Origin of the sequence: Paenibacillus sp. 2TAF8 (genome assembly GCF_052114825.1) — a bacterium.
Taxonomy (GTDB): domain Bacteria; phylum Bacillota; class Bacilli; order Paenibacillales; family Paenibacillaceae; genus Paenibacillus.
In genome coordinates this window covers 115,344-156,960 of sequence record NZ_JBFRFN010000014.1, presented here as the reverse complement: position 1 = coordinate 156,960, position 41,617 = coordinate 115,344, and the positions used below count along the sequence as shown (strand labels likewise).

At 46.1% G+C, this 41,617-nt stretch carries 38 protein-coding genes (1 of these 38 running past the window's edge); 1 reads left to right on the top strand and 37 read right to left on the bottom strand.

Translation table 11 applies throughout. The annotated features are described in order from the left end of the window. Positions 1-361 precede the first annotated feature (361 nt). Positions 362-1,918: a tRNA (N6-isopentenyl adenosine(37)-C2)-methylthiotransferase MiaB gene (gene miaB, locus AB4Z30_RS20510; RefSeq protein WP_441929322.1), complete on the bottom strand. Its 1,557-nt coding sequence runs from the start codon at positions 1,916-1,918 to the stop codon at positions 362-364. 110 nt (positions 1,919-2,028) lie between these two features. Here miaB and AB4Z30_RS20505 point away from each other — a divergent pair, with 110 nt between their 5' ends. Beyond that, positions 2,029-2,226 carry a hypothetical protein gene (locus AB4Z30_RS20505; protein WP_441929321.1) on the top strand — a complete coding sequence of 66 codons (198 nt, stop codon included), beginning with the start codon at positions 2,029-2,031 and terminating at the stop codon, positions 2,224-2,226. A 5-nt stretch (positions 2,227-2,231) separates the two neighbouring features. On the opposite strand, the gene pduL is transcribed toward AB4Z30_RS20505, so the two are convergent. The 36 genes from pduL to infB form a co-directional block, all read right to left on the bottom strand. Beyond that, positions 2,232-2,804 carry a phosphate propanoyltransferase gene (gene pduL / locus AB4Z30_RS20500; protein WP_441929320.1) on the bottom strand — a complete coding sequence of 191 codons (573 nt, stop codon included), beginning with the start codon at positions 2,802-2,804 and terminating at the stop codon, positions 2,232-2,234. A gap of 196 nt (positions 2,805-3,000) precedes the next feature. Beyond that, a complete protein-coding gene (locus AB4Z30_RS20495; protein WP_441929319.1) occupies positions 3,001-4,002 on the bottom strand; it encodes a dipeptidase in 1,002 nt (333 codons plus the stop codon). A gap of 119 nt (positions 4,003-4,121) precedes the next feature. Continuing rightward, complete coding sequence (locus AB4Z30_RS20490) at positions 4,122-4,382, bottom strand: stage V sporulation protein S (protein ID WP_007430104.1); 261 nt, start codon at positions 4,380-4,382, stop codon at positions 4,122-4,124. 116 nt (positions 4,383-4,498) lie between these two features. After that, positions 4,499-5,293 (bottom strand): TIGR00282 family metallophosphoesterase, encoded by a 795-nt coding sequence (locus tag AB4Z30_RS20485; RefSeq protein WP_441929318.1) that lies wholly within the window; start codon positions 5,291-5,293, stop codon positions 4,499-4,501. Between the two features lie 80 nt (positions 5,294-5,373). Further along, positions 5,374-6,915, bottom strand: coding sequence for a ribonuclease Y (gene rny, locus AB4Z30_RS20480; protein ID WP_184180346.1), 1,542 nt, complete (start codon positions 6,913-6,915; stop codon positions 5,374-5,376). A 312-nt stretch (positions 6,916-7,227) separates the two neighbouring features. Beyond that, positions 7,228-7,992, bottom strand: a complete 765-nt coding sequence (locus AB4Z30_RS20475) for a regulatory protein RecX (RefSeq protein WP_441929317.1) — start codon at positions 7,990-7,992, stop codon at positions 7,228-7,230. A 250-nt stretch (positions 7,993-8,242) separates the two neighbouring features. Then, positions 8,243-9,307: a recombinase RecA gene (gene recA / locus AB4Z30_RS20470; RefSeq protein ID WP_441929316.1), complete on the bottom strand. Its 1,065-nt coding sequence runs from the start codon at positions 9,305-9,307 to the stop codon at positions 8,243-8,245. Between the two features lie 240 nt (positions 9,308-9,547). Beyond that, on the bottom strand, positions 9,548-10,804 hold the full coding sequence (locus AB4Z30_RS20465) for a competence/damage-inducible protein A (RefSeq protein ID WP_441929315.1): 1,257 nt from the start codon (positions 10,802-10,804) through the stop codon (positions 9,548-9,550). A gap of 109 nt (positions 10,805-10,913) precedes the next feature. Then, a complete protein-coding gene (gene pgsA, locus AB4Z30_RS20460; protein WP_441929314.1) occupies positions 10,914-11,501 on the bottom strand; it encodes a CDP-diacylglycerol--glycerol-3-phosphate 3-phosphatidyltransferase in 588 nt (195 codons plus the stop codon). A gap of 318 nt (positions 11,502-11,819) precedes the next feature. Then, positions 11,820-12,311: a YajQ family cyclic di-GMP-binding protein gene (locus AB4Z30_RS20455; RefSeq protein ID WP_090923812.1), complete on the bottom strand. Its 492-nt coding sequence runs from the start codon at positions 12,309-12,311 to the stop codon at positions 11,820-11,822. Between the two features lie 150 nt (positions 12,312-12,461). Further along, positions 12,462-12,626 carry a hypothetical protein gene (locus AB4Z30_RS20450; protein WP_434751633.1) on the bottom strand — a complete coding sequence of 55 codons (165 nt, stop codon included), beginning with the start codon at positions 12,624-12,626 and terminating at the stop codon, positions 12,462-12,464. 73 nt (positions 12,627-12,699) lie between these two features. Then, positions 12,700-13,773 carry a RodZ domain-containing protein gene (locus tag AB4Z30_RS20445; RefSeq protein WP_441929313.1) on the bottom strand — a complete coding sequence of 358 codons (1,074 nt, stop codon included), beginning with the start codon at positions 13,771-13,773 and terminating at the stop codon, positions 12,700-12,702. A gap of 66 nt (positions 13,774-13,839) precedes the next feature. Beyond that, positions 13,840-14,607 carry a DUF3388 domain-containing protein gene (locus AB4Z30_RS20440; RefSeq protein ID WP_123064538.1) on the bottom strand — a complete coding sequence of 256 codons (768 nt, stop codon included), beginning with the start codon at positions 14,605-14,607 and terminating at the stop codon, positions 13,840-13,842. 197 nt (positions 14,608-14,804) lie between these two features. Beyond that, positions 14,805-15,068, bottom strand: coding sequence for a DUF3243 domain-containing protein (locus AB4Z30_RS20435; RefSeq protein ID WP_441929312.1), 264 nt, complete (start codon positions 15,066-15,068; stop codon positions 14,805-14,807). Positions 15,069-15,246: 178 nt separating this feature from the next. Further along, positions 15,247-16,011, bottom strand: coding sequence for an elongation factor P 5-aminopentanone reductase (gene ymfI / locus AB4Z30_RS20430; RefSeq protein WP_441929329.1), 765 nt, complete (start codon positions 16,009-16,011; stop codon positions 15,247-15,249). 53 nt (positions 16,012-16,064) lie between these two features. Beyond that, entirely contained in the window at positions 16,065-17,345 is a 1,281-nt protein-coding gene (yfmH, locus tag AB4Z30_RS20425; protein ID WP_441929311.1) for an EF-P 5-aminopentanol modification-associated protein YfmH, read from the bottom strand. A 2-nt stretch (positions 17,346-17,347) separates the two neighbouring features. Then, positions 17,348-18,631: an EF-P 5-aminopentanol modification-associated protein YfmF gene (yfmF, locus tag AB4Z30_RS20420; RefSeq protein WP_441929310.1), complete on the bottom strand. Its 1,284-nt coding sequence runs from the start codon at positions 18,629-18,631 to the stop codon at positions 17,348-17,350. A 128-nt stretch (positions 18,632-18,759) separates the two neighbouring features. Next, entirely contained in the window at positions 18,760-19,593 is an 834-nt protein-coding gene (sleB, locus tag AB4Z30_RS20415; RefSeq protein WP_441929309.1) for a spore cortex-lytic enzyme, read from the bottom strand. A 178-nt stretch (positions 19,594-19,771) separates the two neighbouring features. Further along, positions 19,772-22,546: a DNA translocase FtsK gene (locus AB4Z30_RS20410; RefSeq protein WP_441929308.1), complete on the bottom strand. Its 2,775-nt coding sequence runs from the start codon at positions 22,544-22,546 to the stop codon at positions 19,772-19,774. Positions 22,547-22,636: 90 nt separating this feature from the next. Beyond that, positions 22,637-22,870, bottom strand: a complete 234-nt coding sequence (locus AB4Z30_RS20405) for a YlzJ-like family protein (RefSeq protein ID WP_441929307.1) — start codon at positions 22,868-22,870, stop codon at positions 22,637-22,639. Then, positions 22,867-23,640 (bottom strand): ClpP family protease, encoded by a 774-nt coding sequence (locus AB4Z30_RS20400; protein WP_441929306.1) that lies wholly within the window; start codon positions 23,638-23,640, stop codon positions 22,867-22,869. Before AB4Z30_RS20400 ends, AB4Z30_RS20405 begins: the two co-directional genes overlap by 4 nt. Positions 23,641-23,876: 236 nt before the next feature. Continuing rightward, positions 23,877-25,526, bottom strand: coding sequence for a ribonuclease J (locus AB4Z30_RS20395; protein ID WP_441929328.1), 1,650 nt, complete (start codon positions 25,524-25,526; stop codon positions 23,877-23,879). A gap of 518 nt (positions 25,527-26,044) precedes the next feature. Next, positions 26,045-26,923: a 4-hydroxy-tetrahydrodipicolinate synthase gene (gene dapA, locus AB4Z30_RS20390; protein WP_441929305.1), complete on the bottom strand. Its 879-nt coding sequence runs from the start codon at positions 26,921-26,923 to the stop codon at positions 26,045-26,047. Between the two features lie 47 nt (positions 26,924-26,970). Continuing rightward, positions 26,971-28,188 (bottom strand): aspartate kinase, encoded by a 1,218-nt coding sequence (gene dapG, locus AB4Z30_RS20385; protein WP_441929304.1) that lies wholly within the window; start codon positions 28,186-28,188, stop codon positions 26,971-26,973. Between the two features lie 295 nt (positions 28,189-28,483). Further along, positions 28,484-29,080: a dipicolinate synthase subunit B gene (locus AB4Z30_RS20380; protein ID WP_441929303.1), complete on the bottom strand. Its 597-nt coding sequence runs from the start codon at positions 29,078-29,080 to the stop codon at positions 28,484-28,486. Next, positions 29,077-29,976: a dipicolinate synthase subunit DpsA gene (gene dpsA, locus AB4Z30_RS20375; protein WP_441929302.1), complete on the bottom strand. Its 900-nt coding sequence runs from the start codon at positions 29,974-29,976 to the stop codon at positions 29,077-29,079. The genes AB4Z30_RS20380 and dpsA overlap by 4 nt, the downstream gene beginning before the upstream one ends. Positions 29,977-30,168: 192 nt before the next feature. Further along, entirely contained in the window at positions 30,169-30,621 is a 453-nt protein-coding gene (gene dut, locus AB4Z30_RS20370; protein WP_441929301.1) for a dUTP diphosphatase, read from the bottom strand. Further along, the gene (locus AB4Z30_RS20365; protein ID WP_441929300.1) at positions 30,578-31,858 is read right to left on the bottom strand and encodes a M16 family metallopeptidase; all 1,281 of its coding nucleotides are present in this window, start codon (positions 31,856-31,858) and stop codon (positions 30,578-30,580) included. The genes dut and AB4Z30_RS20365 overlap by 44 nt, the downstream gene beginning before the upstream one ends. Positions 31,859-31,960: 102 nt before the next feature. Further along, positions 31,961-32,956 (bottom strand): polysaccharide deacetylase family protein, encoded by a 996-nt coding sequence (locus AB4Z30_RS20360; protein WP_441929299.1) that lies wholly within the window; start codon positions 32,954-32,956, stop codon positions 31,961-31,963. 173 nt (positions 32,957-33,129) lie between these two features. After that, positions 33,130-35,232 carry a polyribonucleotide nucleotidyltransferase gene (gene pnp / locus AB4Z30_RS20355; protein WP_441929298.1) on the bottom strand — a complete coding sequence of 701 codons (2,103 nt, stop codon included), beginning with the start codon at positions 35,230-35,232 and terminating at the stop codon, positions 33,130-33,132. A 259-nt stretch (positions 35,233-35,491) separates the two neighbouring features. Continuing rightward, positions 35,492-35,761, bottom strand: a complete 270-nt coding sequence (gene rpsO / locus AB4Z30_RS20350; RefSeq protein ID WP_056700672.1) for a 30S ribosomal protein S15 — start codon at positions 35,759-35,761, stop codon at positions 35,492-35,494. A gap of 158 nt (positions 35,762-35,919) precedes the next feature. Further along, entirely contained in the window at positions 35,920-36,858 is a 939-nt protein-coding gene (locus tag AB4Z30_RS20345) for a bifunctional riboflavin kinase/FAD synthetase (RefSeq protein ID WP_441929297.1), read from the bottom strand. Between the two features lie 70 nt (positions 36,859-36,928). Then, on the bottom strand, positions 36,929-37,852 hold the full coding sequence (truB, locus tag AB4Z30_RS20340; protein ID WP_441929296.1) for a tRNA pseudouridine(55) synthase TruB: 924 nt from the start codon (positions 37,850-37,852) through the stop codon (positions 36,929-36,931). After that, positions 37,846-38,823 (bottom strand): DHH family phosphoesterase, encoded by a 978-nt coding sequence (locus AB4Z30_RS20335; RefSeq protein ID WP_441929295.1) that lies wholly within the window; start codon positions 38,821-38,823, stop codon positions 37,846-37,848. Before AB4Z30_RS20335 ends, truB begins: the two co-directional genes overlap by 7 nt. Positions 38,824-38,842: 19 nt before the next feature. Continuing rightward, positions 38,843-39,208: a 30S ribosome-binding factor RbfA gene (gene rbfA / locus AB4Z30_RS20330; protein ID WP_441929294.1), complete on the bottom strand. Its 366-nt coding sequence runs from the start codon at positions 39,206-39,208 to the stop codon at positions 38,843-38,845. 25 nt (positions 39,209-39,233) lie between these two features. Next, positions 39,234-41,617: the 3' portion of a translation initiation factor IF-2 gene (gene infB, locus AB4Z30_RS20325; RefSeq protein WP_441929293.1), read on the bottom strand. It continues 244 nt past the right edge of the window; 2,384 of the gene's 2,628 nt are visible here — the last part of the coding sequence; the start codon falls outside the window, past its right edge; its stop codon occupies positions 39,234-39,236.

Here is a 41,617-nt window from a genome sequence, read left to right as displayed (position 1 = left end):
GCGAGCGCTTCGCTTCTTCAGAATCGATTCCGTCCCCTTCGCTACGTGAGCAGATATCCAAACCTGATAATGAACCTGAAACCTCATCTTGTTAGGTGAGTTGTTGTAATAGTAAGGCTTGAGTGGACGCTCCGGGTTCGGATCGTTCTTTTGATCGCTGTTACTCCGGATTTTTTCGATCCCTTCTCAAAGGGGAAAATCCAGCGATAAAGGCGAGCACTTCGTTTCTTCAGAATCGATTCCGCCCCCCTCCGCTACTTCTCGCCGTACCCCTGACCTAAGTACAAAAGAATATTCATCTTAATTAGGGATGTTGGTATTAAAGCCGAAAATCTCATCTTGTTAGGTGTGTAAATAAATATTACTGATTCGCGGCTACGGGTTCGGTAAGCAAGTTGCCGCGAATATAAAACGTCATCGGATCGGTAATTTCCACTTGTACAAACGTACCGATCAGTTCCTTGGACCCTTCAAAATGCACCAACTTGTTACTTCGAGTACGTCCAGCCAGAACGTTCGAGTTGCGTTTACTCTCTCCTTCGACGAGCACTTCAACAATCTTGCCACGTTGCTGCTCGTTACTGCGCTGGCTGTACTCGTTCACCGTTTCGTTCAGGCGTTTCAGACGTTCTTTTTTCACTTCCATCGGTACATTATCTTCCATCACCGCTGCAGGTGTGCCTTCACGCGGAGAGTAGATGTACGTATAGGCAAAATCATAACCCACTTCGCGCACCAGTGAAAGTGTATCTTCAAACTGCTCATCTGTTTCACCAGGGAATCCCACAATGAAATCCGTTGTCAGGACAACCTCCGGAATAGCAGCTTTAATCTTCGCCGCCAGCTTTAGATAGTGTTCCCGTGTGTACTTACGGCTCATACGTTTGAGCACTTCCGTACTGCCTGATTGCACTGGCAGATGGATGTGTTCCACCAAATTACCGCCTTTGGCGAGCACCTCGATCAAATGATCATCGAAGTCGCGCGGATGGCTTGTTGTAAAGCGTACGCGCGGTATATCTATTTTGCGAATATCGTCCATCAAATTACCAAAGGTGTACTTCAGATCCGTAAAATCTTTGCCGTATGCATTCACATTCTGACCCAGCAGCGTAATTTCCTTGAATCCCTGCCTAGCCAGTTCTCTTACTTCTGCAATAACGTCCTCTGGACGACGGCTACGTTCTTTACCCCGGGTAAACGGTACGATGCAATATGTACAGAACTTATCGCAGCCATACATAATGTTTACCCAGCCGCGCATACCTTCACGTTTCTTCGGCAGGTTCTCAATGATGTCACCTTCCTTGGACCATACTTCAACAACCATCTCTTTACTAAAGAGCGCTTCCTGAATCAGGTGTGGGAGGCGGTGTACATTGTGGGTACCAAAGATCATATCAACAAAACCATGCTTCTGCATGATTCGATTAACGACACCCTCTTCCTGAGACATACATCCACATACACCAAGCAATAAGCCTGGGTTTTCCAGCTTCAGTGTTTTCAGATGGCCCAGTTCGCCAAATACCTTGTCTTCCGCATTTTCACGAATCGCACAAGTGTTGAGTAAAATGAGATCCGCAGCTTTACGATCTTCTGTAGCTTCATAACCCATCGTTTCCAGCAGACCTTTGATCGTTTCGGAGTCATGTTCATTCATCTGACATCCATAGGTATATACGATATAATGCTTGCCTTTTCCGATCGTTTTCAGTTCATCGGGAACAGCAGTTTCATACAGAACCTGAATATCCTCTTTGCCCCTTTGTTTCTCCTGACGATGGTTCGGTTCCGCTTTGATATTAATCTCGCGTCCGCGAATTCTAATCTTTTTGCTGAATTCATCTTGCGAAATTACTTTGGCATCGGAGAAATCAAAATATTGGGAGTAATCCTTTTTTGAGTCTTTAGCCATTTCCTTCGGTCACTCCTTACAGCCTCTATTCATAAAAAACATTCATTTCATCTTGAAATACGCACGTTTGGTTCTTCATGCTTCAAAAGAGCATTACAGCAAATTATAACATGAATTGGGCTGTAGTTCCACAAGCAAACACGCCCCTTTCGAATGGCTTCCGCCGTTATAACCCTTCCTTCTCACAAAAAAACCTGAGCACGCTGACACACAGTCCAAATGGACTGGCTCTGCCAGTGTACTCAGGTGTTCTGTCCTTATATACAACCTTCATTAAACAGCTACTGCTGCGCTTGAAGACCGCATAAGGTTATTAATCGATGATTTCAGCAGTTTCGCCATTACGAGCACCTGCTGCGTTTGCTTCATCTGTATCGATGTGCATATCCAGTGCGAAAGAATCGGATACACGAGCCAGTACATTTTCCAATACCAGACCACGCTCTCCACCCAGACGGACTTTCAGCATTTGTTTGTCTTCAATGCCCCAGTTTGCTGCATCGGACGTATGGAAGTGGATGTGACGAGCCGCAACGATCACACCTTTATCGATGGTAACTTCGCCAGCTGGTCCTTTAATCGTGATTCCCGGTGTTCCTTCGATGCTTCCGGATTCACGTACAGGTGCTTTTACACCGATCGCAAAAGAATCCGTCATGGAGATTTCCAATTGTGTTTCTGGACGAACAGGTCCGAGGATACGCACTTTATCAAACTGCCCTTTCGAACCAATCACCGCTACCGTTTCGTTTGCAGCATATTGTCCGGGCTGGGACAGAGGTTTAAATTCAGTCAGTTCATATCCTTTGCCGAACAAAATATCAACGTGCTCTTGGGATACATGAATGTGACGGGCGGATACGCCCACAGGTACTGTTTTACTCATCGTAAATTCACTCCTTGTTTATCTATGGCCTGTAGTCAGGCTCTTAACAATCCAAGTGGTATTATACTCCTTTTTACTGTGAAATGAAAACAAACTGATGAAAATTCATGAAATACACTTATTTTCGCTGAATGTTATTCATTTCACAGCGCATTTCTTGAAAAAAGTGAGATTTATTACATCTTTCTTCCTGGCCTTATTCTTTGAATTCACTCGTTTGCTTCAGTTTACCCTCTGGCAAGTGTTCCCTGAGATAACGCATTGCATTCCCCCATAACCAGCCTTGCACCAAAGCTTCGTCGTAGTGCTTCAGCAAAATCTCCGTCAGCTTTGGATAACATCCCGCATGTTCCAGACCCTGAACCTTGGTTGATATCCCGTCAAAATCTGACCCCATCATCAAATGATGAGCTCCGCCAAGCGAACAGATCTGTTCAATGTGTGGCAGCAAATCCTCTATTTGCACTTCATCCTCTTCTTGAACAAACCAAGGTACAAACGTCAAGCCAATACGTCCATCTCTCGCAACTATGGCCTGAATCTGGTCATCCTTCAAGTTACGTACATGCGGACATACGCTATAGCTGTTTGAATGCGAGGCTATGAAGGGACGTTCACTCAGATCGGCTAGTTCCCAGAAGCCTTTTTCCGATAAATGAGATACATCTAGCAGCATCCCGATCCGATTGCAGAGACGTATCAGTTCCTTACCTTTCTCTGTCAGACCCGCCCCTCGCTTTTCCATAATACCGTCCGCAGCCCAATTCGCATGATTCCATGTAAGACCGACGATGCGTACTCCCATCTGAAAACACAATTCCAGATAAAACAGGTTGCCCTCCAACCCGTCCACGCCCTCCAGCGTGATGAGCCCCCATGGAGAGGTTTTCGTCTCCTTTTGCAACTGTACTGTCTGTTCACGCCAGAGCAGTGTCTTGACCCCGCTGGAGCGCTGTGCGCTCTGTTCTACCTTTTTACGGTACAGTTCCAGTTGTCCCATCACATGTTCAAACTTACCTCGGCCGAGCACTTCTGGCAAATAAATCGCAAACGCCTGCAGATGAACACCACCTTGTTGCATACGCTGTAGATTGACATCCAGTTCAGGAACATTCTCAAAAGAAAGTTCCGGTTTCATCAAAAGTTTACTCAGTGCATCACAATGAAAATCAGCTACAGACCAGTCTCTTATCGACATCTCTGACCCTCCTGTTACAGTTAAATGACCCATCTATTCTTCGAAACCGTTCAAAAATAACGCAAAAAAACCTGTCTACTTCATTCGTAAACAGGCTCATGCATAACTTAAATCATGTATTATCTGGGCTCCACAATCAGCTTAATGGCCGTTCGGTCCTCACCGTCAATCACTATGTCTGTAAAAGCTGGAATACAAATCAGGTCAACTCCGCTTGGTGCTACAAATCCCCGGGCAATCGCTACCGCTTTAATGGCTTGGTTCAGTGCTCCCGCTCCAATTGCCTGCAGTTCAGCATTTCCACGTTCACGAAGAACTCCTGCAAGAGCGCCGGCTACAGAGTTAGGGTTGGACTTTGCTGAAACTTTTAATACATCCATGGTAAGTACCTCCCTGGGAATGTTGAAAGTTTGTTTCCACTTACTAGATGTTATTCGCGGGAGGCAAAAAAATTCCTTCTTTTTAACAGGTTTCACGGCAAAATGGGACAATACCCCTATTCCATGCGCCACTCATCTTCCATTAGACGGATTTTCTCGATCCGTGTGGCTGCTCCTGTTGACTCGTCAATGTCCACGATCACACCATGAAAGTGCCATTTGCCATCATCTACAACAAAACGAACCGGAAGTTGGGTATAGAACTTACGTAACACCGCTTCACGCTCCATGCCAAGGATACCATCACGTGGACCGACCATGCCTGCATCGGTCAAGTATGCAGTACCCCCAGGCAAAATACGTTCATCGTTGCTCTGTACATGGGTATGTGTTCCTACAACGAATGATGCTCTTCCATCCAGATGCCAACCCATGGCAATCTTCTCGGACGTTGCTTCCGCATGCATATCCACTAGAATACATGTATAGTCCTTGCGCAACTCATCCACAATCTCATCCGCCACGCGGAAAGGGCAATCGATGGCTGGCAAAAACGTTCTGCCTTGCAGATTCACAATCGCAAGTTCCTTACCCTCGCCTTTAACAACGGTATAACCGCGTCCAGGCGTGCCTGGTGGAAAGTTCGCCGGTCTGATCATACGTGGCTCATCATCTATAAAATCAAAAATATCCTTATTGTCCCAAGTATGGTTGCCCAGCGTAATGCCATGGACACCCCAGTTAAAAAATTCATTTGCGATCGCACCAGTAATGCCGCGTCCTGCTGCTGCATTTTCACCATTTACAATGATCACATGTGGTTTATATTTCGATTTCAGGTATGGCAAATTTTCTTTGAGTGCTTTACGTCCCACGTTACCTACAATATCACCTATAAATAAAACTTTCATTGATTGCTGCCTCCTCAATTCCTACATCGCTTATCAACAGGAAAAGTGGCCCACTGAAGCGGCCACTTTTCATAAAAACTCTATTTTGCGTATTCAACCGCTCTGGTTTCACGGATAACAGTGACTTTGATATGACCTGGATAATCAAGTTCATTCTCAATCATCTTCGTGATATCACGTGCGAGGCGGAAAGCTTCGGCATCATCAATCTTCTCAGGCTGCACCATGACACGAACTTCGCGTCCAGCTTGAATGGCGTATGATTTCTCTACACCTTCGAAAGATTCCGAAATTTCTTCCAACTTCTCCAGTCGCTTGATATACGTCTCCAGCGTTTCGCGGCGTGCACCTGGACGTGCTGCGGACAGCGCATCTGCTGCACCCACCAGCATCGCAATAACCGAAGTTGCTTCGCAGTCCCCGTGATGGGAAGCGATACTGTTAATAACTACTGGATGTTCCTTGTATTTCTTCGCCAGTTCCACGCCAATTTCGACGTGTGATCCTTCCACTTCGTGATCCAGCGCTTTACCGATGTCATGCAATAAACCTGCACGTCTTGCCAAAGTTACGTCTTCTCCAAGTTCTCCAGCCATCAGTCCTGCCAAATATGCGACTTCCATCGAATGTTTCAGAACGTTCTGACCGTAGCTTGTACGGAACTTCAGGCGGCCCAGAATCTTGATGAGATCCGGGTGCAAACCATGCACGCCCACTTCAAAGGTAGCTTGCTCACCGTATTCACGGATGCGCTCATCCACTTCTTTACGTGATTTCTCCACCATTTCTTCAATACGAGCCGGGTGAATCCGTCCGTCTGCCACCAGTTTCTCCAGTGCAGTGCGGGCAATTTCACGACGAATCGGGTCAAAGCCCGACAGAATAACAGCTTCTGGCGTATCATCGATAATGAGGTCAATCCCGGTAAGGGTTTCAAGCGCACGGATGTTACGTCCTTCACGACCGATAATCCGGCCTTTCATTTCTTCATTAGGCAGTGTTACAACGGAGACCGTTGTCTCTGCTACATGGTCAGCCGCACAGCGCTGGATGGCGAGTGTAATGATCTCGCGGGACTTTTTGTCCGCCTCTTCCTTCGCTTGCTGTTCAATGTCCTTAATCATTTGAGCCGTCTCATGACGGACTTCCTGTTCTACGTTGGACAGTATGATACTGCGTGCGTCTTCCATTGTGAGATTGGAGATTCGTTCAAGCTCCGTCACCTGGTTTTTGTAAATCATTTCAATCTGCTGCTGTGTTTCATCGATACGTTTCTCTTTGTTAGCCACTTGCTCTTCTTTACGTTCGAGTGATTCCAATTTTTTATCCAGCGACTCTTCTTTTTGCAACAATCGTCTCTCTTGTCGTTGAATTTCATTCCGACGTTCACGAGTGTCCTTTTCAGCTTCGGCGCGAATGCGATGAATCTCATCCTTCGCTTCCAGCACCGTTTCTTTCTTCAGTGCCTCTGCCTCTTTCTTCGCGTTCTCCACGATTTGTACGGCAGCTTGTTCCGCACTAGAGATTTTAGCCTCTGCAAGAGATTTGCGAATAAAATATCCGACTCCGAACCCAATAACGAGCGCGGCCACAACGAGAGCAATCGTGATAGCGATGTCCATACTGTTCACCTCCTCGTTGGTTCCTCCAAGGCACTCCTTGGGTCAACTTTTCTGTTTTCATACCTTACATATGTTTGGGAATAACGAATACTCACGGCGATCCCCCGCCGATTTTCATTTCACATGTACATGAATACATGTACTATTCACCGTCTCCAGTGAACCCATAATTAAGAATGGTATAAATCTGTAGAAACCGAAACCGCTTTTTTGGAAGGAAAAAGGGTTGTCCTTTTCTTAACAGACTCATGTCCATTTTAGTATTTGACGAAAGAAATTGTCAAGAGAATGCAGTATTGTTAGTCTTCGCGTCTAGTCCCATAACAATGCTTCATCATCTTCGGCATCTTCTGCCCCATCCTCTTCTATTAAACGATTCACAACCCGGCGCACCAAATCCATGCTAAAACCGCGTCGCATCAAGAAAGGGAACGTTTTACGTTTCTTCTCCTGCACGTCTCCTCGAACTTGTTTCCACTTCTTACGGCCAGCTGTTAATGCAGTGTCGAATTCAGCATCTGCACTAACATCATCCAGCACCTCCGCAATAAGTTCATTGGTAATGCCTTTTTGACGCAATTCTTGTCTAATCCACAGTTTTCCCTTCCGCTGCCCCTCCATACGCTGTCTTGTCCATTCTTTGGCAAACAGATCATCGTCAACAAGCTTTTCTTGCTCAAGTCGATCGAGGACTTCTTCAATAATCGGTGCCGCGAACTCCTTTTGCTTTAGCTTTTGCCGCAATTCATGCCGTGTCCGCTGCTTAAACTCCAAAAAACGCAATGACTGCACGTACGTCCTCTGCCGTTCATCCGCCACGATGATTTCTTCTAGATCTTTCTTCATAAAGGTGTTACCACGCGTCATTCTGTACTTGATCATCACATCTTCCAGAACCGTAAGCGAATAGTTGCCAAAAGAAATCCGATAGCGCGCCTCACGACTTTTAGTTCGCTCCACCAAGGTTATGATAAGTTCTTCATCGTCTGGAAATTGAGAGATGCCGTTTAATTCTGCTTCTTCGTGCAAATCTTCATCATGTGTATCATAACCATGCTGATTTTGGTGATGCTTCACTACGATATTCACGCTCCCAATGGATTGTATTTTTGGCTAAAAAGTGTACTTCCCCTTTGTCCACTCTTAATATGATCCAAGTATAGCTTAGGTCATATATGGCATAGATGCTAACAGCCTCTGTCCGGAATGGACAGAGGCTGTTAGCATCGCGAGAAACCAATCCTATTTAGCTAGGTAAGCATTAGCACTCGTTCAATACAAGTTCAGGACATGTCAGAAGACCGGAACCTGATCCCGTAAAGAAAAATCACTCATTAATTTCGAATAATTCCTGTTCCTCAGCCGCTTCTTTATCTTGCTCTTCACTAGTTGGTGTCGGAACAGCAGTTGTTAGATTGCTGGCCTCACGTATTCTCTGCTCAATCGTATCCGCAATTTCTTTATGTTCTTTCATAAATTGCTTCGCGTTCTCACGACCTTGTCCTAAACGTTCGCCTTCGTAAGAATACCAAGCACCACTTTTGTTGACGATATCCAAATCTGTACCAATATCAATGATACTTCCCTCTCTGGAAATACCTTCACCATACATAATATCAACTTCCGCTTGTTTGAACGGAGGTGCCACTTTGTTTTTCACAACTTTAATACGGGTACGGTTACCCGTAATGTCATTGCCTGATTTGATGCTCTCAATACGACGAACATCCAGACGAACTGTTGAATAGAACTTCAACGCACGACCACCTGGTGTCGTTTCCGGGTTACCAAACATAACGCCAACTTTCTCACGAAGCTGGTTGATGAAGATAGCAATTGTTTTAGATTTGCTGATCGCACCAGACAATTTACGCAACGCTTGAGACATCAGACGCGCCTGCAAACCTACGTGGGAATCACCCATCTCCCCTTCAATCTCTGCTTTTGGTACCAATGCAGCTACAGAGTCAATAACAACGATGTCTACAGCACCACTGCGTACAAGAGCTTCTGCAATTTCCAAACCTTGCTCACCTGTATCCGGTTGAGACAAAAGCAATTCATCAATGTTTACGCCCAATTTGCTTGCATAGCTTGGGTCGAGTGCATGCTCGGCATCGATAAATGCTGCTTGTCCACCCACACGTTGAACTTCAGCAATGGCATGCAATGCCACAGTTGTTTTACCTGAAGACTCAGGTCCATATATTTCAACAATACGGCCTTTAGGCAAGCCGCCTGTTCCTAATGCAATATCCAAAGCCAAGGATCCGCTGGGAATGATTTCCACATTCATGTGAGTTGACTCACCCAATTTCATGATGGAACCTTTACCAAATTGCTTCTCTATTTGACGGAGCGCCATATCAAGCGCAGCACGACGGTCTGACAATAAACTCACACCCTTTACTGTTTATAATATAATGATACCTTGTTTTAACTCGTTTGCCAAGCTTTTTTTCGAACATACATTCGTTTTTTTGTTCAGGCCGAGGCGCCTCTTCCTCACAAAAATACACAAAAAATAGAAAAAGAACCGTAAACAAGGCTGTTTAAGGCCACATTTTACGGTTCTTCCGTCTCTACTCATTATACTTCCTCAATTATGCAAATGCAATCTGTTGCGCAACGATCAATCAATAGCGACCAATTTTTTCCACAGTCGATACAGAATCGCTTTTGCGGAGCGAATGCGGACCGTTTCACGGTTACCATTAATCCGGAGTTCATGAATTTCCGTATCCTTCCCACGCTCAGCCAATGCAATAAATACAAGGCCAGGCGGTTTACGTTCCGAATACCCTGGACCGGCTACTCCGGTTATAGCCAAACCGAAATCAGCATCGCCGATCATACGGACCTGCTCAGCAAGAACCTTTGCCACCTCTGGACTAACTGCGCCCGGAGCATCTTCGCCCTCCAGATAACTGTGCGGCACATTCAGCAGTTTTTCTTTGATCTCATTGGAGTAACATACAATGCCGCCTTTAAGCATGGATGCACTTCCCGGTATGGAAGTAAGGCTCTGCATTACAAGCCCTCCTGTGCAGCTTTCGGCTGCACTCAAAGTCAGCCCCATATCAGACATCATCGTAACAATCGTGTACTCTATAGGCACATCCTCGTTAGCGTACAGATGTTCAGACAAACGTTCACGGATCTGTACCTCCATCGCATCCAGCTTCAGTTTGGCTTCTCCTTCGCTTGGAGCCTTGGTAGAGACACGCACAGTCACTTCCCCTTCACTCGCGTAGGGAGCAATTGTAGGGTCTGTCTGCCCGTCAATGAGGTCAAGCAATCGATCTTCRAGTGCGGATTCACCAATACCTGCGAATTTCAGCATACGTGAATAAATCGGCATTTCTTCAGTAAGAGCATGCTGGAGCAACCAAGGCTTTACTTCCTGCTCAAACATTGGAATCAGTTCCTTAGGGGGACCTGGCATAACAATATAATATTTTTGGTTATCCGCAATCGCGTTGCCGGCAGCAAGGCCCGTTTCATTCGCCAGAGGAGTTCCATCCTCAATAACGATGGCTTGGCGACGGTTATTCTCCGTCATCTCCACATTACGATCCCGGAAAAAACCTTCAATTTTATCCATAGCCATGCGGTCGATATGCAGCTTCCGGTTAAGTACAGCAGCCAGCGCGTCTTTGGTCAGATCATCCTGTGTTGGACCGATTCCCCCAGAAAATAAAATAATGTCTGCGCGTCCCTGCGCGATGCGTATTGCTTCACTAAGCCGATTCAAGTTATCTCCAACTACCGTCTGAAAATATACGTCGATCCCCATTGCAGCAAGTTCCCGGGAAAGGTATCTGGCATTCGTATTTACGATTTGTCCAAGCAACAGTTCTGTTCCAACTGCGATAATCTCTGCCTTCATTCCAGTTTCCTCCTGTGCACATGTTGAGTAGTCAAAGGGCAATAGGATAAGTTCCTATTGCCCTTTGACCCGATGAGTCTTTCATCATTACCCATTCCAGCATAAATCATTACGCTTTTGATAAATGAAGCAAGTTTTTGTTTTTGATAAAGTAGTCAATTCCCGACCAGATCGTGATCAGAGCAGCCGCCCATACCGCGATCTCATCAACATGAATGCCTGTGTACGAGAACGGAAAATTGTTCAGCAGCATCAAAACAATCGCTACGATCTGTACTACCGTTTTCAGTTTGCCCCACGCACTCGCAGCAACAACCGAACCGTCCAGCAAAGCAATCTGGCGCAGACCAGTCACGGCAAATTCACGGCTAATAATAACGACTGCAATCCATGAATCCAGCTTGCCCATTTGAACCAGTGAAATCAGAACAGCGGTAACCAGCAGTTTGTCTGCCAGAGGGTCCAGCAGTTTGCCCAAATTGGTGACCATATTGTTTTTTCTTGCAAGATAGCCGTCTATTCCATCCGTGCTTGCAGCAACGATAAAAATAAAAGCAGCAATTAACTGATTATACGGAAGCATAAAGCTTCCAAGATGCAACGGCTCTGGATAAAACGGAAAATCCACCAGCAGGAACACCATCAAAAAAGGGATTAAGCAAATTCGTGCAAGCGTAATCCGGTTGGGTAAATTCACAAGACGCCCTCCCTTTGTATCCTTCATTACTTCAAACATTCATCTTAATCCCGTATTCATCATCTGAAGCAAAGAATGAACGTTTGAACCGTCGACTTTGTATTTACATGAAACCCTATGTAGAAACGCAAAAAATAAAGTCTACCGCTCAAACGCAAAACCGCTTTTAAACGCTCCGGTGACTTCCAGAAGTGTACTGCTTTTCACAAAGTCAGCAAACGATGAAGACTGGACTTGATGTATGACTGCCAGCAATGCACATTCAGTATAATATACGTACCAATACAGTGTCAAAAGGACATTGTTAGGCAAGAATTCTTATTTAAAGTTAGTATATTGCAGATCCAACGGCAAGTTAGCTCCATTAAGCAATTGCATAACGGCTTGCAGATCGTTTTTGCTTTTTCCAGTCACACGAAGTTGATCTCCCTGAATCTGACTCTTCACCTTCAGTTTGGAATCACGAATGAGAATATTAATTTTTTTGGCAACATCTTGGTCAATCCCCTGTTTGAAATTCAAACGCTGGCGAACCGTACCAGAAGAAGCTGGCTCTACTTTACCATAATCCATGTTTTTCAGCGGAAGCCCACGCTTTGCCATTTTGGATTGCAGTACCTCGATAACAGCTTTTAATTTGGTCTCATCATCAGACACAATCGTTAGAGCATCTTTATCCAATTTCAGGCTACTTTTGCTGCCCTTGAAATCATAACGAGCACCAATTTCCTTTTCCGTTTGTGTAACGGCATTGGTCAATTCCTGCAAGTCCATTTTGGACACAATATCAAATGAATTTTCTGAACTCAAACCGAGTCACCCTTTCAGTTAATCATATGTTCTGTAACATTATAGAGTAAACTTCACACAAAAGTCTAATTTTAGCTATGTCTACCCATAGAAAAAAGCATTTTTGGCGTACCTTCTGGTCACCAAAAATGCTTGCTGGTTCAGCTACCCCTAATACCGGCTACGGTCAGGCTGTCTGAACATATCGAGCACACCGAGAACGATATGCGCAAGTCCAAAGCCCAATATTCCGTAGCCCCAGGCATTTGGAGTCAGGTAATAACCCAGGAGGCTGACAATGATCCCTAAACCGGTTACGATCCAGCTGACTGTCACGGCCTTCCACCTCACTTCACCATAAGTTGACTGCAATTGAAGACGAGTTTATTGTCCCCTGCAGTCAACCAGGTTATTCGTTGCTGGTGCTTCCGCCGCCATCAGAGGAGTCACTATTCGTTGTCCCCGCTGCGCCTTCAGTTCCTGTGGAAGAAGCTGTGCTGTCTGTATCCAATTTAAGACGAATACGGTTGGTTGCTTTGCCATCCGTCACCACTTGACCGCCAACATCAATTGTCGTTGCTGCCGCATATCCGGACTTAATGTACATTCCTGTACTATCCAAAGTAAATGTAAACGTGTCACCGTCGGCTGTATTACCATACTGGAGCTTCTCCCCGCTGGAATTCTCGCCTTTATAAACCTCAAGCCAGCTGTTCCCTGTCGCCTTGATCGTCACGGTTACGGGCTGACCTGCGCTTCCGCTTACTTTAAAGTTTGTGATATTGCCCGATTTTCCATCCTCTGAAACTGTAACCGAACCAGGTGTGCTTGGCGGTGCTCCCTCTTGGTTCTCACCTGTTTGGCCATCCGTCTGTCCATCGGTTTGACCGTTATTTTGCTCACCGGTCTGACCGGTCGCTTCACTACCGCCACCGTTTCCGCCAGCCTCACCTTTACCGGTATCCTTAGACCCCGAATCCGTTGCAGGCGGTGTCGCCGCTTGCCCATTGTCGGACGACGGATCAGGTTTGTCATTAGCAGGTTTCTGACTGTCCGTGATTTTCGTATCATCCAGCCCTTGTGGGTTGGTATCATCACCCTTGTTGTTTGCCATATATACATACAAAAGAACGAAGATCAAAATAGGAAATGTCCACATTAGAGCAACAGACATCCAGCGATTACTCCGCTCCACCGGTCGGTTGGAGCGTTTCTGGATCACTGGCTCCATAGTCGCCTCCGTAGCCTCTGCAGGTACGTCCTTTTTATGTCCTTCCAGCAGCTCATCTGGATTCAGTCCCACTGTTTCCGCATAGGTTTTGATAAATGCACGCACATAGAAGCTGCCAGGCAGCACTTTGTAGTCCCCTGCTTCTATAGCCTCCAAATACCTCTTGCGAATCTTAGTCATTTCCTGTACATCGTCGAGACTCATCCCTTTTTGCAGCCGGGCCTCTCTTAACTGTTGACCCAGTTCAGACATGCCATCTCCTCCTTATGTTTATCTCTTCAGTTGTTGCTGATCTATTCCATGATGCCGTACGGAGCTTTACAGTTCGTCGGTGTAGCTTGCCGTAAACGTATCATAAATAATTTCTTCATTAGGATTATTGCGCAATTCAATAATAATATCAAAATTATTGTAATCATATTCGGATTCCTGTACAAAAATATCCGGGTGCTCAATAACCTTGGTGCTTGGCATCGACATAATGTCCTGCAGTAGGTTGTAATGTCTTTCACTGGAGCGAATCGTGCTGACAATTCCATCAATGATAAATACATTGTTGGGGTTCAATTCGTCTTCGGACATCTGGCTCCGGATCGTTTGACGAAGAAGTGTAGAGGATACAAAAGTCCAACGTTTCATGGCACATACACTACCCGCAATGATTGACTCTGTTTTGCCAACCCGTGGCATGCCACGCAAGCCGATAACCTGATTGCCTTCTCTTTTAAATACTTCACCCAAAAAATCAACAAGTAACCCAAGTTCGTCACGAGTAAAACGAAATGTTTTGCGATCATCCGAATCGCGGTCGATATATCTTCCGTGACGTACAGCAAGAATATCCACCAATTTCGGTTGACGAAGTGCCGATACGGTAATACTGTTGACTTTACCAAGCATCTCCCCAAGCAGACGGATTTTCTCGTCATCATCTGATTCGAGCAACATCCCCCGTGTTTTGCCTTCCACACCGTTGATGGTCAATATATTGACTTCAAGCATCCCCAGCATAGAGGCGATATCCCCCAAAAGACCAGGTCTGTTCTTATGTATTTTATATTCCATATACCATTGTTTAGTTTCCATATATACACCCCGTAATGCATTATTCCACATTAATCGACAACATCAGAACGCGTTCACTGAACGTAATTCCTGGTCATCTTCTAAAAATGGGTCACGTTAATGATATATAAAATGAAAATGAATTACAAGAACAGCTCTGTAATCCGTTTGTAATCATTAGAGAAAAGCCCCCTTACGGGAGCTCTTCATCTCTTGCCTTATGCGTTTTGTTTGGCCAATTTGACCATCAGGCACGCAATCGTACGACGCTCATCCGCATCGCCGACATCCCATAGTTCCTTCAATGCTCGGTTGGAATGGTTCGCAGGATCAACTTTCTCATCCAGAAAGTCACCGATTTCGTACGCTAGTTTGTTGATGGTCTCTTCACTCATTCCCATCCTCTCAGCTTGCAATACGCGATCGCCCAAGAACTTCTTCCATGTGTCAAAGTTGGAAACCACTGTTTTTTCTGTTGACATGATAAATCCTCCTTGGCTGACGCATGAGATTTAAAATCAACAGTTGTAATATGTGCTTCCGGGACATTTTATATACGAGCTTTCAAAATAAATCAAGACTGCATATCCAAGTGAGAACGCTTTTGCTTCCCCATTTCACTCATAAGCCACATCAGAACCGGTACATGTTCAAACAACATTAGGTCAGCCAGCCTCCATTGGGGCTAATAATCTGTCCATTGATGTAACCCGATTCGGGCAGCGCGAGAAAATAAACCAGTGACGAAATCTCGTCCGGCTGCGCCAAACGACCCGCAGGGATCTCTTCTTCCAGCATCTTCAGTTCACTCTGGTCCAAGTGGTCTAACATCGTCGTTTGAACCGCACCGGGAGCAACGGCATTCACCGTAACTCCGGAGGGGGCAAGCTCTTTCGCAAGTGCCTTCGTGAATGCATTCACACCGCCCTTGGTTGTAGAATATAACACCTCACAAGACGCACCGGATAGTCCCCATATGGACGAAACATTTATAATACGACCGTATCGCTGTGAGATCATGTGCGGCATCATCTCCTGAGTGCATAGAAAAGTACCTTTCAGATTAATCGCCATCACTTCATCCCAAATTTCCTCTGTCACATCAGCGAGCAGACCATAATGTGATATGCCCGCATTGTTTACAAGGATATCCGGAAGCAGATCATGAGAAGCTAGCTTCTCCCGCATACGCTGAATCTGTTCCCTGCTACGAAGATCTGCTGAAACCGTCATAATGCGTCCGCTTCCCTGCTCCATACAGCGTCTTGCCGCTTCATTGGCCGCTTCATGGGACTTCATGTAGTGCAACACCACATTCATGCCTACACGTGCAAACCGTTCTGCAATTGCAGCTCCTATGCCTCCACTTGCACCGGTAACCAGAACTGTCATTTCCCCTATAGCTTTCACGATCGTTCCCCCCATAACTTCACTCTTACTCATTTGAAAACTTCAAAACGTCCGTTCCCTCTCCCAGATCAAGGACTTACAACGAGTGATACAGCCAACTGATCCCAGCGAATATGCTCTTTCAACCGCTGATTCACATCTTGCAGTGTAATCGCTTCATACAGCGAAATCATATTGAAAAAGTCACCGCCACGGAATTGCTGACGTGTGAATTCATTCGCAATGTTTTCTGGTGAATTAAGCATTCTTAAATAACCACCGATTTTCTTTTTGCGCGCACGTTCAAAATTGGAGGCATCAAACCCTTTTTGCACAATGGCGTCCACTTCTTCACGTACCCGTATCAACAAAAGATCCGGGTCTTTGGTATCTCCACCAATCGCGGAGAAGGCATATTGAGGCGAACTGATATAATCATGTCCAAAGCTGTCCGAGATCAAATCTTCATCATACAACTTCTGAAACAGACGTGTGCTGGAACCAAACAATAGATCCATCATTAGCTGTGTAGTTGTGTCCCTGCGCAGAAGTTCTTCTCCTGTAAGTCCAACATCCGTTTCTTTAAATCCAAACAAACATTTCGGAAGCGAAACGGATAATTTCACCTCACGCCTTGCCTCTGCAACCTGCTCGGGCTCAGGCTCAAAAAAGCGCTGAATTTGCCCCTGCGGTTCAACATTCTTCTTCTCCTGATTGGAACGAACCATGCTGATGACCTGCTCCGGGTCAACGCCGCCTACAACAAACAATAGCATGTTGCTCGGATGATAAAATGTGTTATAACACGTGTACAGCGTTTCTTTTGTTATCGTATGAATGGATTGAACCGTGCCCGCAATGTCAATGTGCACTGGATGTTTTTGATACATCGCTTCAATCAAACCGAAATAGACCCGCCAATCCGGATTATCCGCATACATATTAATTTCTTGTTCAATGATACCTTTTTCTTTATTGACATTTTGATCTGTGAAATACGGATTTTGCACAAAATCAACTAATGTTTGTATATTTTCGATTATATTTTCGGTCGCTGAAAACAAATAAACGGTCTGATCAAAACTAGTGAATGCGTTCGCAGAAGCACCATGAGAAGCAAATGTTGCAAAAATATCACCCGTAGGCTCTTCAAACATTTTATGCTCCAGAAAGTGAGCAATACCGTCCGGCACCTTCACTTCAGCCTGTCCTTCCACCTTAAAGTGATTGTCCACTGATCCATACTTTGTCGCAAACGTAGCATATGTTTTCTGGAAACCTGGTTTGGGCAAAACATAAACGTGCAGTCCATTATCCATTACTTCGTAATATAACGTTTCCTGCAGATGTTCATAGCGAATGCTCTCCACGACTATTCCTCCTTCTCGTCCCGCAAGAAATAAATCGTATCCAGGCGGAACTGCTCTGCGGCTTCACGAACATCCTGCTTGCTGATCTGCTCGATCTGACCAAGCAACTCTTCAGGTGTTCTCTCCTTACCAGACAACTGACGGTTAAAATCATAGGCAATCATCTCAAAGGCAGAATCCTGCATTTCCTTCAACAGATTACGAATCATCGCTGTAGTCTGAGACATTTCCAGATCAGTGATATTGCCATTCTTCATTTCTTCAAGCTGCTGCTTGATAATGGTCACCGCTTTTTCATAATTGGGTATTTCAATCCCGGATTGAATGGTGGCAATACCTTTGTGCCCGTCATATCTGGAAGAAGCATAATAGGCGAGACTTTCCTTTTCACGAACGTTAACAAACAGCTTTGAATGCGGATATCCGCCAAGAATGCCGTTATACATCAGCGCTGCTGCGTATTTATCGTCTGCATACGTTATGGAAGTGCGAAGCCCCATATTCAGCTTGCCTTGACCAATGTTTAGCCGCTCGATGACTGTATTTGCCTCCTCATCCCCACGAACTGCTGCCTGAGCTAGATAGTCAGAGGAAACTGCGCGCTCCAGGTTAAAATGACGCTGAACCAATTGCTCCACTTCTTCTAGTGTCGTATCACCAACTACATACAAGTCCATGCTAGCTTCCTGTAGCCAGCTTTCATAAGCAGAAGTCAGCTCAGGAGATTCTATGGCTGGCAACGCTTTTCGGTCACCAAGGGGATGTAACCTGTATGGTTCAAGTTTGCACATTTCCTCAATACAACGCTCAGCGGCATAACGCATTTTATCATTAACGATGGACTCCAGCTTCTTCCGAACCGTCTCGCGTTCTGCCTGTACATACGACATTTTGAAGTATCCATTTTCTCGCGCAGGTTTGGTCAACACTTCTCCCAAGAAAGCAAACGAACGATCCAATAGCCGCTGCTCCCCACCACCAACAAAAGAATCATTAATGGTGTCCATACGGAATTGAACAATCTGATAATCACCGCGTTTATAGACGTCAAAACCAAATCCTGCTCCGTACAAATGCTCCAACTGTTCTCGAAATTGCGTTGTTTCCGGATATGACTCCGTTCCTCGTCTTAGAACAAACGGCGTTAATGCCACATGCGTAACCGTGTCCTCGCGAAGAGGAATCCCAGCATAAAGGGAAATCGCAAACGTTTTGAAACGTTTGGTTGGAAGCACATGGATACGTAGCTGTTTACGACTACCCCGTTCGAATTCTGCAGTATTCAAAGTTAAAACCCCTTTACGGCGTCATTTATATAACAAGTCATCATCAAGCTTAAACGTAACAACCATTTTAAACCATCCAAAAGCCAAGAAGCAACCGAAGTCATGCCTTCCGGTTGCTTCTCCGCCGATTACATGCAGAATATATGCTGTCCGATCGTTTTCACCTGTGGACGAGTCCATATCCATTTCGATGTGGCAGTCTTCGGGTTAAAATAATACAGACATCCACCGGAAGGATCCCAGCCGTTCAACGCCTGCTCAACCGCTTTTTTCGCCTGAGCGTTCGGCTCCAGATAGATTTGTCCATCTGCTACGGCTGTAAATGCTCCCGGCTGAAAGATAACGCCAGAAGGCGTTGATGGGAAACTGGGGGAGTTTACGCGATTCAAAATAACAGCAGCTACAGCTACCTGGCCTTCAAACGGTTCTCCGCGCGCTTCTCCATATACGGCATTCGCCATAATTTTGAGTTCATTCTCGGTAAGTCCGAGCGCATTGGCAGAACCCATATTATCCTTCTCATTATTTGCAGTATCTCCACCTCCGCCTGTGTCTCCGCCAGATGCTCCTCCTTTATGCAGCGGCGGTTCTGTAGGCGACCATTTGGTGCTGGCATTATACAGCTTTAGTTTCGTTTTTGCTCCAACCACGCCGTCGGCCTTCATACCGAACTCAGACTGAAACCATTTAACTGATTTCAGCGTGCTGCTACCGAAATTGCTATCGATTTTCCCGTTGTAGAAACCAAGATACTTCAAACGTCCCTGAAGCTCATATACATCCTGACCGTAACTGCCATACTTCACAGTATTGTTGCTGAAGGTCGGCATTGCTTTTTCCTCTGCCGGGATGTTGTTCTGGACGGCACTTTGAGGTGCTGTGTGCTCAGGAAGCAAATAACGGATTCCGAGCGCGGATATCAGCAAAATAGCAGTGAAAAGCCATAGGTTCATTTTTCGCATCGACTATGCTCTACCTTTCTCTTGTGGGATTTAACAGAATCGCTACCGTTATTATGACAAGTGGACTTGTTTCCTATGCACCAAACCATCCGATCTCTGGGGCAAATGGCAGAACCTCAAACATTGTTATACAGAAAAAAACCTTCAACCAAGATGGTTGAAGGTTTTCAGAGCTAGTCTATGAGCTTAATTTGCTTTGTTGGTACTGTTCCAGCGAAACAAGGACTTCACGCGGCTTGCTGCCTTCATACGGTCCAATCACTCCTCTGGCTTCCATTGAATCAATCAAACGTGCTGCACGGGTGTACCCTACCCGCATTCGCCGCTGCAAAAGTGACACTGAAGCCTGCTTGGCCTCCAGAATAATCTGCACAGCCTGTTCATAAAGCTCATCTTGCACTTCTTCTGGTGCCTGATTTGAATCATCTACTTCAGGAACAAGAGATTCATCATACTGTGCTTCGCCTTGTCCCCGAACGTAATTCACGATACTTTCAACCTCTTCATCACTCATAAACGCACCTTGAACCCGAATCGGCTTGGATGCACCCATCGGCATGAACAGCATGTCGCCACGGCCTAACAGTTTCTCCGCTCCGCCCATATCAAGAATGGTACGTGAATCGACTTGAGAAGATACTCCGAATGCAATCCGGGAAGGAATATTGGCTTTGATGACCCCCGTAATAACATCGACGGAAGGACGCTGTGTAGCAATAATAAGGTGTATGCCGGCTGCACGAGCCATCTGCGCAAGACGCGCAATGGCATCCTCTACATCTCCAGCAGCTACCATCATTAAGTCAGCGAGCTCGTCCACAATGACCACAATGTAAGGCAACACTGCCGCCGGGTTATCCTTCATCAAGTTGTTATACCCCTCAACGTTACGTGTGCCTGATTTGGAGAACAACTCATATCTTTTCTCCATCTCGACTACGATCTTTTTGAGTGCAAGCGACGCCCTCTTCGGATCGGTCACAACCGGTGCCATCAGATGCGGAATTCCGTTATATACATTCAATTCAACCATTTTGGGGTCAACCATTAGAAACTTGACCTCATCCGGCTTCGCTTTATACAGAATACTGGTGATTATGCCATTGATACATACGGATTTTCCTGATCCGGTAGCTCCAGCCACCAGCAAATGGGGCATACGAGCCAGGTTGCCAATGATCGTCTGACCCGATATATCCCTGCCAAACGCAATGGTTACTTTGGATTCAGCATCCTGGAACGTTGCAGTCTCCATCACTTCACGCATCGTGACAACGGATACCTCGCCATTGGGAACCTCAATACCAATCGCCGATTTCCCCGGAATAGGTGCTTCCATCCGAATATCCTTGGCAGCCAAGGCAAGAGCGATGTCATCCGTCAGACTGACAATCCGGCTCACCTTGACCCCGATATCTGGTTGAATTTCATACCTTGTCACCGCAGGGCCTCGGACAACCTCCAGTACTTTCGCACGCACACCGAAGCTTTCCAGCGTCGCCTCCAACTTGCGAGCCGTTTGCATATAATCCTTCTGATCCCCGCCTTTTCCGCTATTATTAGGTTTGGAAAGAAGACGGAATGATGGTAGCTTGTACGGCTTCGGCGGTGGAGGTGGTGGCGCAGCTGGCTGAACACTGTCTCCTTCTCTAGCTGACTGCGCATTTCCTGTATCCACTGATTCGCCAGACCCAGGTTCTCCGCTGGTTATCTCATGTTCAGGATCGGCTTGAAGCGTATCTGCTACACTAGCCGCATCAGACCAATCAGCTTCAACCAGTTCGTCTGTAAATTTGATACCAGCTCTCTCCGCCTGATTTGCAGTGCTTCCATTATCATCCAGATCATCAGGGAACGGATAGGCATCATCCAGATCATCGTCTTTATCTGGCCCCTCTGCTCTGACATGCTCAAAAAAGTCACGAATGATTGGAGCCGAGTCAAGCTTAGTCTGTGCTATTGGTGCCGCAGCAACGGCCGCCGCCCCAGTTCCGTTGGTCTTGGTCACAGATTCAGGCTCACCATATCTTCTGTCGGATATCGATTCTTCTCCAGCGCGATAAACAACCTGTTCGGAATCCAGTTCATCCATATCGTGTGATTCGTCAGATTGTTTCGACGACTGACGCTGCGCTCCCCATTTTCCAAACAACTGGAAGAATATTGGAGCCTTACGTTTAGGGAGCTGTCCTTCATCAGAATCGTTCAGATCATGCTCATCATCTTCCTCTTCATCATCAACCGGTACAGGTACTAATTTACGCGCATTGCCTTTCTTACCATTTGCAGAAGCAGAACGTTTCGCTGGTCTGGACTCGAGTTTTTTATACATGGAGCTGCCAGCGTCCCAGATCTTTGTTCTAAATATGCGTAACAAATCAACATAAGACAGACCTGTAATAAGCATGAAGCTAATCACAAACATAACAATCATGATAAGCCTTGCACCAAGACTACCGAACAGCCACAAGAATAAAGCAAACTGTCCTGCACCCAGATACCCGCCGCTAATATCCTTACTAAGCATAGAATCACGCTCCCCTGGTGCAGCGGGCGTCAATAATTCAGTTTGCATATCATTATGTACCTGAGTAAGAACCGCACCTGGTTCAAGTGCACCAACCGGAATCAGCTTCTGATGCATGGCGGATATTGTACTCATCAACGTTAACGCAAAAACCAGTAGAACCAATCCTGTCTTGCGAGTGGTCCAGCCGCTTGGCCACTTCCGGTGAATCATCACCATCAAACCGTAATAAATACCCACCAGTGGAATCGCAAAATAAAACTTACCAAGCATGAGTCCAAACATCTTGGAAAGCGAACGTCCCACGGTGGCTTCACCCGATAGTGCTATGACTGCCAGCGTTATAAGCACAATGCCGTAGATTTCATATTTTAAGACGCCGCTAAATCCAGCGCCCTTTTTTTTCCTCTTTTTTCTTCTGGCCAAAATCAGGTCACCCCCAGAAGAATATTATACCATACAAATATAATCCGTACATATGTTCTTTTTCTGCACCATTTGTCTGAATTCGTCGCGTTATGTTGGATTCGTGTTAACCGAAAGGGATACGGTTGAACCCGGCTGGTTTGCCGGATCCAGATAAGCTTCAAGAGGACATTCAAGTAAACGCACGATAACCGCTTCCGTTTCATTGACCGGTCTGACTTGCATTAACAAACCGTTCATGCGAATCTCTTTTGTATCCGCGACCTCTGTCCACATGCCTGACCATAACTGCTCTGGCGGCATTACGGTATACATTGTGCTCATTGCGTGTATCCTCCCGCCTGCATCGTTTGTCTTTTATCCCCCATAAGCTTGTTCAATTGTGCAATGGCTTGACCAATACCTCCAACCGCATCCATCAGGCCGTACTTCACCGCGTCTGCACTTCCTACCGCAGTACCGATGTCCCGATTCAATTCTCCTGTCTTGAACATCAACTCTTTGAACATCTCTTCCGAAATGTTGGAGTGGGATGTTACAAAACGTACAACACGCTCCTGCATCTTTTCCATATATTCAAATGTCTGCGGTACACCAATAACTAGTCCGTTCATTCGAATAGGGTGAATGGTCATTGTCGCACTCCCTGCAATAAGCGAATACGTTGAAGCGACCGCAATAGGCACACCGATACTGTGTCCGCCTCCAATAACTACAGTCACGGTTGGTTTACTTAGAGAGGCAATCATCTCAGCGATCGCAAGTCCAGCTTCTACATCGCCGCCTACCGTATTGAGGATAATCAGAATCCCCTCAATCTTCGGATTTTGTTCTGCTGCTACCAGTTGTGGGATAATATGTTCGTACTTTGTTGTTTTATTTTGCGGGGGTAAAATCAAATGCCCCTCCACCTGACCAATAATGGTCATACAAAAAATGTTGGATTCACTGGCGGGTGACTGTGTTTGTCCAAACTGCTGAATCGACTCCGTTACTGGAGAAATGTGCTTGTCCTCCTGTACCGGAATATCCGGTGCTTCTGTCTCCGGCTGATTGGACCTTGGTATTTGCTTGTCATTCAACTGCTCATTCATTAATGTTGTCCCCTTCTCCTGAAAAATGTAATGGTTTGATCTTTACCTTAGTATGGGGAATCTTCCAACAAGCTTATACTTTTATTGAACAATCATTTCCATCATTCAGGCCTAGGACTCATAAATCCTCTTAAAAAACGCAAAAAAAGCCCCTTCTCTACGAGGAACCGTCCAATATTACTCGTAGAGAAGGGGCGACTGTGTGCCTGATTATATGTTTTTCGTTGATCTTATTTTTAAACTTCCATAATGATTGGCAAAATCATCGGTCTGCGACGAGTTTGCTCATACAGGAAACGTCCCAAAGCATCTTTAACATTTGTTTTGAGTGAAGCCCACTCATTTACGTTTTCGCTCATCAGCTTCTGCAATGTGCTACTAACGATACGGTTAGCCTCATCGAGAAGTCCTTCCGATTCACGTACATACACGAATCCGCGGGAGATGATATCCGGACCGGAAACAATTTTACCATCCTGCTTGCTGAGTGTTACCACAACAACAAGAATACCATCCTGTGACAAAAGCTTACGATCACGCAGTACAATGTTACCTACGTCACCTACTCCCAGGCCGTCAATCAATACATTACCGGCAGTAACTTTACCTGCTTTACGTGCTGATCCGCCTTGAATCTCTACAACTTCACCGATATCTGTGATGAAGATGTTGTCCGGGTCGATGCCTACGGATTCAGCGAGAACTGCGTGACGACGCTGCATCCGGAATTCACCGTGAATTGGCAGGAAGTATTTCGGTTTCATCAGGTTGAGCATGAGTTTCAATTCTTCCTGGCTACCGTGACCAGATACGTGAACGCCGCTGTTGGCACCGCTGTAATGCACATTGGCTCCCAAACGGAACAGTTCATCAATTGTACGGCCTACATACTTCTCATTCCCTGGTACAGGTGTTGCTGCAATGATAACCGTATCTCCAGGAAGGATGTCCACTTTACGATGTGTAGAACGTGCCATACGTGTCAATGCTGACATTGGCTCGCCTTGGCTACCTGTGCACAAAATAACTACGCGATCTGCTGCCATCTTTCCAACTTCTTCCGGTTCAATAATCATACCGTCCGGAATTTCAAGGTAACCCAGTTCCGAAGCAATACCTACCACGTTTACCATGCTGCGTCCGATAACTGCAACTTTACGTCCAGTGACATCTGCTGCATTGATAACCTGTTGAATGCGGTGTACGTTGGAAGCAAACGTTGCGACAACGACACGTTGACTTGCTTTGCGGAAAATATCTTCCAGCACGATACCTACATTTTTCTCCGATGGTGTGAATCCAGGCTTCTCCGCATTAGTACTGTCAGACAACAACGCGAGTACGCCGTTCGTTCCGATCTGTGCCATACGTTGAAGATCTGCATACTGACCATTCACTGGCGTATGATCAAATTTGAAGTCACCCGTGTGTACAACTGCCCCTTCAGGTGTTTCAACACATACCCCAACGGAATCCGGAATACTATGGTTAGTAGCAAAGAATGATGCTTTCAGCGTCGAACCCAGTTCGATCTCCGAATCTGCATTGATGAGAATACGCTTTGTATCACCCAGCAAATTAGCTTCCTTCAGCTTGTTCTCTACTAGACCAAGTGTGAGCCTAGTTCCGTATACCGGTACGTTCAAGTGCTTGAGAACATAAGGTAAACCGCCAATATGATCCTCGTGTCCGTGAGTTAAAATAATGCCGCGTACTTTATCACGGTTTTCAGTCAAGTACGAAATGTCAGGGATGACAATATCAATACCAAGCATGTCTTCTTCCGGGAATTTAAGACCAGCGTCTACGACAACAATGTCGTTCGCGTATTGGATAACATACATATTTTTACCAATCTCGCCTACGCCGCCCAATGCAAAAATCATCAGCTTTTCATTATTATTATTATTATTTTTCTTAGACAAATGAATCTGAACCTCCTATGGTAGTTGGACGTCGTACCTTATTATTTATTGTAAGTTAAGAAAAGTAGTTCAAACATTACACACCCGTGAATCAGGAGTGAATGTAAATGAACACCTTTATTCACGATATTTGGAAGAAGTTCTTCGAAGTTATTTCCCATCACCAACTCGTTGGATCTGAAGTGCCCCTCTTAGCCGTTCCTTCCTTTTTCACCGCAAAGCCACACCATCGAAACGATGTCGCTTTCAATTTCAAAAAAATACCGCACCCAGTCACTTGACATCATTATACATGATTAAAAACAGAAAAAACAAGTCACTCTCTCGTTAACCTGTAGGTTTCCCCTACCTAACAAAAAAGAAACCTTACACTGTTCGTCAAAAAAAGAACCGCTGCCTCAACCTGAGAGGTGCGGTTCTTTCGTGAAACAAAGCATTCATGCTTATAATTAATAAATGATTGCAGATCCAACTGTTATTTACAGTTGAAGCAAATTTTTAATGTATTCCTGTTCCTCAGCCGTTGGCGGAATTAGAGGCAGACGCACTGAACCAACGTCAAAACCGCGCAACGTCAGAGCATATTTTACCGCTACCGGATTTGGCAAAGGCTGCGGGCACTCAAACAGCCCTTTGAATAGCGGGAAGAGCCTTTGGTGAATTCGTGTGGCCTGAAGTGGATCGCCACCGTAAAAGGCATCGATCATTTTTTTCATCTCCGCGCCCACCACATGACTTGCCACGCTAACGATGCCATGAGCACCGACAGCAATAGCTGACAGACCCGCTGCATCATCTCCAGAATAGACTCTGAAATGTTCCGGTGCACCTGCAGCAATTAAGGTAACCTGCTCCATAGAAGCACATTCCTTCGTTGCCACGATATTCGGAATTTGTGCAAGGCGTAACGTGGTTGCAGCAGACAGATTAGCGACAGTACGTCCAGGAACATTGTAGAGCATCACTGGCAGCTTAGTTGCTGCAGCAATAGCTTCAAAATGTTTGTACATCCCTTCCTGACTAGGTTTGTTGTAATAAGGGACTACCAATAATACGCCGTCCGCCCCGACACGTTCGGCTTCCTTCGTCAGATGGATGGAGTGTGCCGTATTGTTGCTGCCTGTTCCCGCTATAATCTTGCATCGTCCAGCCGCATGTTTCACTGCAAATTCAAATAATTGAACTTTCTCTGTATCACTAAGTGTTGGCGACTCCCCTGTTGTTCCAGAAATCACGAGAGTCTCAGACTTTTGATCAACGATTAGATAATCGATGAGACATGCTGTTTCCTCCCAATGAATCTCTCCTTGTGCATTGAACGGAGTGACCATTGCTGTAATCAATCTTCCAAAGTCCAATTCGATTCCTCCCTCAAAACAAGTCTGGCTCCGCTAACATGGATGAGTTACAAGTGAAGTTCGAATGAGGTATGAAGTGCCCTCAAGGCCTGAACCATATCTTCTTTTTTGACAAGTACCCAGATCGTTGTATTGGAATCCGCAGATTGCAAAATCTGAATGTCTGCCAGAGTCAGTGACTCCACAATGCGGGCCATAATTCCAGGCACACCGTTAATTCCTCCGCCAATAACAGATACTTTAGCACAGCCAGACAGACTTTGAGGCTTTAGACCAATCTCCTGCAATACACGTATAGCCTTCTCAGAATCACTATCAAACACGGTATAGACAACTCCTGAGGGGGTAACATTAATAAAATCAACGCTAATTGAATTTTCAGCCATCGTTTTAAAAACTTTCAATTGCAGACGATCCGTTCCACCGGGAACATCCACTGTAATTTGTGTAACATTACTCACATAAGCAATACCCGTTACATAACGGTCAATAATGCCTGTCTGTACATCCTTGAATCCTTCGGGATGGGTAACAAGTGTGCCTTCTGTATCGGCAAAAGTAGATCTTACCCGTACCGGTATTTGGGACTGCATTGCGATTTCTACCGCACGCGGATGAATGACCTTTGCTCCATGATGAGCCATATTGCAAATCTCCGCATAACTTACGACAGTCAGTGGACGAGCATCTTCTACAATACGGGGATCAGCTGTCAAAATGCCGTTTACATCTGTATAGATGTCCACCATCTCAGCTCGTAATGCTGCACCCAGAGCTGTTGCAGATGTATCACTGCCTCCGCGGCCCAGTGTCGTAAAATCACCTTTTTCTGTCTGTCCCTGGAACCCGGTTACAATGACAACACGACCAAGTTGAAGCTGTTCCAGCACACGAACAGGACGGACATCCAATATTCGGGCATTCCCGAAATTGTCGTCCGTCACAAAACCCGCTTGTGCACCGGTCAGCACTGAAGTTGGAATCCCTTCATGTTCAAGCAAGCTGCTGAGTGTTGTTGCTGAGATGATTTCACCACAGCACAGCAGTAAATCTTTTTCGCGAGCAGATAGTGCATTTCCGTTCTGTGCAGCCCAGTCCAAGAGTGTGTCCGTGGCATAAGGCTCGCCGCGGCGACCCATGGCTGATACGACAATAACCAGGTTTAATCCTGCTTCAAGCTCACGTTTAACATGCCGGAGCACATGCTCTCTCGCTTGAACGGTTGAGAGCGACGTACCTCCGAATTTTTGAACCATAATACGCATCTTTATTCCTCCATTTGTGTACGCAAGAAGACTGGACACGGGTCAAATCAACAAATGCATAACCCTTGGGAGCGTTCCGATGCGATAATCTCAGCAATGTATACGGCCATGTATCTCAAATACACCTCTCCTGCTTGCTTCATGATCACTCTTGGCAAGCAGGAATGCCCTTATGAACAGGAACGTGGTAGAGGTAGCTTTGCAATCCAGCTATCGTCCCCCATGATTTTCTTTGTCTCTCGAACCCTTCTTCATTTCTCCAAGCGTATAACCGTTATTGCCCTGGCCATAATTCTTATGCCTGTGAAGTGCGCTCCACAATCATCGGCTGCAGCTGCTTTCCTTCCAGCGCACTCCAGCAAGCTTCCGGAATCAGCTCCATTTTGGCAACTAACGAATTTGGTTTTTTCATTGGATCATCTTGACCAAATGGCACAAAATACAAATATTTGGCCACTAATAATTTTGCAATATTTGCTGCATTCAAACCGAGACCATCATTTGTCGATATCGCCAGCACAAGCGGACGCTGATTACGCATCTGCGCTTTGGCAGCCATCAGCACCGGGCTATCGGTCATTGCATTAGCCAGCTTGCTTGTTGTGTTTCCTGTGCATGGAGCAATGACCAGCACATCAAGCAGTTTAGAAGGCCCCAAAGGCTCCGCCTCAACAATTGTRGAAATGATGTCATTACCCGTTATATCCTTCAATTGTTTTTGCCAATTCTGCGCCGTGCCGAAGCGTGTGTCTGTCGTGAGTACCGAGTTCGAAATAATCGGAATGACATTTGCGCCTTCGGACACAAAACGGCTAATGACCGGCATAACCTCTTCAAATGTACAATGAGACCCCGTAATTGCGTAACCTACCGTTTTACCCTGCCAGTTCATGATTTAACCTCCCGTGCGTTCTGTTCTTCCAAAAGCAAACGGATTAACGCGTCGGCAATAATGCCGCCAGCCGTTTTTGGAGCAACAATACCGGGGAGGCCTGGTGCAAGCAGTGCCTTGATGCCGCGTTTGTCTGCATATCTGAAATCACAGCCGCCAGGAGCGGATGCAAGGTCGATAATGACTGCTTTTTGAGGCATTCTGGACAGGATTTGTGCTGTGATTATCATAGTCGGTATCGTATTAAAAAGCAAGTCAACTTCCCCGGTTTGGGCGGCCAAATCCGTTGTCATGAAAGGCTTCCAGCCCATGATTGTTGCGCGGGCAACATCTTCATTTCTACGGATTCCCACCCGTACATTGGCCCCAAGCCCCTGCAGAGTTTTAGCCAGCGTAAACCCTGTTCGGCCGATGCCAAGCACGATGCATTCTGACCCGTGAATCGTAAAATCCGTTTCTTTAATTGCAATGGCGATGGCTCCCTCTGCTGTCGGAATCGAGTTATACAGTGCAATGTCATCACGATCAAGCACTTCCACAAGCCTAAGGTCGTTCTCCTGGCAAAGTTCACGTAAAAACGGCTTTGCCATACCTGTGAACACGGTACAATGCTCCGGCAAGGCAGACATATGTTCCTTTTTCAAAACAATAGGATCACTACTAAACGAAGAGCTTACTCTCCCTTGATCATCGCAACTAACTACTGGCAGTACCAGCACATCTGCAGAAGCAAACACATCATCCTCAAGCTCGCGGTGTTCAATTCCCGGAATAACTTGCTCCAGTTGATCGAAGCCTACCACACTTACCGCTGCATCCAGCTCGGCGCACTTTTGAATGACTTCAAGCTGCCTTGCATCTCCGCCCAGAACGACAATCCGGACTCCGGTCAGCATCGGGACGTCACTCCTTTCACCACATGTATGCCTTATCGTATGCAGCAGCCCACAGGGGGGTGAAAACAATAAATGAATGTACTCGAGTTCAACATAAAAAAAAGCCGCCCTGTGAAGGACGACTTTGATGCACGATGTTCTTTACATTCTTCAACTACTACTTTTAGACAAGAAAGATCTCATACGTTATGGTTACTTACCTGTATGACCAAATCCACCTTCGCCTCGCACGGTATCCGAAAGTTCTTCCACTTCGGTCAATTCGATGACAGGCACTGTCTGGAACACGATCTGTGCAATACGTTCTCCGCGCACAATCGTAAACGCTTCCTGCCCCAAATTAATGAGCAGCACTTTCACCTCTCCGCGATAATCCGCATCAATGGTTCCTGGTGTATTCAGGCAGGTAATCCCGTGTTTGAACGCGAGTCCGCTACGTGGACGAATTTGAGCTTCCAGCCCAGCTGGCATCGCCATCGCAAGACCAGTAGGGATCAAGGTACGCTGCCCCGGCTCTAGCACAACCTCTTCTTCCAGTGCCGCCACAACATCAAAGCCGGCAGCCAGCTCAGACATTTTTTGTGGCAGTTTAATATCTTCGTTACCCGGTAACTTCTTTATTTGAACGTAATGCAACCAAATCATCCCTTCTCAGTCCGGCAATCGTCTTGTCTGAAGCACCCACCATAGCGAGCGCAAACGGCTCTGCAAACATCAGATCAAGTACGGCGTCGATATCATTCATTGTAACTTGCTCGATTTTTGCAATCATTTCATCGAGCGTATGGTGTCTGCCCAGCATCAGTTCGTTTTTCCCCAGTCGGTTCATTCGGCTGCCCGTGCTCTCCAGACTCAGGATCAGACTACCTTTCAGCTGTTCCTTGCCTTTACGCAGTTCATCTTCGGATAAACCATTTACAGCTAAATCATGCAGCACTTCTTTGGTCAGATCAAGCACTTCTTTCGTCTGTTTCGGCGCTGTACCTGCATAAATGGTGAATAAGCCACTGTCTGCATGAGAGCTATGATAAGAATAAACGGAGTAGGCAAGCCCGCGCTTTTCGCGAATCTCCTGAAATAATCTGGAGCTCATGCCGCCGCCAATCGCATTGTTAAGAACAACCATGGCAAATTGAAGCGGGTCTCCGATTTTGCAGCCCGGAAACGAGATACAGATGTGATTTTGCTCCGTTTTCTTTTTGTGGAAGAGCTGACCACTTTGAAAAGCTGGCGCGTTCACTTTCTCAGTTACACCTTTGACATCAAACGCACCAAAGTGTTTCTCCATCAGATCAATCACACTATCATCAATGTTACCCGCAATACTGATCACGGTATTCTCGATGGTGTAATGCTCTTTCATATAAGCACGTAAATGACTGGAATCCATCACTTTAAGACGTTCTTCGGTTCCCAGGATTGGATATGCCAGTGGATGCTCTCCATATGCAGCGAGCGCCATCAAATCGTGAACCATGTCGTCAGGCGTATCCTCGTACATTGAGATTTCTTCCAAAATCACATTTTTCTCCTTGACCAGTTCACCGTCGTCCATTTTGGAGCGGAAGAACATATCGGACAACACATCAACCGCAATTGGCAGATGCTCATCCAGTACTTTTGCATAATAGCAGGTATATTCTTTGGATGTAAATGCATTTACGTTACCGCCGATCGCATCAAACTGCTCCGCAATCGCTTTAGCATCAAAACGATCCGTACCCTTAAAAAGCATATGTTCAATAAAATGGGATACCCCGTTATTTTCTGTTCGCTCATTACGCGAACCTGTTTTGACCCATATTCCAAATGACACGGAACGACAGGTCGGGATTTGTTCCATCACGACTCTGAGGCCATTGCCCAGCTGAATTTTTTTCACGGTTGGCCCTCCTACATCTCTATAATTGCCCTGATCTCAATAATGAATAAATTGAAATCGACATTTGGTCCCAACTTTTTGATATTAACAAAAAAACGGCGTTCACTCAACCGCTTGGCCCTTAACCCTTTCGGAAGACAACGTCTCACTTACGGTTCCTAACGACAATCCTTTGGCGTGAATTGAATCAATCATGCCTTTTAGTGCACCGGCAGAGGAAGCTGTCGGATGCATGAGAATCAATGTTCCCGCTTCGGTTTTATTCGCAATTTTGGCTATGACGGAGTCTGGATCTGGTTTGCGCCAATCTACTGTATCTACCGTCCACAGGACTGTTTTCAGCCCCAGGGATGCCGCGATATCCACTGTTTTTTGATTAAAATCACCCGAAGGCGGTGCGAACCAATGATTTTCAACACCAAGCGTTTTCTTCAGCAGTTCCTGGGTTTTGCTTATCTCCAGTCTTGCCCTCTCTGCACTTAAACGACTCATATTCGGGTGTGAATACGCATGATTGGACAGCTCATGTCCGCGCTTTTGAATTTCCTTGGCCAGTTCGGCGTTCTTGCTCAGCCAGCTTCCATCCAGAAAAAAAGTAGCTTTCACCTGCTCGGTATCAAGCGTGTCCAGCATTGGAACGAGGAATTCATTGCCCCAAGCCACATTAATCATAAAAGAAACCATCGGTTTACTCTCATTACCTCGATAAATCGGATGTGCTCCCAAGTCTTTTAATTGAATTTCCGGTTCGGTCTGGCGATAGACATAAGGAATTTTGGTATTGAGTGTGCCGCTTAAGGCCTTGCGATAGGTTGCTTCCACATCAATTTCCAGACCATTATAACCGGGGATCGCTTTCCATACCCGATCTACTCTCGCATTCACCGGTGCAATTCGAGTTTGAGCTGCCTTATCTTTAATCGCAGACAACAACGATTCTTCTCCGGTCGCTTCCTTGAACATATCAAATGCATTCTGCGTGCCTGGGCCATCACGGATCTCCGTAATGTATGTACGTACACTGTCGACTTGTCCGATTAGCATGACCGCTGCCACACCCGCGAGAACAACCGCCAGTTTTTTGGATTGGTTTCTCACAGCTCCATCCTCCTGCCGTCTTTGTCCCCATCATATGAGGACAAGGGCCGGAATATGATTAAAAGCCTCATTTCTGGATAAACAGCTTTCGATTTAAACGTTAAAAAAAGAGCCAGAAATTCGCATTCTGCCTCTTCATTCAATCTTGCATATGTTATTCAAACATCAGCTACCTAGGATTGCGCAGGAGCTTCTGCTGTCAGTACTGCTTTACGGGACAAGTTGATTCGACCTTGTGGGTCAATCTCGGTTACTTTTACTGTAATGGAATCACCGATCGCCACAACATCTTCTACTTTCGCTACACGCTCAGTAGACAATTGAGAGATGTGAACCAGACCTTCTTTATTTGGCAGCACTTCAACGAATGCACCGAATTTCTCAACGCGTTTTACTTTGCCGACGTAGATTTCGCCAACAAGTACTTCGCGTACAATACCTTCGATAATCGATTTGGCTTTATCATTCATCTCCTGGTTGGAAGAAGCGATAAAGACACGTCCATCCTGCTCGATATCAATTTTAACACCGGTTTCTTCGATGATTTTATTGATGATTTTACCGCCAGCACCGATAACATCACGGATTTTGTCCGGATTGATATGCATGGTCGTAATTTTAGGCGCATATTGGGACAATTGCTCACGAGGTGTTTTCATCACTTCGGTCATTTTACCCAAAATGTGCATACGTCCTTCTTTGGCTTGAGCAAGCGCTTCGGACAAAATTTGACGATCGATTCCATCAATTTTAATATCCATTTGAATCGCTGTTACGCCTTCAGGTGTTCCTGCTACTTTGAAGTCCATGTCGCCCAGATGATCTTCCATACCTTGAATATCACTCAGGATAGATACATGGTCTCCGTCTTTGATCAGACCCATCGCCACACCAGCTACCGGAGCTTTGATTGGTACACCCGCGTCCATCATTGCAAGTGTGCTGGCACAAATACTTGCTTGGGATGTAGAACCGTTGGATTCCAATACTTCAGACACCAAACGGATCGTGTACGGGAAGTCCGTTTCAGAAGGAATGACTTTGGACAACGCACGCTCACCTAGCGCACCATGTCCGATTTCACGACGTCCTGGCGCACGAAGCGGACGAGCTTCACCTACGCTGAATGGCGGGAAGTTATAATGATGCATGAAACGTTTTGTTTCTTCCAGACTGATGCCATCCAGAATTTGAACGTCACCCAGCGCACCCAAAGTACAAATGCTCAGTGCTTGTGTTTGTCCACGTGTGAACAGACCTGAACCATGTGTACGCGGAAGCAGGGAAGTATCACATTCAATTGCACGAATCTCAGCAAGGCCGCGTCCATCCGGACGAACTTTATCGTGAGTGATCAGACGGCGCACTTCTTCTTTGACGATATCGTGCAGCACTTCTTTCACATCTTTCAGCAGTTCAGGGGATTCGATGTATTTCTCTTCAAAATGAGCAACAGTTTCGTCATTCACGACATCAATCGCATCTTGACGGGCATGTTTCTCAGCAATTTTAACTGCTTCCACCAGACGTGCACTTGCAAACTCACGCACGCTGCTGTTCACTTCTTCATTAACGGCATGCAGTTTCACTGCCATTTTTTCTTTACCGGCAACTTGTACAAGCTGTTCAATGATTGTCACAATGTTTTTGATTTCGTCATGTCCGAACATAATTGCTTCAAGCATTACTTCTTCTGACAATTCATTCGCTTCGGCTTCAACCATCATGATTGCATCTCTAGTTCCTGCAACCACGAGTTCAAGTTCGCTGATTTCAAGCTGGGCAATCGTTGGATTAATGATGAACTCTCCATCAATACGACCAACTTTCACGCCACCAATTGGACCGCTGAAAGGTACATCGGAAATGCTCAGTGCTGCTGAAGTACCAATCATGGCTGCGATTTGTGGTTCGCAATCCTGATCCACACTCATAACAATGTTCAGAACTTGTACATCATTACGGAAACCTTCCGGGAACAATGGACGAATCGGGCGGTCTGTCAGACGACTTGCCAGAATCGCTTTCTCGGATGGTCTGCCTTCACGCTTGATAAATCCACCCGGGATTTTACCTACAGCGTACAATCTTTCTTCATAGTTCACCGTCAGTGGGAAAAAGTCCAGATCTTTCGGCTCACTTGATGCTGTCACGGTACACAATACTACAGTATCTCCGTATGTTACCTTAACGGCAGCATTTGCTTGCTTGGCCAAACGCCCGGTTTCAAGCGTAAGCTTTCTTCCTCCAAGCTGCATTTCAACACGTTGTTCCATGAAATCCCTCCTTTAGTTCGTTCCTATCACAATGGATTCTGCATATTCACAGTATTTCCTGCTTGTCCAGCATTCATTAGCTTTGGTTGGACAGATCGCAGGCTGACTTGCAAAACAAAAGCTCCTTGCGGAGCCCTCAGCTACAAATATATGGCAACATGTTCATCTACAAAACAACCCGGCTGTAAGCTCCGCTTGTCCTTTTGAACAAAAGAAAGACGGATAACAGCCAGGTTGATTTTGAAAACATGTACGATAATTAACGACGCAATCCGAGCTTTTCGATCAGTGCGCTGTAACGTTTAACATCTTTGTTTTTCACGTAAGCCAAAAGCTTACGACGTTGACCTACCATTTTCAAAAGTCCACGACGTGAGTGGTGGTCTTTCTTATGCGTACGCAAGTGGTCTGTCAAACTTCTGATGTTTTCCGTAAGGATAGCAACTTGCACCTCAGGTGATCCAGTATCGGACTCATGAGTTTTGTGCTCGTCGATCAGTTGTTGTTTACGTTCTTGAGTCAATGCCATCCTATTCACCTCCTTCATTATAATCGCCATTAGCCTCGTCACCGCCGGTGAGAGCGTGTAACCAAGCTAAGGTTAGTGTTATCACTTTCGACAACGTAGTACATTATATCATACTTGCCCGGACAAAGTAAATGTAAACATCAATTCAATCAAAGTTTTTAGGACAGCAAGCGAGCTGCAGTAAGTGCATCTTCACGGATCTGAGCAATCAAAGCTTCAATGGAATCGAATTTTCGTTCGTTGCGAATGTAGTGCACCAATTCCACTTTCAGTTCCTGATCATAGATTTGGCCGTCAAAATCAAGCAGATGTACCTCGTATGTCGGTCTCATTCCATTCTCATGAAAGGTAGGTTTGACACCAAGGTTCATCACACCTGCCAGTTCTTGATTGCCAACATTCACTCGTACAGCATAGACACCTTTGGCAGGTGTAACATAGTGATCGGTAAGTTCGAGATTGGCGGTAGGAAAACCAATGGTCCGTCCGCGTTTCTCTCCGTGAATAACAGTTCCTCTGACACTATAAGGACGTCCAAGCCACTGGCTCGCCTCATCCATCTCACCACGCTTCAAGAGAGCACGAATCAGTGAACTGCTTACTTTCTCCCCTCCAAGCAAGAACGGGGGAACAGTCTCTACGGTCATTTCTCCATCCCCCAGCACACGAAGCATCTGCTCATCCCCTGCTCCTTTGTGACCAAAGCGAAAATCGAATCCAACAACAGCTGTACGCGTCTCAATAGGAAGCAACAGTTCATGAACGAATTGCTCTGGGGAAAGCTGTGAAAATGATTCATTGAACTCGACAACATAGAGTATGTCTACGCCCATGTCAGCCAGAATTTCTTCTTTGTCTCTGAGAGGCGTCAGATAACCCTCGTAATCCCCTTTGCGCATAACTTCCTTCGGATGTGGATGGAAGGTCATGACGGCCGCCTTCATGCCTGATTCCTTTGCAATGCGAACAGCGGACAGAATGACACTTGCATGTCCGAGATGCAGMCCGTCAAATTGACCGATTGCCAGCACTTGGGGATGTGTACTCAGTTCCGCTGATTGTAATGTTTGCGGATAAGTTAGCATTACGGTTTTCACAATCATTCACCTGCATTTCACTTGATAGGCCAAGCTTGAACCTCGTCATTACTCCAAGCCCGGTACCTCTTTATTCCGGTAAGAAGACTTTAACAGCCCTCACGGTTGGTTTCAATTCATCCCGCTCAAAAATCCCCAGAAATGTTCCATCCTGAGCATACAAACGCAATAGCCCTGGCTTCTCCACAGGCGGATCCAATAAACGTGCAGACAGCTTTTGACCCTGTAGAGCGCCCTTCGTCTGTTCTTCTCCAACTTTATGCGCTGGGATGAAGGAAATCGCTTCATCTACTGGAATCAATGCTTCAGCAAGCGTATTTTCATTCATGCGCTGTTCCACTTCTTCGATACGAAGACAGTGATCAGCTGATATTCCTGCGGAGATGGTCCGTTCCAGTTTAACCATAGTGGAGGGATAACCAAGCTCGCGACCAATATCTACGCACAAGGTGCGAATATAAGTTCCTTTTGAACATAGAGCGCGAAACGATATATCGGTTGCTCCATCACTGGTCTCTATTCCGGTAAGCTCCAGCTCATAGATCGTAACTTCTCGGCTCTTGCGCTCAACCGTCTTACCCTCACGAGCAAGTTCATATAGACGTTTGCCATCTACTTTTACCGCGGAATACATCGGTGGAACCTGGGAAATGGTACCCATAAACTGCTTAAGTACCTCCTGCACTTGCTCCTGAGTTACTTCTACAGGGGATTCTGAACGTTCAATAACTTCACCCGTTAGATCCTCAGTGTCTGTAGCAAGCCCCAGCCGGAGTGTCGCCAAATATTCCTTCGGAAGTTCCTGCATATACTCTACCACTCGAGTCGCTCGTCCAAGACATAACGGGAGAACCCCGGTTACCTGTGGATCGAGTGTGCCCGTGTGACCGATACGCTTCATTTTCAAAATCCGACGCATTTTGGCTACAACATCATGAGAAGTAAATCCCGCTGGTTTGTATACCGGGAGAATACCTTCAAAGGGTTTTACCATTGTGTATTCACCTGCTTCAGCACTTTTTCCACGCTCTCTTCAACCTTGCCTTCCAGTCGGCATCCAGCTGCGAGAACATGTCCGCCGCCACCAAAAGTTTGTGCCAGTGCTGCAACATCTATTTTACCGGCTGAGCGCAAGGAAGCTTTAACAGCATTATCGTTGATCACTTTGAAAAAGATACCTACTTCTACCCCACGAATGTTGCGGGTATAGTTCACGATCCCTTCAAGATCTTCGTTCGCTGCCCCACATTCCTGCATATCTTCTGGTGTAATAACAACCCAGGCAATTCTGCCGTCTTCTGACATTTGCAAGGATGACAGTGCCTTGTTCAAGATGCGGATCTGCGGAAGAGTGACCTCTTCGAGCAGCATTTGTGCCAAATAAGGCCCATCCACACCATGCTCCAGTAAGCGAGAAGCAACAGCCATCACATTGGGACTTGTATTCGCATAACGGAATCCACCCGTATCCGTCAGCATACCTGTATATACTGCCGTAGCTATATCCTTATCCCATGTAATATCGAAGAGTTCCAGCAATTCAAACAAAATTTCGGCCGTAGCTGCTGCATCGGATTTAATAATGTTCACTGTACCATATCCGTTATTCGTAGGATGATGATCGATATTTAAAATAACTGCGTCTTCCTCGAAATATTGACGGGTAAGCCCCACTCTGGCAAAGTCAGCACAATCAACGCAAATAATCGCTTTATACTTACGCTCCGGGGGTTGTTCGGTCAAGTTCACAATGGCATCCGCATGATACAAAAAACGCATGCGTGACGGGATTTCACCCTCGTTAATCATTGTGAATGTCTTTCCCAGACATGACAGCAGCCAGCCCATCGTTACCGTCGAGCTGACTGCGTCACCGTCCGGCTGTACATGCGACACGACCAGGTAATCGTCATGCTCCAGCAGGAATTGTTTTCCTGCTTGGAGCGCCTGTTCATAAGTGTGCATTGCCGTCTCCTCTATTCTGTTACTGGGATTCGTTTTTGTCGTTGTCGGAACCAATATCGCCAAGCAGCTTTTCAATCCGGCTGCCGTATGCAATCGATTCGTCAATCTTGAATATCAATTCGGGAACATGACGGAAACGGATACGTTTGCCGAGTTCCGTCCGCAAAAAGCCATTTGCTTTCGCAAGTGCCTTAAGCGTGTTATCTTTCTGCTCCTGTTCACCGAAGACACTCAGATAAACTTTGGCTTGCGACAAGTCGCCAGTCACTTCAACTCCCGTTACGGTAATAAAGCCGATCCGTGGATCTTTCAGTTCTGACTGGATAAGCAGACTCAATTCTTTCTTAATCTGCTCGCCCACTCTACCTGTACGAATCTTAGCCATTGTTGTTCACCTCATACTTCCTTGCTTATCGTTGTACGGTCTCCATAATGAAGGCTTCAATTACATCGCCTTCCTTGAGATCGTTGTATTTATCCAATGTGATACCACACTCATAACCTTGAGCCACTTCTTTGGCATCATCTTTAAAGCGTTTCAGGGAATCCAGCTTACCTTCGTAAAGCACGATACCATCACGAATCAGGCGAGCTTCCGCAGAACGCGTGATTTTGCCCGAGGTAACCATACAACCTGCAATAGTACCCACTTTACTGATGGAGAAAGTGTTACGTACTTCAGCATGGCCAATCACTTTTTCTTTGTAGATCGGATCAAGCATACCTTTCATTGCTTGTTCAATCTCTTCGATAACACTATAGATGACGCGATGCAGACGAATGTCTACTTGCTCTTGATCCGCAGTGATTTTAGCCTGATTTTCAGGACGAACGTTGAACCCGATCACGATGGCATTGGAAGCCGCAGCCAAAATGATGTCAGATTCCGTAATCGCTCCAGCACCGCTATGAATAATCTTCACGCGTACGCCTTCAATTTCGATTTTCGCAAGGGAACCTTTCAATGCTTCAACCGAACCTTGCACGTCACCTTTGATAATCACATTCAAATCTTTGATCTCGCCATCTTTGATGTGTTGGAACAGATCATCCAAAGTTACACGTGTGTTCGTACCCAGATCGGATTCACGTTGCGTAATCGCACGTTTTTCAGCAATGGAACGAGCTTTACGCTCATCTTCGAACACCATGAACGGATCTCCCGCACCTGGTACTTCAGTAAGGCCTGTGATTTCTACCGGAGTAGACGGTCCAGCTTCTTTCAAACGACGGCCTTTATCATTGACCATCGCACGTACACGACCGAAGCAGTTACCTGCCACGAACGCATCCCCGACTTTTAATGTACCATGCTGTACAAGGATACGAGCAACCGGGCCACGACCTTTATCAAGCTCGGCTTCAATCACCGTACCGCGGGCACGTTTATTCGGATTCGCTTTGTATTCATTTACTTCTGCAACGAGCAGAATCATTTCAAGCAAACCTTCCAGACCCATTCTTTGTTTCGCGGATACGTTGACAAAGATTGTGTCTCCGCCCCACTCTTCCGGAACGAGTTCATAGTTGGTCAGTTCCTGCTTCACTTTGTCAGGATCAGCACCCGGTTTGTCGATTTTGTTGACTGCAACGATAATCGGCAGACCCGCGGCTTTGGCATGGTTAATCGCCTCAACCGTTTGTGGCATAACGCCATCATCCGCAGCAACAACAATAATCGTCATATCCGTAACTTGTGCTCCACGCGCACGCATTGCTGTAAACGCTTCGTGACCCGGAGTATCAAGGAACGTAATTTTCTTGTGATTGATTTCAACTTGATATGCACCGATATGCTGCGTGATTCCGCCCGCTTCGCCGCCAGTTACATTCGTAGAACGAATAGCATCCAGTAATGTTGTTTTACCATGGTCAACGTGACCCATGATTGTTACAACCGGAGGACGGGATTGAAGATCTGCAGCATCATCATTCTCTTCCACAGTTTCAAAACGGTCATCTTCAAGCACGATCTTCACTTCAACTTCAACACCGAATTCACCTGCGAGCAGAAGAATGGTATCAATATCAAGTTCTTGGTTAATGGTTGCCATGACACCCATACCTATAAGCTTTTTGATAACTTCGGAAGCATCCTTGTGAAGAAGTTTCGCCGTTTCACCAACCGTCATGTCACCACGAACGATGATTTTCTTCGGTGTGTTGTCGATTTTTTCACGTTGCACATACTGTTGCTGATTTCTGTTACGGTTGTTCTTGCCACCGCGGTTATTACGGAAGTTACCACCACGATTGTCGTCGAAACGACGTCCACCGCCGCCTGTGCCTCCACCATTGGAGCGGTTGCCGCTGTTATTACCGGAACTGCCTTGACCGCCTCTACGTTGGCCACCTTGTCCCTGGCCTTGCCCCTGCCCTTGGCCACCACTACGGTTAGCGCTATTGCTGGAGTTGCCACCAGTGTTCGGTCCTGTTGTTCTGTTAGGACCGCTTGAGTTTGATCCTGTTGTTCTGTTAGGACCACCACTATTGTTTGGTCGTTGACCCGATCCTTGCGGGCGGGAAGCCGTGTTTCCTTGACCGCTTGAAGCTGGTCTTGGACGATTTCCGGTTTGTCCCCCTTGGCTTGAGCCTTGGGAAGAAGAATTTGTTCTGTTACGGCTATCTTGGCCGCTTGGTCTTTGAGTGCCATTGTTATTGTTGGAATTTGGTCTATTGTTCATACCTACCTGCTTTTCCTGTTGTATTTTTGTTTGTACGGGACTACCGGTTGTGTTGCTGTTATTCGGCGTGTTCACTCCGCCGCCCGGTTTGTTGCTGTCCACTGGTTTGT

Bases quoted from the DNA above. Each gene is read 5' to 3' on its own strand.
- miaB (WP_441929322.1), bottom strand. From the start codon at position 1,918: ATGGCTAAAGACTCAAAAAAGGATTACTCCCAATATTTTGATTTCTCC.
- pnp (WP_441929298.1), bottom strand. From the start codon at position 35,232: ATGGAACAACGTGTTGAAATGCAGCTTGGAGGAAGAAAGCTTACGCTT.
- rny (WP_184180346.1), bottom strand. From the start codon at position 6,915: ATGGACATCGCTATCACGATTGCTCTCGTTGTGGCCGCGCTCGTTATT.
- AB4Z30_RS20405 (WP_441929307.1), bottom strand. From the start codon at position 22,870: ATGAGCACAATGTATACCGTAATGCCGCCAGAGCAGTTATGGTCAGGC.
- AB4Z30_RS20485 (WP_441929318.1), bottom strand. From the start codon at position 5,293: ATGAAAGTTTTATTTATAGGTGATATTGTAGGTAACGTGGGACGTAAA.
- dut (WP_441929301.1), bottom strand. From the start codon at position 30,621: ATGATTTGGTTGCATTACGTTCAAATAAAGAAGTTACCGGGTAACGAA.
- rbfA (WP_441929294.1), bottom strand. From the start codon at position 39,208: ATGGCTAAGATTCGTACAGGTAGAGTGGGCGAGCAGATTAAGAAAGAA.
- AB4Z30_RS20440 (WP_123064538.1), bottom strand. From the start codon at position 14,607: ATGGAAACTAAACAATGGTATATGGAATATAAAATACATAAGAACAGA.
- AB4Z30_RS20435 (WP_441929312.1), bottom strand. From the start codon at position 15,068: ATGTCAACAGAAAAAACAGTGGTTTCCAACTTTGACACATGGAAGAAG.
- pduL (WP_441929320.1), bottom strand. From the start codon at position 2,804: ATGAGTAAAACAGTACCTGTGGGCGTATCCGCCCGTCACATTCATGTA.
- AB4Z30_RS20505 (WP_441929321.1), top strand. From the start codon at position 2,029: ATGAATTGGGCTGTAGTTCCACAAGCAAACACGCCCCTTTCGAATGGC.
- dpsA (WP_441929302.1), bottom strand. From the start codon at position 29,976: ATGCTGACCGGAGTCCGGATTGTCGTTCTGGGCGGAGATGCAAGGCAG.
- AB4Z30_RS20400 (WP_441929306.1), bottom strand. From the start codon at position 23,640: ATGAATGAGCAGTTGAATGACAAGCAAATACCAAGGTCCAATCAGCCG.
- AB4Z30_RS20445 (WP_441929313.1), bottom strand. From the start codon at position 13,773: ATGTCTGAACTGGGTCAACAGTTAAGAGAGGCCCGGCTGCAAAAAGGG.
- AB4Z30_RS20335 (WP_441929295.1), bottom strand. From the start codon at position 38,823: ATGCACACTTATGAACAGGCGCTCCAAGCAGGAAAACAATTCCTGCTG.
- AB4Z30_RS20490 (WP_007430104.1), bottom strand. From the start codon at position 4,382: ATGGATGTATTAAAAGTTTCAGCAAAGTCCAACCCTAACTCTGTAGCC.
- rpsO (WP_056700672.1), bottom strand. From the start codon at position 35,761: ATGGCATTGACTCAAGAACGTAAACAACAACTGATCGACGAGCACAAA.
- truB (WP_441929296.1), bottom strand. From the start codon at position 37,852: ATGGTAAAACCCTTTGAAGGTATTCTCCCGGTATACAAACCAGCGGGA.
- AB4Z30_RS20395 (WP_441929328.1), bottom strand. From the start codon at position 25,526: ATGATTTTTGCATTGGGCGGCGTAGGCGAGATTGGTAAAAATATGTAT.
- dapG (WP_441929304.1), bottom strand. From the start codon at position 28,188: ATGCGTATTATGGTTCAAAAATTCGGAGGTACGTCGCTCTCAACCGTT.
- sleB (WP_441929309.1), bottom strand. From the start codon at position 19,593: ATGCGAAAAATGAACCTATGGCTTTTCACTGCTATTTTGCTGATATCC.
- AB4Z30_RS20495 (WP_441929319.1), bottom strand. From the start codon at position 4,002: ATGTCGATAAGAGACTGGTCTGTAGCTGATTTTCATTGTGATGCACTG.
- ymfI (WP_441929329.1), bottom strand. From the start codon at position 16,011: ATGGGGGGAACGATCGTGAAAGCTATAGGGGAAATGACAGTTCTGGTT.